Source organism: Amycolatopsis acididurans, assembly GCF_012328925.1.
In the GTDB taxonomy this organism is placed as follows: Bacteria; Actinomycetota; Actinomycetes; order Mycobacteriales; family Pseudonocardiaceae; genus Amycolatopsis_E; species Amycolatopsis_E acididurans.
The window spans coordinates 1-57237 of sequence record NZ_JAAXLS010000031.1; the positions used below are offsets into that span (position 1 = coordinate 1).

General features: G+C 69.0%; 52 protein-coding genes and 1 tRNA gene (1 of these 53 only partly in view). 25 read left to right on the forward strand and 28 right to left on the reverse strand.

Annotation, left to right across the window (positions count from 1 at the left end; genetic code table 11):
* Positions 1 to 153: 153 nt before the first annotated feature.
* Complete coding sequence (locus HFP15_RS29805) at positions 154 to 1467, reverse strand: M1 family metallopeptidase (RefSeq protein WP_168520163.1); 1314 nt, start codon at positions 1465 to 1467, stop codon at positions 154 to 156.
* Between the two features lie 78 nt (positions 1468 to 1545).
* Here HFP15_RS29805 and HFP15_RS29810 point away from each other — a divergent pair, with 78 nt between their 5' ends.
* Entirely contained in the window at positions 1546 to 4674 is a 3129-nt protein-coding gene (locus tag HFP15_RS29810) for an ATP-binding protein (protein ID WP_168520105.1), read from the forward strand.
* Here the strand turns inward: HFP15_RS29810 and HFP15_RS29815 are convergent.
* Together HFP15_RS29815 and HFP15_RS29820 are read right to left on the reverse strand one after the other, a co-directional pair.
* Positions 4671 to 5471, reverse strand: coding sequence for an ABC transporter permease (locus HFP15_RS29815; RefSeq protein WP_168520106.1), 801 nt, complete (start codon positions 5469 to 5471; stop codon positions 4671 to 4673). The two genes, HFP15_RS29810 and HFP15_RS29815, sit on opposite strands and share 4 nt — an antisense overlap.
* Positions 5468 to 6418: an ATP-binding cassette domain-containing protein gene (locus HFP15_RS29820; protein WP_168520107.1), complete on the reverse strand. Its 951-nt coding sequence runs from the start codon at positions 6416 to 6418 to the stop codon at positions 5468 to 5470. The genes HFP15_RS29815 and HFP15_RS29820 overlap by 4 nt, the downstream gene beginning before the upstream one ends.
* A 200-nt stretch (positions 6419 to 6618) precedes the next feature.
* On the opposite strand from HFP15_RS29820, the gene HFP15_RS29825 reads away from it, so the two are divergent.
* Positions 6619 to 7533 (forward strand): endonuclease/exonuclease/phosphatase family protein, encoded by a 915-nt coding sequence (locus tag HFP15_RS29825; RefSeq protein WP_168520108.1) that lies wholly within the window; start codon positions 6619 to 6621, stop codon positions 7531 to 7533.
* On the opposite strand, the gene HFP15_RS29830 is transcribed toward HFP15_RS29825, so the two are convergent.
* Positions 7520 to 8350 carry an SIR2 family NAD-dependent protein deacylase gene (locus HFP15_RS29830; protein WP_168520109.1) on the reverse strand — a complete coding sequence of 277 codons (831 nt, stop codon included), beginning with the start codon at positions 8348 to 8350 and terminating at the stop codon, positions 7520 to 7522. The two genes, HFP15_RS29825 and HFP15_RS29830, sit on opposite strands and share 14 nt — an antisense overlap.
* Entirely contained in the window at positions 8337 to 8642 is a 306-nt protein-coding gene (locus HFP15_RS29835; protein ID WP_168520110.1) for an antibiotic biosynthesis monooxygenase family protein, read from the reverse strand. The genes HFP15_RS29830 and HFP15_RS29835 overlap by 14 nt, the downstream gene beginning before the upstream one ends.
* A gap of 83 nt (positions 8643 to 8725) precedes the next feature.
* Here HFP15_RS29835 and HFP15_RS29840 point away from each other — a divergent pair, with 83 nt between their 5' ends.
* Both HFP15_RS29840 and HFP15_RS29845 read left to right on the forward strand, forming a co-directional pair.
* Positions 8726 to 10120, forward strand: a complete 1395-nt coding sequence (locus HFP15_RS29840; protein WP_168520111.1) for an AAA family ATPase — start codon at positions 8726 to 8728, stop codon at positions 10118 to 10120.
* On the forward strand, positions 10117 to 10866 hold the full coding sequence (locus tag HFP15_RS29845) for an alpha/beta fold hydrolase (protein WP_168520112.1): 750 nt from the start codon (positions 10117 to 10119) through the stop codon (positions 10864 to 10866). The genes HFP15_RS29840 and HFP15_RS29845 overlap by 4 nt, the downstream gene beginning before the upstream one ends.
* A gap of 71 nt (positions 10867 to 10937) precedes the next feature.
* Here HFP15_RS29845 and HFP15_RS29850 read toward each other — a convergent pair whose 3' ends face one another.
* From HFP15_RS29850 to HFP15_RS29860, 3 genes are all read right to left on the reverse strand, one after another.
* Positions 10938 to 11798, reverse strand: a complete 861-nt coding sequence (locus HFP15_RS29850) for an iron-sulfur binding domain-containing protein (protein ID WP_210718053.1) — start codon at positions 11796 to 11798, stop codon at positions 10938 to 10940.
* Between the two features lie 69 nt (positions 11799 to 11867).
* Entirely contained in the window at positions 11868 to 12359 is a 492-nt protein-coding gene (locus HFP15_RS29855; protein ID WP_168520114.1) for a beta-class carbonic anhydrase, read from the reverse strand.
* Positions 12360 to 12435: 76 nt separating this feature from the next.
* Positions 12436 to 13536, reverse strand: coding sequence for a LacI family DNA-binding transcriptional regulator (locus HFP15_RS29860; protein WP_168520115.1), 1101 nt, complete (start codon positions 13534 to 13536; stop codon positions 12436 to 12438).
* Between the two features lie 187 nt (positions 13537 to 13723).
* Between HFP15_RS29860 and HFP15_RS29865 the strand changes: the two genes are divergently transcribed.
* Genes HFP15_RS29865 through HFP15_RS29875 form a run of 3 tightly spaced genes read left to right on the forward strand, consistent with a single transcriptional unit; the run spans position 13724 to position 16302 of the window.
* Positions 13724 to 14626 carry a metal ABC transporter solute-binding protein, Zn/Mn family gene (locus HFP15_RS29865; RefSeq protein ID WP_168520116.1) on the forward strand — a complete coding sequence of 301 codons (903 nt, stop codon included), beginning with the start codon at positions 13724 to 13726 and terminating at the stop codon, positions 14624 to 14626.
* Positions 14623 to 15417 carry a metal ABC transporter ATP-binding protein gene (locus HFP15_RS29870; RefSeq protein ID WP_168520117.1) on the forward strand — a complete coding sequence of 265 codons (795 nt, stop codon included), beginning with the start codon at positions 14623 to 14625 and terminating at the stop codon, positions 15415 to 15417. The genes HFP15_RS29865 and HFP15_RS29870 overlap by 4 nt, the downstream gene beginning before the upstream one ends.
* Positions 15418 to 16302: a metal ABC transporter permease gene (locus HFP15_RS29875; protein WP_168520118.1), complete on the forward strand. Its 885-nt coding sequence runs from the start codon at positions 15418 to 15420 to the stop codon at positions 16300 to 16302.
* Here HFP15_RS29875 and HFP15_RS29880 read toward each other — a convergent pair.
* The 3 genes from HFP15_RS29880 to HFP15_RS29890 are packed head-to-tail and all read right to left on the reverse strand — an operon-like array spanning position 16256 to position 20018.
* Positions 16256 to 17566 carry an alginate O-acetyltransferase AlgX-related protein gene (locus HFP15_RS29880; RefSeq protein ID WP_168520119.1) on the reverse strand — a complete coding sequence of 437 codons (1311 nt, stop codon included), beginning with the start codon at positions 17564 to 17566 and terminating at the stop codon, positions 16256 to 16258. The genes HFP15_RS29875 and HFP15_RS29880 overlap by 47 nt on opposite strands.
* A 22-nt stretch (positions 17567 to 17588) precedes the next feature.
* Entirely contained in the window at positions 17589 to 18806 is a 1218-nt protein-coding gene (locus HFP15_RS29885) for a DUF445 domain-containing protein (RefSeq protein WP_168520120.1), read from the reverse strand.
* A 36-nt stretch (positions 18807 to 18842) separates the two neighbouring features.
* Positions 18843 to 20018 (reverse strand): DUF445 family protein, encoded by a 1176-nt coding sequence (locus tag HFP15_RS29890; protein ID WP_210718057.1) that lies wholly within the window; start codon positions 20016 to 20018, stop codon positions 18843 to 18845.
* Positions 20019 to 20240: 222 nt separating this feature from the next.
* On the opposite strand from HFP15_RS29890, the gene HFP15_RS29895 reads away from it, so the two are divergent.
* Entirely contained in the window at positions 20241 to 21380 is a 1140-nt protein-coding gene (locus HFP15_RS29895) for a coiled-coil domain-containing protein (RefSeq protein WP_246272154.1), read from the forward strand.
* Positions 21381 to 22586: 1206 nt separating this feature from the next.
* Here HFP15_RS29895 and HFP15_RS29900 read toward each other — a convergent pair.
* The 4 genes from HFP15_RS29900 to HFP15_RS29915 all read right to left on the reverse strand — a co-directional run bounded on the left by HFP15_RS29900 (position 22587) and on the right by HFP15_RS29915 (position 26786).
* Positions 22587 to 23975, reverse strand: a complete 1389-nt coding sequence (locus HFP15_RS29900; RefSeq protein WP_168520122.1) for an FGGY-family carbohydrate kinase — start codon at positions 23973 to 23975, stop codon at positions 22587 to 22589.
* Positions 23972 to 25303, reverse strand: a complete 1332-nt coding sequence (locus HFP15_RS29905) for an MFS transporter (RefSeq protein ID WP_210718049.1) — start codon at positions 25301 to 25303, stop codon at positions 23972 to 23974. Before HFP15_RS29905 ends, HFP15_RS29900 begins: the two co-directional genes overlap by 4 nt.
* 72 nt (positions 25304 to 25375) lie before the next feature.
* A complete protein-coding gene (locus HFP15_RS29910) occupies positions 25376 to 26167 on the reverse strand; it encodes a DeoR/GlpR family DNA-binding transcription regulator (protein WP_168520123.1) in 792 nt (263 codons plus the stop codon).
* Positions 26168 to 26180: 13 nt separating this feature from the next.
* Entirely contained in the window at positions 26181 to 26786 is a 606-nt protein-coding gene (locus HFP15_RS29915) for a histidine phosphatase family protein (RefSeq protein ID WP_168520124.1), read from the reverse strand.
* A gap of 68 nt (positions 26787 to 26854) precedes the next feature.
* On the opposite strand from HFP15_RS29915, the gene HFP15_RS29920 reads away from it, so the two are divergent.
* The 9 genes from HFP15_RS29920 (at position 26855) to HFP15_RS29960 (ending at position 35814) form a co-directional block, all read left to right on the forward strand.
* Positions 26855 to 27532, forward strand: a complete 678-nt coding sequence (locus tag HFP15_RS29920) for an HAD family hydrolase (RefSeq protein WP_168520125.1) — start codon at positions 26855 to 26857, stop codon at positions 27530 to 27532.
* Positions 27529 to 29205, forward strand: coding sequence for a dihydroxyacetone kinase family protein (locus tag HFP15_RS29925; RefSeq protein ID WP_168520126.1), 1677 nt, complete (start codon positions 27529 to 27531; stop codon positions 29203 to 29205). Before HFP15_RS29920 ends, HFP15_RS29925 begins: the two co-directional genes overlap by 4 nt.
* Positions 29205 to 29669 carry a ribose-5-phosphate isomerase gene (locus tag HFP15_RS29930; RefSeq protein WP_168520127.1) on the forward strand — a complete coding sequence of 155 codons (465 nt, stop codon included), beginning with the start codon at positions 29205 to 29207 and terminating at the stop codon, positions 29667 to 29669. The genes HFP15_RS29925 and HFP15_RS29930 overlap by 1 nt, the downstream gene beginning before the upstream one ends.
* 31 nt (positions 29670 to 29700) lie before the next feature.
* Entirely contained in the window at positions 29701 to 30729 is a 1029-nt protein-coding gene (locus HFP15_RS29935) for a 2-hydroxyacid dehydrogenase (RefSeq protein WP_168520166.1), read from the forward strand.
* Entirely contained in the window at positions 30726 to 32174 is a 1449-nt protein-coding gene (locus tag HFP15_RS29940) for an FGGY-family carbohydrate kinase (RefSeq protein ID WP_168520128.1), read from the forward strand. The genes HFP15_RS29935 and HFP15_RS29940 overlap by 4 nt, the downstream gene beginning before the upstream one ends.
* Entirely contained in the window at positions 32171 to 32821 is a 651-nt protein-coding gene (locus tag HFP15_RS29945) for a class II aldolase/adducin family protein (RefSeq protein WP_168520129.1), read from the forward strand. The genes HFP15_RS29940 and HFP15_RS29945 overlap by 4 nt, the downstream gene beginning before the upstream one ends.
* A 338-nt stretch (positions 32822 to 33159) precedes the next feature.
* Positions 33160 to 34797, forward strand: coding sequence for an APC family permease (locus tag HFP15_RS29950; RefSeq protein ID WP_246272155.1), 1638 nt, complete (start codon positions 33160 to 33162; stop codon positions 34795 to 34797).
* A gap of 53 nt (positions 34798 to 34850) precedes the next feature.
* Entirely contained in the window at positions 34851 to 35564 is a 714-nt protein-coding gene (locus HFP15_RS29955; protein WP_246272156.1) for a methyltransferase, read from the forward strand.
* A 94-nt stretch (positions 35565 to 35658) separates the two neighbouring features.
* Complete coding sequence (locus tag HFP15_RS29960) at positions 35659 to 35814, forward strand: hypothetical protein (RefSeq protein WP_168520130.1); 156 nt, start codon at positions 35659 to 35661, stop codon at positions 35812 to 35814.
* Between the two features lie 6 nt (positions 35815 to 35820).
* Here the strand turns inward: HFP15_RS29960 and HFP15_RS29965 are convergent, their stop codons facing one another.
* The 7 genes from HFP15_RS29965 to HFP15_RS29995 form a co-directional block, all read right to left on the reverse strand.
* Positions 35821 to 37254: an MBOAT family O-acyltransferase gene (locus HFP15_RS29965; RefSeq protein WP_168520131.1), complete on the reverse strand. Its 1434-nt coding sequence runs from the start codon at positions 37252 to 37254 to the stop codon at positions 35821 to 35823.
* A 77-nt stretch (positions 37255 to 37331) separates the two neighbouring features.
* Positions 37332 to 38288: a 23S rRNA (guanosine(2251)-2'-O)-methyltransferase RlmB gene (gene rlmB / locus HFP15_RS29970; RefSeq protein WP_168520132.1), complete on the reverse strand. Its 957-nt coding sequence runs from the start codon at positions 38286 to 38288 to the stop codon at positions 37332 to 37334.
* Positions 38289 to 38293: 5 nt separating this feature from the next.
* Positions 38294 to 39685: a cysteine--tRNA ligase gene (cysS, locus tag HFP15_RS29975; protein WP_168520133.1), complete on the reverse strand. Its 1392-nt coding sequence runs from the start codon at positions 39683 to 39685 to the stop codon at positions 38294 to 38296.
* A gap of 17 nt (positions 39686 to 39702) precedes the next feature.
* Positions 39703 to 40389, reverse strand: coding sequence for an HAD family hydrolase (locus HFP15_RS29980; RefSeq protein WP_168520134.1), 687 nt, complete (start codon positions 40387 to 40389; stop codon positions 39703 to 39705).
* A gap of 46 nt (positions 40390 to 40435) precedes the next feature.
* Positions 40436 to 40903: a 2-C-methyl-D-erythritol 2,4-cyclodiphosphate synthase gene (gene ispF, locus HFP15_RS29985; RefSeq protein ID WP_168520135.1), complete on the reverse strand. Its 468-nt coding sequence runs from the start codon at positions 40901 to 40903 to the stop codon at positions 40436 to 40438.
* Positions 40900 to 41568, reverse strand: a complete 669-nt coding sequence (locus tag HFP15_RS29990) for an IspD/TarI family cytidylyltransferase (protein WP_168520136.1) — start codon at positions 41566 to 41568, stop codon at positions 40900 to 40902. The genes ispF and HFP15_RS29990 overlap by 4 nt, the downstream gene beginning before the upstream one ends.
* Before the next feature lie 6 nt (positions 41569 to 41574).
* On the reverse strand, positions 41575 to 42066 hold the full coding sequence (locus HFP15_RS29995; protein ID WP_020417039.1) for a CarD family transcriptional regulator: 492 nt from the start codon (positions 42064 to 42066) through the stop codon (positions 41575 to 41577).
* Positions 42067 to 42341: 275 nt separating this feature from the next.
* Here HFP15_RS29995 and HFP15_RS30000 point away from each other — a divergent pair, with 275 nt between their 5' ends.
* Positions 42342 to 42953, forward strand: coding sequence for a copper chaperone PCu(A)C domain-containing protein (locus HFP15_RS30000; RefSeq protein ID WP_168520137.1), 612 nt, complete (start codon positions 42342 to 42344; stop codon positions 42951 to 42953).
* A gap of 33 nt (positions 42954 to 42986) precedes the next feature.
* A complete protein-coding gene (radA, locus tag HFP15_RS30005) occupies positions 42987 to 44345 on the forward strand; it encodes a DNA repair protein RadA (RefSeq protein ID WP_168520138.1) in 1359 nt (452 codons plus the stop codon).
* Positions 44346 to 44349: 4 nt separating this feature from the next.
* Here the strand turns inward: radA and HFP15_RS30010 are convergent, their stop codons facing one another.
* From HFP15_RS30010 to HFP15_RS30025, 4 genes are all read right to left on the reverse strand, one after another.
* Positions 44350 to 44937, reverse strand: a complete 588-nt coding sequence (locus HFP15_RS30010; RefSeq protein WP_168520139.1) for a Uma2 family endonuclease — start codon at positions 44935 to 44937, stop codon at positions 44350 to 44352.
* Between the two features lie 110 nt (positions 44938 to 45047).
* Entirely contained in the window at positions 45048 to 47579 is a 2532-nt protein-coding gene (gene otsB, locus HFP15_RS30015; protein ID WP_168520140.1) for a trehalose-phosphatase, read from the reverse strand.
* A 38-nt stretch (positions 47580 to 47617) separates the two neighbouring features.
* Positions 47618 to 49060 carry an alpha,alpha-trehalose-phosphate synthase (UDP-forming) gene (locus tag HFP15_RS30020; RefSeq protein WP_168520141.1) on the reverse strand — a complete coding sequence of 481 codons (1443 nt, stop codon included), beginning with the start codon at positions 49058 to 49060 and terminating at the stop codon, positions 47618 to 47620.
* A gap of 78 nt (positions 49061 to 49138) precedes the next feature.
* Entirely contained in the window at positions 49139 to 50656 is a 1518-nt protein-coding gene (locus tag HFP15_RS30025; RefSeq protein WP_168520142.1) for a threonine/serine exporter family protein, read from the reverse strand.
* A 160-nt stretch (positions 50657 to 50816) separates the two neighbouring features.
* On the opposite strand from HFP15_RS30025, the gene HFP15_RS30030 reads away from it, so the two are divergent.
* The 4 genes from HFP15_RS30030 (at position 50817) to HFP15_RS30045 (ending at position 54009) form a co-directional block, all read left to right on the forward strand.
* Positions 50817 to 50892: transfer RNA gene (locus tag HFP15_RS30030), tRNA-Thr, on the forward strand.
* A gap of 25 nt (positions 50893 to 50917) precedes the next feature.
* The gene (locus HFP15_RS30035; protein WP_312871814.1) at positions 50918 to 52405 is read left to right on the forward strand and encodes a tyrosine-type recombinase/integrase; all 1488 of its coding nucleotides are present in this window, start codon (positions 50918 to 50920) and stop codon (positions 52403 to 52405) included.
* Positions 52392 to 53213, forward strand: a complete 822-nt coding sequence (locus tag HFP15_RS30040; protein ID WP_168520143.1) for an aminoglycoside phosphotransferase family protein — start codon at positions 52392 to 52394, stop codon at positions 53211 to 53213. Before HFP15_RS30035 ends, HFP15_RS30040 begins: the two co-directional genes overlap by 14 nt.
* 427 nt (positions 53214 to 53640) lie before the next feature.
* Positions 53641 to 54009 (forward strand): DUF4429 domain-containing protein, encoded by a 369-nt coding sequence (locus tag HFP15_RS30045; RefSeq protein WP_168520144.1) that lies wholly within the window; start codon positions 53641 to 53643, stop codon positions 54007 to 54009.
* Between the two features lie 116 nt (positions 54010 to 54125).
* On the opposite strand, the gene HFP15_RS30050 is transcribed toward HFP15_RS30045, so the two are convergent.
* Both HFP15_RS30050 and HFP15_RS30055 read right to left on the reverse strand, forming a co-directional pair.
* The gene (locus HFP15_RS30050) at positions 54126 to 54794 is read right to left on the reverse strand and encodes an HAD family hydrolase (protein ID WP_168520145.1); all 669 of its coding nucleotides are present in this window, start codon (positions 54792 to 54794) and stop codon (positions 54126 to 54128) included.
* Entirely contained in the window at positions 54791 to 55633 is an 843-nt protein-coding gene (locus tag HFP15_RS30055) for a GntR family transcriptional regulator (RefSeq protein ID WP_168520146.1), read from the reverse strand. The genes HFP15_RS30050 and HFP15_RS30055 overlap by 4 nt, the downstream gene beginning before the upstream one ends.
* Before the next feature lie 197 nt (positions 55634 to 55830).
* Between HFP15_RS30055 and HFP15_RS30060 the strand changes: the two genes are divergently transcribed.
* Positions 55831 to 56187, forward strand: a complete 357-nt coding sequence (locus HFP15_RS30060) for a helix-turn-helix domain-containing protein (RefSeq protein ID WP_246272157.1) — start codon at positions 55831 to 55833, stop codon at positions 56185 to 56187.
* Positions 56187 to 57237, forward strand: partial view of a type IV secretory system conjugative DNA transfer family protein gene (locus HFP15_RS30065; RefSeq protein WP_168520147.1) — the 5' portion only. It continues 935 nt past the right edge of the window; the window shows 1051 of its 1986 coding nt (coding positions 1-1051); it begins with the start codon at positions 56187 to 56189; its stop codon lies beyond the right edge, outside the window. Before HFP15_RS30060 ends, HFP15_RS30065 begins: the two co-directional genes overlap by 1 nt.

Below are 57237 nucleotides of genomic sequence, written 5' to 3' on the forward strand. Positions count from 1 at the left end.
CAAGATCAAGATAGGCAGCCCGCTCCTTGTGGAGCTTGTTGCGCCCCTGCGGCCTGCGGTCCTTGCGGATCTCGAAATCCATCGCACCCCTTGCGCTGGGGTGTTGCGACGACTCCTAGAACCCAAGGCCGCCCCTGGGGGCGTTTTTCGTTGTCAGCCCAGTTCGAGGTACTGCGGCGCGGGTTTGGTGTCGCCGTTGAACCAGGCATCGAAGAAACCGCGCAGGTCCTGGCCGGACACCTGCTCGACGTAGCGCTCGAAGTCCGGCAGGCTCGCGTTGCCGTCACGGTGCTGGCTCGGCCAGGTGCGCAGCACCTGCTCGAAGGCCGGCTCGCCGATGCGGCGGCGCAGGGCGTGCAACGCGAGCGGGCCCTTGCGGTAGACGGCGGTGAACTCCTGGCCCGGCCCCATGTCGTAGAGCTTGCCCGCCCACAGCCGCGCGGGCGCGGCCGCGACCTCGCGCCGGTAGCGGTCGTCGAGGTTCTGCCCCTCCTTCGCCTCCGCCCACAGCCACTGCGCGTACGAGGCGAAGCACTCGTTGAGGCAGATGTCCTTCCAGCCGGCCACCGACACCGAATCGCCGTACCACTGGTGCGCGTTCTCGTGCACGATCGTTTCGATATCGCCCGCCTTCCCCGAGTAGATCGGGCGGCCCAGCGTTTCCAGCGAGAAGTCGATCGGCGCGGTCAGGAAGATGCCGCCCGCGGCGTCGACCGGATACGGCCCGAATTTCGAGGCGAGGAAATCGATGACCTCGGGTAGTCGTGCGGCCGCGGCTTTCGTGGATTCCGGCACCCCGGGCGCGAACGCGGTGAGCACGGGTGTGCCGTCGGCGAGCCGTCCGCGCTGGATGTCCCAGCGGTCGATGGCCACGGTGGTCAGGTACGTCGCGGCGGGTGTGTCCTCCGCCCAGACGCCGGGGCTCACCTCGCGGCCGTTCGACACCGCTGTCCAGCCGGGTGGCACGGTGACCGTCAGGTGGAAGGTCGCCTTGTCCCTGGGGGTGTCGTTCACCGGATACCAGGTCGAGGCCGATTGCGGTTCGCCTTCGACGAACGCCGCCCCGCTGTCGGTGTACTGCCAGCCGTTTCCGTCAATCGGCTGTGGCGTGCCGTGGTATCCGATTTCGGTTGTGAACCGCTGGCCGCTACCGAGCGATCCGGCGGGCGTGATCACCAGCTCGTGTGCGCCGGTTCGCGTGAATTGGGCAGGCGCACCGTTGACGAGAACGGAATCCACCGTCAAACCGGACAGGTCGAGATTGAAGGAACGCAGATTTTCGAGCGCCTGCGCGGTGATCGTCTGCTGCCCGTTCAGCACCCGGGTCGCCGGGTCGTAGCCGATCGCGAGCCGGTAGTCCGCGACGTCGTAACCGCCGTTGCCGTCCTGCGGGTAATACGCGTCCCCTGCACCATCCGAACCCGCCATGGGCCGTGACGCCTCGCCGGCGGTACAGCCGGCCAGCATCAAGGCCGCCAGCAGGGCCACCACGCCACGCACGCCACGAACGTAACGCCCCACGTGGCTTTCTGGAAAGCTGGACCAGTGCAGGTGTCATTACTCGGCCCGGTCGGCGTCCGGGCGGACGACGGCACGCCGATCGACATCGGCGGTGCCCGCCTGCGCATGCTCCTGGCCCGGCTCGCGCTGGACGCTCCTCGCGCCGTCGCCGCCGACACGTTGATCGACGGGCTGTGGGGAGCCTTGCCGCCCGCGGACGCGGCGAACGCGTTGCAGTCACCGGTTTCCCGGCTGCGCAAGGCACTCGGCGACAGCACGCGGCTCGCCTCCGGCACCGCCGGCTACGTGCTCGCCGTCGAGTCCGTCGACGCGAGCCGGTTCGAGGAACTGGCCGCCCGCGGCAGGCGTGAACTGGCGGCGGGCGGGTACGCCGAAGCCGCCGTGGTGCTGGGCGAAGCGCTCGGGTTGTGGCAGGGCGAGCCGCTTTCCGACGTGCTGGACGCGCCGTTTGCGCAGGCGCCAGCCACACGCCTCGCGGAACTGCGGCTCGCCGCGATCGAGGACAGGTTCGAGGCGGAACTGGAACTCGGCCGCCATGCGGAGGTGCTCGCCGATCTGGAGACCGCGGGTGCGGCGCATCCGCTGCGGGAACGGCTTGCCGGGCTGCGCATGCGCGCGTTGTACGCGGCCGGCCGCCAGTCCGACGCGCTCGCCGTTTTCGAGCGCACGCGGGCGATTCTCGCCGAGGAGCTGGGCGTCGATCCGTCCGCGGAACTGCGTGAGGTGCATCTGGCGGTGCTGCGCGGCGAGATCGCGACCACTCGACCGGAGACCGATCACCTGCCGGTGCGGCTGACCAGTTTCGTGGGCCGCGGCAAGGAACTCGACCTGCTCGCGCGTTCGCTGACCGACGCGCGGCTGGTCACGCTGGTCGGTCCCGGCGGCGCGGGCAAGACCCGGCTCGCCACCGAGGCGGCCGTCCGGCATCCCGTGCACCGGCGTGGCCGGGTGTGGTTCGTCGCGCTCGCCTCGGTGCGCGATCCCGGTGACCTCACCAGCGCCGTACTCGGCGCGCTCGGCTCGCTGGACATGCGCCTGCTCAACACGGCTCCGTCGATGCAGCCCGCCGATCCGCTCGAGCGCGTGCGCGAGCTGATCGGATCCGGCGAGGCACTGCTGGTACTGGACAACTGCGAGCACCTCGTCGGCGCCGCGGCCGAACTCACGCACGAATTGCTCGGCCGCGTTCCCGGTCTGCGCGTCCTGGCCACGAGCAGGGAACCGCTCGCGATCACCGGCGAAGTGCTGTGCCATCTCGGCCCGCTCGAGGAAGCCGAGGCGATGCGGCTGTTCGTGGAGCGGGCGGAGACGGTCCGGCCCGGTTTCGTGCTGGACGAGCTCACCCGGGAACCGGTGGCGGAAATCTGCCGCAGGCTCGACGGGCTCCCGCTCGCACTGGAACTCGCGGCCGCGCGGCTGCGCTCCATGACCCCCGAACAGATCGCCAAACGGCTCGACGATCGCTTCCGCCTGCTCACCTCCGGCAGCCGGGTCGCTTTGCCGCGTCAGCGGACCCTGCGCGCCGTGGTCGAGTGGAGCTGGGACCTGCTGGAGAAACCGGAGCGCGTACTGGCCAGGCGGCTGTCGGTTTTCCCCGGTGGGGTAACGGTTTCCGCCGCCGAGGCGGTCTGCGCGGACGATCTGTTGCCGGAGCAGGACGTGCTCTACGTGCTCGGCTCACTCGTCGAGAAATCCATTGTGGACTCCGTAGATGCGGTCGAGCCCAGGTACCGGATGCTGGAGACCATTCGCGCCTACGGCGAGGAACGGCTGGACGAGGCCGCCGAACGGGCCGTGGTCGCACGCCGGTTCGCCGAGTACTACGTCGGTTTCGCCGAATCGCACGAGGCCGCGTTGCGCACCGCCGCTCAACTCGGTGCCATCGCCGCGTTCGAGGCCGAGTACGACAACATGACCAGGGGCCTGCGCTGGGCGATCGACAACGACGAAGCCGGAATCGCACACCGCTACGTCACGGCGCTCATGTGGTACTGGGTGATCCGCGGATTCGACGACCAGCCGAAACAGCACATCACCGACGTGCTCGACTTCGGCGATCGCATCCCCGGCGACGTACGGGCCACGCTCGCCGCACTGAAGACGCTGATGGAGGCGCTCCCGCACGTCGGCAGCTCGCCGGACCTGGCGGTCATCATCGACGACTGTGTGCGCACCGGGGCGCTGCGGCGCTTTCCCGCGCTCGGTCTCGCGGTCCCGATGCTCGCGTTCCTGGCACGCGAACGCGCACTCGCCGATCGCGAACTGGCGCGGGCGGCCACACACCCCGATCCGTGGGTGCGTGCCTGCGCGCGCTGGGCGGAGGCGTTCTTCCTCGACGACGACGGCGATCTGGACGGCAGCGAGCGGGCGCGTGGCGCGGCGCTCGCGGGTTTCGAGCAGGTCGGCGACCGCTGGGGTATCGCGATGACGCTCGCGATGCAGGCGGGCAGCCATTCCCTGCGCGGGGACCACGAGCGCGCCATCGTCGGATATCAGCGCGGCCTCGCGATGGCCCGCGAGCTCAATTCCGTCGACGACACGGTGCAGCAGCTGTCCTCGCTCGCGAGCGAACGGCTGCGGTCCGGAGATCCCGAGGGTGCGTGGCGCGATCTCGAGGAGGCCGAACGCATCGCCGACGCCGCGGGACAGGACGAGTACAGCGCGATCGTGCGGTTCAGCATCGTCGACGTCGCACGGCGTGCCGGAGATCTGCCGAGGGCACGCGAGGCGCTCGAATGGATACGCATCCACAGCCCGGGGCTTCCGTTTCCGCCGGGAATGGCCGACGAGTGGCTCGCGATGTTCGAGGCCGCAATGGCGGTCGCGGAGGGCGACGCGACGCGGGCCCGGCAGCGGTTGCCGGAGGCGTTGCGGACGTCGAGTGAGCGACAGGACATGCCCGACGTGGCACGTGCCGCGCAGGTGGCGGCCGCGCTGTTCGCCCTGGAGGGCAACGAAGAACTCGCCGCGTGGACCCTGGGCGCGACGAAGGCGATCCGCGGTGCCTTCGACGAGGGCGATCCGGAACTGGCCGAACTGGCCACGAAACTGTCCGCCGTGCTCGGTGCGGACGGCTACCGGAACGCATACGAACGTGGCGCCGGGCTCGCCAAACCCGACGCCATCGCTCAGCTTCTCGCGCGGTTCTCCTAGCCGACGCGGCGGCGGTAGGCGCGCATCGCCAGCGGGAAGAACACCGCCACGACACCGGCCATCCAGGCCAGCGCACCCAGCAGCGGACCGGCGACCGGACCGCCGTCGAGCAACCCGCGCATCGTGTTGGCGAGCAGGCTCACCGGGCTGATGTCCGACCACGTCTTGAGCCAGCCGGGCATCGTGGAGCTGGGCACGAACACGTTGCTGCCGAACGTCAGCGGGAAGATGAACGCGATCATGACACCTTGCACCGCGCCCGGGGACTCCACGAGCATGCCGACGAACACCGCGATCCAGCAGAAGCACAGGCCCGCGAGCACCATGACGGCGACCGCGAGGATCGTCGAGGCCGGATCGGTCTGGATGCGGAAACCCATGATCGTGGCCATGACCAGCAGCACCGCGATCGCGACCAGATAACGCACGATGTCCGCGAACACCGCTCCCACCAGCGGGGCCGACCGCGCGATCGGCATGCTGCGGAACCGGTCGAACACGCCCTTGCTGACGTCGGTGTTCAGTGCGACACCGGCCGACATGCTGGCCATGATCGTGTTCTGCACGAGCAGGCCGGGCGCCAGGTTCTGCAGATAGGCGCCGGTGCTGCCGGCGACCGCGCCGCCGAAGAGGTACACGAACAGCACCAGGAACAAGATCGGCTGGATGGTCACGTCGACCAGCTGTTCCGGGTTCTTGCGGATCTTCAGGATTCCCCGCCAGGCAAGGGAAAACCCGTGTTGCAGCGCTTTCGCCGGGCTCACGAACCTCGGCGGGGCAACGGCGAGGCTGGTCATACCAGCACCTCCTCGGCGGGCTTTCCGGTCAGCGCCAAGAACACCTCGTCCAGGCTCGGCAGCCGCAGCGCCAGCTCGTCCGCGGTGATTCCGGCGTCGTCGAGCTTCCTGACCAAAGTGGACATCAGTACCGGATCGGACACCGGCGCGGTCACAAGGCCGCTGTCGTCGTCGCGGGCGGGCAGCACCCCGGTCAGGTCCGCGACGATCCGCGCCACGACGTCCATGTCGGCCGGCGAGGTCGGGCGCACCTGGAGCGTCTGTCCGCCGACCCGGCGCTTCAGCTCGTCGGCGCGGCCCTGCGCCACTACGCGGCCGTGGTCGAAGACCGTGATGCTGTCGGCCAGCTGGTCGGCCTCCTCCAGGTACTGCGTGGTCAGCAGCACCGTGGAGCCGTCGCCGACCAGTCGCCGCACCACGTTCCACACTTCGTTGCGGGCGTGCGGGTCCAGCCCGGTCGTCGGTTCGTCGAGGTAGAGCACCTGCGGACGGCCGACCAGGCTCGCGGCGAGGTCGAGACGCCGCCGCATACCGCCCGAGTACGTCTTCGCCGCGCGGCCGGCCGCGTCGGTCAGCTCGAACTGCTCCAGCAGCTCGGCCGCGCGGGCCTTCGCCGCGGCCCGAGACAGGCCGAGCAGGCGTCCGATCAGCACCATGTTCTCGGTGCCGGACAGGTCCTCGTCCACCGAGGCGTACTGCCCCGTCACGCCGATCACCGACCGGACCCGGACCGGATCACGCACCACGTCGTAACCCCCGACCGTGGCGTGGCCGGCGTCCGGCCGCAGCAGCGTGGCCAGGATCCGGACGGCGGTCGTCTTGCCCGCCCCGTTCGGGCCCAGCACGCCGACCACCTTGCCGGTCGGCACCTCCAAGTCGACCCCTGCCAGCGCCGTGGTCTCCCCGTAGCGTTTCACCAGGCCTTCCGCCTGGATCGCGAGCGACATCGCACCTCCTGTGTCTCCCGTCGTTGTCGCGTTGACCCGACGATGCCCAGCGGTGCTGACAGCTCACGCACATCGCGCTGGCAGCCGCTTGTCAGCGGAAATCAGGTATGACTGGTCTGGTGCACACCGCCGATCCGCCGGAGAGCGCGGACACAGCTTCGGGAAAGGCTGGGAAAAGCTCGCGCGGGAAGACTGGCCGCATGATCTTCTTCGCCGTGCTGACCGCGGGGTTCCTCGTGCTCGCCGCGCTGCGGCTGTGCGGCGTCGACGGCGACCGGATCACCGCGGCGCTGATCGCGCTGACCCCGTACTGGACCCTGGGCGGGCTGCTCATCGGCGGTGTCGCGCTCGGCTTCCGGCACTGGTGGATCGGCGGCGTCGCGGTCGCCGTCGCGATCGCGCTGGTCGCCATGGTGCTGCCGCGTGCGTTCGCCTCGTCGCGACCCGACGCCCACGGCGCGACCCTGCGCGTCATGTCCTCGAACCAGTACCTGGGCCGTGCCGACGTGAACGCGCTGGTGAAGCTGGTGCGCGACAACCAGGTCGACGTGCTGAACCTGCTGGAGCTGACCCCGCGCGAGGTGCGGGAACTTACCAGCGCCGGGCTGTTCGACCTGTTGCCTCATCGCGTGCTGAAGCCGATTCCCGGCGCGAACGGCTCGGGCATCGCGTCGCGCTACCCGTTGACGGAGCTGTCACTGGTCGGGCCCGGCGAGATGGAGCAGCCGAGCGCACGGGTCGAGATCGGGGGCACGCCGGTGGAGATCGTCGCGGTGCATCCCGTCGCGCCGACCGCGTCCTCGGCCACCTGGAAAAGCGACCTCGCGCGGCTGCCGAGGCCGGACTCCGGTGGTGCGGTGCGGATCCTGGCCGGGGACTTCAACGCGACGCTCGATCACGCCGCGTTCCGCGACCTGCTGCACGCCGGTTACGTCGACGCGGGCGACAACCGCGGCGCGGGTTTCGCACCGACCTGGCCGTCCGGGGCCTTTCCGCCGCCGGTGACGATCGATCACGTGCTGGTCGATCCGCGGATCGCGGTGGCGGGCTACCGCGTGCTCGACGTGCCGGGCTCCGACCACAACGCGGTGTTCGCGCAGGTCACCCTGCCTTGAGCCGGGCGTCGAGGGCGGCCAGGGTTTCCAGCGCGCCGTGCGGCAGCGAGACACCGCGGCCGTGCCGGATCTCCGGCTCGCGCGGGTTGACGCGGATGAGCGCACCAGTGGCGGCGCTCGCCAGCTCGGCGTAGCGGCGCACGGTCGGGACCGCTTTCCCGGCGCCGAGTTCGATGACGACGAGGTCGCGGTGCTCGCGGCGCCATTCGTTGAGCGCGTGCAGCTGCTCGTCGGTGCGGTGCGGGATCCAGTCCCCGTCGCCGAACATCAGGATGTTGGGGCGGGCGAGGTTGCCGCAGCGCGGGCACCGCGGCAGCGGCCCGGTGGCGCGCATGGTCTCGTGGTCGACGGCCACGTCCAGATCAGTGGCGGGCCAGATGTGCGGGCCACACGGCACGACGCACTGCAGGTGATGGATCGAGCCGTGCACCTCGGCGACCATGCCGAAACCGGCCTCGCCGAACTGGCCGTCCACATTGGACGTGAACACCGGTGCGCCGCCGGGTTTCGACTCGCCCCAGCCGCGCAGGATGCGGAAGCCCTCGTGCGGCACCGTCTTGCGGTACAGGTCGAGCCGGTGACCGTAGAAACCCCACGCCAGCTCGGGATCGTCCGCGAAGTGTCGAGGGTCGGCGAGTTCGGCGAAGCGGATGCCGAGCCGCTCGTACGGCGGGTAGGCGTTCCAGAACCCTTCGTCGCCACGGAAATCGGGCAACCCGGAGTCCACGCCCATACCGGCGCCGGCGCACACCAGGACGGCGCCCGCGCCGGCGATCAGCTCCGCCGCTTCGCCGAGGCTCGCGTCATTCGGTGCCATCGAGGTCGACGACCTCGAACTCCAGCAGGCTCGCGCCGCTCGCGACCGGGTTCTTGCGCTCACCGGCGTGCGCGTCCTGGGCCGGGCCCGACCGCCACGCGTTGAACGCCTCGTCGGACTCCCACCTGGTGACCACGAAGTACCGGTTGTCGCCGGAGACGGGGCGGAGCAGTTCGAAGCCGAGGAAGCCGGGCTGCGAGTCCACCGCGTGTTTGCGTGCCGCGAACCGCTTCTCCAGTTCGGGGCCGGCGCCTTCGGGGACCTCGATCGCGTTGATCTTCACTACTGCCATGCCTCAGAATCTACCGTGACGCGGAGCGTCTCCGTTGAGGGCGGCGGTGGGCGAGGGGCCGGCCGTTGTGCCAGGCTGCGGGAATGATCGACAACGGCTCGGCGCGCGCACTCGCCGCGGATCTGCAGAAAATCGTGCGGTCGGTGGCCGCTGTCGTGGACGAGACGCATCCCTCCGCCGAACTGATCGGCAAGGTGACCGGGCACATCGGCGTGGAGCTGGCCGATCTCGTGCTGGTCGCGCACGACTTTCCGGCCTGGGAGCACGTGAACGTGCACCGTGGGGTGGAGCGGTATCTCGCGGAGCGGGGCGGGGACCAGGAATGGTTCGGCGTCGCGGGCAGCAACCGCTCCAGTGAGGAGCTGATCGCGATGCTCGCCACCGCGCGGCGGCACGCGATGTACGAACTGGGCGCGGTGGACTACGCGAACGAGGCGGTCGGGCCGGAGGAGAGCGAAGAGGTCGTGCAGTTCGGCGCCGTGACGACCACGGCACCGGACGGCTCACCCGTCGTGATCGGCGTGCGCGGGCCGATCGCGCAGCACGGCCCGTCCGGCGTGGCGAGGTTCGAGGTGATCGCGGCCGGCCGGGCCGCCGCCAGCGCCACGCGGGACCGCATCGAGCAGCTGATGCGGGAGTACGACGTGCTGCGCGGCAAGGTACTCGCGTTCGGCACCAGCGAGCATCGCGGCAACGAGCTGCTGACGTTCCTGCCGCGGCCGTCGCTGGCCCCGTCGGACGTCGTGTTGCCGGACGGGGTGCTGCCCGCGATCGAACGGCACACCATCGGCATCGCCGGGCACGCGAAGCGGTTGCGGGAAGCTGGCCAGCATCTCAAGCGGGGCCTGCTGCTGCACGGACCGCCCGGGACCGGCAAGACGCACACGGTGCGATACCTGATGGGGCGTCTCGAAGACGCGACGGTGATCATCCTGACCGGCACGGCCATGCGTTTCATCAGCAAGGCGGCCGAGCTGGCGCGGCGGTTGCAGCCGTCGATCCTGGTGGTCGAGGACGTGGATCTGGTGGCGCAGGACCGGTCCAGCACGCCGGGCGGGAACCCGTTGCTGTTCAGCCTGCTGGACGCGATGGACGGGGTCGGCGCCGACGCGGACGTCACGTTCGTGCTGACCACGAACCGGGCCGCCGAGCTGGAGAAGGCCCTCGCGGACCGTCCGGGCCGGGTGGATCTGGCGGTGGAGATCCCGAAGCCGGACGCGGTCGGGCGGCGCCGGCTGCTGGAGCTGTACGGACGGAACGTGGACCTGCGTGCCGATCTGGAGCCGGTCGTGGCGCAGACTGATGGGGTGACGGCGTCGTTCATCAAGGAGCTCCTGCGGCGAGCTGTGTTGCACCAGGTGAGCCACGGTGTCGAGGAGACCCCGGTGCCGGTGGACGACGCGGCGATCAGCGCGGCGCTGAGGGAGATGAACGACTCGCGCAACTCGCTGACCAGGTCGCTGCTGGGCAGCCGATGAGCGTCGTCGACTTCGGCGGCGCGGGCACGCCGATCGTGTTGCTGCACGGTCTGATGGGGCGCGCGCGGACCTGGTGGCCGGTGGCGCAGTGGCTGAACCGGTACGGCCACGTCGTGGGCCTGGACGCGCGCGGGCACGGCTACGGCGCGCGCGTGGGTCCGTGGACGACGGAGCAGTTCGTCGCCGACGTCGCCGCGCTGCTGCGGGAATTCGACGAGCCGGCCGTCCTCGTCGGTCACTCCATGGGCGGTCTGCACGCGTGGGCGACGGCGGCGACCCATCCCGATCTGGTGCGCGCGGTGGTGGTCGAGGACATGGCGCCGGACCAGCGCGGCCGCACGGTCGAGACGTGGCGCGGCTACTTCGATTCGTGGCCGGTGCCCTTCCAGTCGCTGGCGCAGGTGCGGGAGTTCTTCGGCAGCACGGGGAACTACTTCATCGAGTGCATGACCCAACGCCAGGACGGCTACCACCTGATGGCGAACCTGGAGGATCTGTACGAAATCGCCGCGGAATGGGGCCGCAGGCAATACTGGTCCTATGTGGACGGTGTCGAGTGCCCGATGCTGGTGATCGAGGCAGGCAACACCGCGATGCCGCACGGACAGCAAGCAGAACTGGCAGTCCGCGCGAAGGACGGCGTCCACGTCGTGGTCGAAGGCGCGGGCCACGTCGTCCATGACGACGCACCGGAGGAGTATCGGGGCGCGGTCGAGGCGTTCTTGTCACGCGTACTCAGCCGCTGACGGCGCTCTTTGCCGGTGCAGGTCGGGGCAGGCGTGGGCTGGGAGCTCGCCGGTCCGGATGCGACGCGGCGCTACTTGTGTTCTCCCGGCAGTGCGAAGCGGCCGTCCGGGATCTGCTCGACCAGGCCGTCCGTCAGCAGCGAGGCCAGGCAGCGGTCCCGGCGCCCGGCGTCCTGCGGCCACACCAGGTCCAGTTTGTCCTTCCACACCGGTTCCGGGGTGTCGCGCAGCACGTCCAGCAGCTTTCCCCGGATCTGCCGGTCCGTGCCCGCGAACTTCTGCACCGGCTTCGCCGGGCCGTTGTACGCCGGGCGCCCCGCGCGTTGCCACGCGCACGCGTCGTAGATCGGGCAGTCGGCGCACTTCGGGTTGCGGGCTGTGCACACGAGCGCGCCCAACTCCATCAACGCCGCCGAGAACGTCGCCGCCGGGGCGTCCGCCGCGGGCAGCATGGCCTCGACGTCGGCCATGTCGCGCGTGTTCGACGGCGGGCCGGCATCGCCCGCCGCGTGCACGGCGCGGGCGACCACGCGCCGGACGTTGGTGTCCACCACCGGCGCCCGCTTCCCGTAGGCGAAAGCCGCGACCGCCCGCGCGGTGTAGACGCCGATGCCGGGCAACGCCAGCAGAATGTCCACATCGGACGGTACAACGTCACCGTGCTCCGCAGCGATGACCGCGGCGGCGGCGTGCAGGCGCAGCGCTCGCCTCGGGTACCCGAGTTTACCCCACGCCCGCAGCACCTCGCCCTGGCTCGCCGCCGCCATCGCGGACGGCACCGGCCAGCGCACCAGCCATTCTTCCCAGATCGGCTGCACCCTGGCCACGGGCGTCTGCTGCAGCATGATCTCGCTGACCAGCACACCCCATCCGGTGCACTCCGGCCGCCGCCACGGCAGATCCCGCGCGGTCCGGTCGAACCAGTCGATCATCGTCTCGGCGTCGATGGACACCGGGACAGGGTAAGAGCCGCCGCCCGCTCACCGGAAAGCAGCCTGTGGCTATTCGACCTCGGTCAGCTCACCGGTGTGCACGTCGTAGACGAAACCACGCACGTTGTCGGTGTGCGGCAGGAACGCGCTGCGCCGGGCACGCTGCACCGACGTGCGGACGCTGTCCTGCACGTCCCGGAACGCCTCGACCGCCCAGGTCGGCCGCAGCCCGGTGTCCTTCTCCAGCTCGTCCTTGAAATCGTCCTCGGTGACCATGGACAGGCCACAGCTCGTGTGCTGAACGATGATCACCTCGGTGGTGCCGAGCTTGCGCTGCGACAGCGCGAGCGACCGGAGCACGTCGTCGGTCACCACGCCGCCGGCGTTGCGCAGGATGTGCGCCTCACCCTGGATCAGGCCGAACAGCTCGAACACGCGGATCCGCGCGTCCATGCAGGTCAGGATCGCGACGTGCATCGACGGCTGCGCGGACGAACGATCACCTCGCAGCTTGTCCTCGAGTTCGTGGTTGCGCTTCAGCAGCACGTCGATCGCGGTCATCCAAACCTCCGGCGTCCGTGTCGGTCACCCCATTTGACCTGGCGGCGGCCGCTCCGGCAACGTGGCTAGACAAACATCACGGTCCGAACCAGTGTTCTTCCATGGTGCGCGGCGCGGCGGAGGTCGTGCCGATGCGCAGTTCGGTCGGCAGAGTGATCACCCGGGGGTTCACGTGCTCGGCGGAGGCGAGCAGCAGCTTGCCCGCGGCCCGGCCCTTCTCCAGCACCGGCTGGTGCACCGTGGTCAGCCCCGCCCGCTCGGCCTCCGAGATGCCGTCGAACCCGGTCACGGTGAGGTCGGCGGGCACCCGCAGACCACGCCGGTCGGCCTCGGCCAGCGCGCCCAGCGCGAGGATGTCCGACGTGCAGATCAGCGCGGTGACCTGCGGATACGACCCGAGTAACTGTCGTGCGGCCGATGCGCCCTCGTCCACGGTGTGGTCGAACCGCTCGACGACGGGCACGCTCGCCCAGTCGACCCCGGCCTTGGTGAACGCCGTCGCCAGTGCCTCCAGCCGCGTCCTCTGCACGTGGAAATGCGCCTCGTGCTGTCGTTCGGCCGAGACGAAGTCGTCATTGCGATCGCGGCCGAGCCGCATGCACAGCACGCCCACCTGCCGGTGCCCGAGCCCGATCAGGTGCTCGGCCAGTTCGGTCATGGCCTTGGCGTCGTCCGGGCCGACCCGGTCGACGCCCTCGACCTGGGGCTGGTCGATGATCACCGTCGGGACCGGGCGGGCCAGCACCGCCGCGAGGTGTGGATCGTCGTCGGGCACCGAGTACACGACGAACCCGTCGACCCCGGCGCGGTGCACGGCGGCCACGTCGTCGCGCCCGGGGCTCGCGGGCACGAGGTGCAGGCCGACGCCCGCGTCCTCACAGGCCAGCGCGAGCCCTTCGAGCACGCCGATCGCCGCGGGGTCGCGGAAGGCGTAGGAGAGGTTCTCGGTCAGCAGCAGCCCGACCGCGCCCGCCTTGCGGGTACGCAGCGACCTGGCGACCGGGTCCGGCCCGGGGTAGCCGAGCCTGCGGGCCGTCTCCAGCACCCGGCGCCGCAGCTCCGGAGACAGCTGGTCGGGCCGGTTGTAGGCGTTGGACACCGTGGTCCTGGACACGCCGAGTTCCGCGGCCAGCGACGCCAAAGTCGCCTGTCGCCTCATGCGCATAGGACGCCCCATAGGGGAACCGTAACGGTTCAGTACGGATTGCAGAAGTCGAGCGCCGTGTGGCGAACGGCAACGCCGCGTTCAGGAGCACGTAACCGCTACTCGCAAGATCATCACTCGGTGGAGTAAGGTGAACTCGAAAACCGTTTCCAATAACTACGGACCGTGCTTCGACCTGCCACTTTCGGGAGTACTCGCGATGAGTTCCAGCCGTCCTGCCCGTCTTTTCGCCCTGACTTCGGTCACCGCCGCGTTCGCGCTGGTGCTCACCGGGTGTGGTGGTGGTAACACCGCGGGCGAAACCGGCGGGAAGATCAATGTCGTCGCCTCGACCGACGTGTGGGGCAGCGTGCTCGCCGCGATCGGCGGGAACGATGTGAAGGTGACCTCGATCATCCACGCCCCACAGGCGGACCCGCACTCCTACGAGACCACCCCCGAGGACGCGGTCGCCGCCCAGGAGGCCCAGCTCACGCTCGCCAACGGCGGCGGCTACGACGACTTCTTCGGCAAGCTCGCCGACCAGGCCACGAACGCCAGGAAGCTCGTCGCCGTCGACATCGGCGCGACCGGCGACGAGAACGAGCACGTCTGGTACAGCTTCGCCGCCGTCGAGAAGGTGGCCGACCAGGTGGCCACCGACCTCGGCCAGATCCGCCCCGCGGAGGCGCAGACCTTCACCGGCAACGCCGCCGCGTTCAAGGCCAAGGTCGCCGATCTGCGGACCAAGGTCGAGCAGGCGGGCGCCGCGCACCCGGACACCAAGGTGCTTTCCACCGAACCCGTCGCGCATTACCTGCTGGCGAGCGCGAAGCTCACCGACGCCACCCCGAAGGACTTCTCCGCGGCCATCGAGCAGGAAAGCGACGTGCCCGCGGCCGCGCTCGCCGCGGTCGACCAGCTCGTCTCCGCCAAGCAGGTCAAATTCGTGGTCAACAACGCGCAGACCGAGACGGCGGTGACCAAGCAGGTGGTCGACAACGCGAAGAAGGCCGGCCTGCCCGTGGTGGATGTGACCGAAACGCTGCCCGCGGGTGCGACGGACTACATTTCTTGGATGACCAGCCAAGTCGACGCCTTGTCGGGAGCGCTGAACTCTTGAGTCCGATCGTCCAGATCTCTCGTGCGAGCCTCGCGTTCGGCCCGCGCACGTTGTGGTCGGGGCTCGACCTCGACGTCGAGCCCGGCGAGTTCGTCTCGATTCTCGGCCCCAACGGCTCGGGCAAGACCAGCCTGCTCAAGGTGCTGCTGGGCTTGCAGCCGCTGTCGGCGGGCACCTGGCGCGTGCGCAGCGACCGGCCCGTCGGGTACGTGCCGCAGCAGCGCGCGATGCAGGAGGCCCTGACCCTGCGCGGGGTCGACCTGGTCGGCCTCGGCCTCGACGGGCACCGGTGGGGCACCGGGCTGCGCGGCGTCCGGGAACGGCGCCGCCGCGTCGCCGAGGCGATCGAGGCAGTCGGGGCGCAGTCCTACGCGAAGTCGCCGGTCGGGCGGCTCTCCGGCGGTGAACAGCAACGGCTCCGGGTCGCGCAGGCGCTGGTCGGCGAGCCCGAGGTGCTGCTGTGCGACGAGCCGCTGCTGTCCCTGGACCTGGCCCACCAGCAGGCGGTCAGCGCGCTCATCGACGCCCGGCGCCGCGAGGCCGGCACGGCGGTGCTGTTCGTGACCCACGAACTGAACCCGATCCTGTCCTATGTGGACCGCGTGCTGTATCTGGTCGACGGCCGGTTCCGGATCGGCAAACCGGACGAGGTGATGACCTCGGCCACCCTGTCGGAGTTGTACCGGACCCGCATCGAGGTCCTTCGAGTCGGCGGGCAGATCCACGTCGCCGGTGCGCAGATCGCGCTGTGCGAGGACGAGCCCCATCATCTGGACGAGCGAGTGTCGTAAGTGGACAAGTTCTTCGATCTCGAGCTGACCGCGAAACTGCTCGGTTTCCCCTTCGTGCAGACGGCACTGCTCGCCGCGGCCGTGCTCGGACTGGTCGCCGGGGTGCTCGGCCCGCTGATCGTGATGCGGCGGATGTCCTTCGCCGTGCACGGCACCGCGGAACTGGCCTTCACCGGCGCGGCCGCCGCGTTGCTGCTCGGTGTCGGCCTCGAGTTCGGTGCGCTGTTCGGCGCGGTCGTCGCCGCGTTGCTGCTCGGGCTGCTCGGCGGGCGCGAGTCCGAACGCGACTCGGTGATCGGCGCGATCCTGTCCTTCGGGCTTGGCCTTGGTGTGCTGCTGCTGTGGTTCTATCCCGGTCGCGCGTCCAACAAGTTCGGCATTCTCGTCGGGCAGATCGTGTCCATCGAGCCGACGAACGTGCTCGTGCTGATCATCGCGGCCGTGGTGGTGCTGCTCGTGCTCGCGGTGATCTACCGGCCGCTGCTGTTCGCCAGCGTCGATCCGCACGTCGCGGCGGCCCGCGGGGTGCCGGCACGGCTGCTCTCGATGGTGTTCGCGGTGCTCGTCGGCGTCGCGACGGCGCTCGGCGTGCAGATCGTCGGCGCGCTGCTCGTGGTCGCGCTGATGGTCACCCCCGCCGCGGCGGCCGCCCGGATCACCGCGAGCCCGTGGCGGGCCACGGTGCTGTCGGTGGTGTTCGCGGAGATCGCGGCGCTCGGCGGGATCATCTTCTCGCTCGCGCCCGGCGCCCCGGTGAGCGCCTTCGTCACCGCGATCTCGTTCATCATCTACCTGATCTGCCGCTTCGTGGCGTACCGCCGCGACCGGGCGGGCAAGGTCAGCCCACGGGATGTTGCGCCAGTTTCGTCCGCAGCTGCTGGATGAAACCGTCGTCGAAGAACGGCAGCGAGCCCGCGGAAACACCGCGTTCCACCGTTTCCAGCACGACGGCCTTCGCGTTGACGAACTCGTCGACGGCCTGGTCCACAGTGGTCTTGGTGGTGGAGTAGTTCAGCATCGTCAGGTTCGAGAACGCCGCGGCGAGGTAGCGCGAGGACGCGATGGTGAACGAATCGCCGTAGACGAGCGTCGGCGTGTCCACGGTCCCGGTGAGCGGCGGCGACGAGTGCCGGTACGGGGTGTCGAGGTTGGTGATGATCGGCCCCGCCCGGTCGGTCACGCCGTCCGGGGCCAGCGAGTAGAGCGTGCTCGTCTTCTCCCCGGAACGGCCGAGCAGCTTCGGCAGGTCCGCGGTGCCGGTGTAGGTGCCGATCTGCGGGCTCTGCCAGGTCGCGGTGACGCCCGGCTGCACGGAGTCGGCGACGTTGCGGGTGAGCGCCAGCGCGCCCTCGTCGGTCCAGTGCGTGTCCAGCGGTGTGTAGACCGGGCGGCCGATCTGTGCGGTGACCTGCCGCAGCTCGGGCCGCAGGTCCATCGCTCCCGCGGCGTCCAGCTGCGCCCACGTCGGTGTCTCGGCCGCCTGGTGGCAGTCCTTGCCGGGATAGGTCGAGGGCAGGAACTGCGGCACCATCGTCGACTTGTCCGGCGGCACCACCCACACGAACTTGCGGCCGGAACTCAGCACGATGTCGCGCACTTCGTTGATGCGCTCGATGGTGTCGGCCAGTGGGCGGTTCGGCGCGCACTTCGCCTCGGCGTCGACCCCGTAATAGAGCCAGCCGTTCGTGCCCTCGATGACCTGCCGGTACCCGGCCTGGTCGACCGGGCCGAGGCTCGTGCCGTTGGTCGGGGTCTGGCCGTTGGCGGGCGGTGGGCTGCCGGGCAGCGGACCCGAGTTGGAGGTGCCGCCCTGGTCGTGCGGCGCGGACTCGCCGAAGATCCCGCGGCTGATCCCGTCGGCGGCGGTGATCGCGGCACTGCGGAAGGACAGCTGGTCGGTGGCCCAGGTGGGCAGGCCGGTGAAGAAGCCCCAGCCGTCGCCGATGCTCGGGAAGCCCGCCAGCGCGTGGTTCTCGATCTCCGTCGGCCGCATCCCGAACACCCACATCAGGGTGGGCGTCACGAAGAACACGAGTGCGCTGATCAGCGCGGTCAGCTGCCTGCCGCCGTGCCGCGGCCGGTGCAGCGCGTGCTCCCTGGGAAGCCACGCCTCGTGCACGGCGGGCAGCTGCTGGGGTTCTCGGGCCACAGTGGACACGTTAACCGCCGGGTCAGTGCAGCATCAGCACAACCTGCAACTCACCGACCACGAAACCGATCACACCGCCGACCGCGATCAGCTTCCACTCCTCCTGGCGGAACGCGGGCCGCAGCAGGCCCTCGTACTCGACCGGGGTGAGCGCGAGCATCCGCATCTCGACCATGTTCGCGACGTCCATCGCCTCGGTCAGGTAGCCCTCGGCGTAGCGGACGGTGTCGGGAAGCCGTTCCAGCGTGCGCGCGGCCGCGGCCTCCTTCATCTCGCGCAGCCGTGCCGGCCCGATCGTCGCCGTCACCAGCCGTCCCGCTTGCTCGTCCACGGCTTTGGCGACGATCCGGTGCACCATCGCGACCAGAAGGTCCGAACGCGGCCCGCGCAGGATCGCGCTGAGCAGGTTCGGCATGGTCAGCACCTCGTGCGCGATCAGCTCGCCGTACTGCCGCGCCACCTCGGTCCGCCGCCGCTGGAACTTGCCCTGCAGCACCCAGCGACCGACGCGTACCGGATCGCGCGGCACGAAGATCAGTTTGATGGCGAGCCAGTCGGTGAACAGCCCGATGCAGCCACCGAAGACCGGCAGCACCCACGGGTTCTTCGTCAGCGCCCACACGATGGCCTGCACGAGGCCCAGGCCGAATCCGAAGTAGATTCCGCAGCGCGCGATGAACGCCATCTCCGGGCGGGTGGTCTCGCGAATCAGGCGAACCAGCAGTGCCTTGTCACGCGTCAGGTTCTGCACGGTCATGTGCTTGACGTCGAGGACCTCGTCCAGGTTCTGCCTGATCTCGGTCATCAGTTCGCGCACGAGCCGCGGCGCCGCGGCCTGGACCTGCTTGACGACCAGGTCCTGCGCCATCGCGGGAAGCGCTTCCCACAGCCGGGGCTGGTACTCGGCGAGCACGTCGCGGGCGATGTCGTCGATGGTGCGCAGCAGCGGCTGCTCGATCTCCCTCGTCATCCGGTCCGCGTCGATCCTGGCGAAGATCTCCTTGAGATCCAGCAGGTTCGAGGTGAGCAGATCGGTGGCGATCGCGGCCATCCGGCCGCCGTGTTTGGGCACCACGCCCTGCCAGCCGAGGAACGTGCCGGGGAGGCCGGCGAACTCCAGCGGCCGGAACATCATCTCGATCGCGACGCGCTTGGTCACGTATCCGATGAGCGCGGCGATGAACGGGATGGCGGCGTACAGCGGCCAGTGCGCGGCGAGGTCGGTCAGGATGGTCTCCACCCGGCCACCTCCACGGTCCCGTCGGCTGAGGCAAGGCTAGTGCAGCAGGAACATGACCTGCAGCTCACCCACCAGTCCGCCGATGATCGCGCCGACCGCGATGAGTTTCCACTCGTCCTGCCGGAAGGCGGGGCGCAGCAGTTCCTCGAATTCGGGGGGCGAGAGCTTGCGCATCCGGTCGACGATCGTGTTGCGGACATCCAGCGCGTTGACCGCGTAATCCTCGGCGTAACGGATCGTGTCCGGCACCCGTTCGGCCGCCTTCTTCGCGGCGACCTGCTTCATCTCCTGGAACGTGCGCGAGCCGACCGCCGCGGCGACCAAAGGTTTGACGATGCCGGCCTGCGTGTCGATCGTCCGCTGCACCTCGCGCGTGATCAGCTGGAACAGCCGGTCGGATTTCGGTCCTCTTAGGACCGCTTCGAGCAGGTTCGGGATGGTGATGATCTCCTTGGCGATCATGTCGCCGTAGTCGGCCGAGACCTCGTCCTTGCGTTTCTGGAAGACGCCCTGCCAGGTGTAGAGGCCGAAGAACTCCCGAGGCTCGCGCGGCAGGAAGATCATCTTGAGCGCGAGCCAGTCGGTGAACCAGCCGATCACGAGCCCGAAGACCGGCAGCACGAGCGGCGATTTGGTGAGCGCCCACACCGACAGCTGCACCAGCCCGAGGGCGAACCCGAACACGAGTCCCGACCGCGCGATGAACCGCATCTCGGGCCGGGAGATGTCGCGGATCAGGCGGTTGAGCAGGGACTTGTCGCGGACGAGATTGGTCACGACCATGTGCTTGAGGTCGAGCACCGAGTCGATGTCGTGGGAGATCTCCCGCATGATCTTCGCGATGGCCTTGGGGGCTTCGGCGCGCACGCGGTTGAGCAGCAGTTGCTGCGCGCCGCCCGGCAGCGCTTCCCACAGCCGCGGCTGGTACTGCTCCATGACCTCGCGCGTGACGTCCTCGACGACGCGCAGAAGCGGTTCCTCTATCTCTTTGGCGATTTGTTCGGGGTCGAGGCGGGCGAAGATCTCCTTCGGATCGATCAGTGTGTTGGTCAGCATGTCGGTGGCCGTGGCGGCCATCCGCTCGGCGTTGGCGGGAAGCACCCCCTGCCAGCCGAGGAATGGCTTGATGCCGATGAACTCGATCGGCCGGAACATCATCTCGATCGCAACGCGTTTGGTCAGGTATCCGATCAGCGCCGCGATGAAGGGCATGCTGACGTAAACCGGCCAATGTGCACCCAGGTCGGCGATGACCTGCTGTAAGTCCACCGGGCTCCACCTCCGCGACTCCCCGGATGAACGTTAACCCAGGAATGCCTCGAGCGGATCACCCGTCGCTGGGTGCGGCGGAGGAAGATGATCAGCCGTTCACCGGGACAGAAGCAGTCGAATGGAGGTCTGGAATCCAGCGTCCGGACGCACTAAGGTCGCCCCATGCCTCCTGCCCAGTCCCCCATTCAATCCACCGAGCCCTCGCTCGGTGCTCCCCACTTTCCCCTTGTTTTCCGCGGCTACGACCGGGTGCCGGTCGATGAGCGGCTCAACCAGCTCGCCGCGGAGTTGAAGGAACTCGCACAGGCCCGTGACGAGGCGATGAACTCTGTCGCCGAACTGACCAAGGCGCTGAGCTACTCGCAGTCCGAACTCGCCGAGACGAAGAGCGCGCTGTCGCGGATGGCGAGCGACCCGGTCAGCGCGTCGAACATGACCGAGCGCGTGCGTTCGATGATGCAGCTGGCCGAGGAAGAGATGGCCGAGCTGCGCGCCAAGGCCGAGAACCAGGCCGAGCAGATCCGCGCCGAGGCCGAGAAGTACGACCTCGACAGCCGCAAGGCGACGGACAAGTGGATCGCCGAGCGCGAGGCCGAGATGGCCCAGCGGCGCGAGGACCTCGAGGCCGAGTACCAGGGGCTGACCGCGCGGCTGAAGGCCGAGCACGACGACCTGATGGACAGCGCGCGCGCCGAGATCCAGCGGCTGAACGCCGACGCGCAGGCCGAGCGCGAGCGGCTGGACGCGGATTCGAACGAGCGCCGCGCGGCGGCCGAGAAGCAGGCCGAGGAGGAGCTCGCCGGGCGGATCGGCGAGGCTGAGCAGGCGCTGGCGCGCAAGGTCAAGGACACCGAGGAGTCGCTGGCCACAAAGGTCACCGAGACGGAGGAGTCGCTGGCGCGCAAGGTCTCGGAGACGGAGAGCTCCCTGGCGCGGAAGGTGTCGGAGACCGAGGGGTCGCTGGCGCGGAAGGTGTCGGACACGGAGGAGTCGCTGGCGCGGAAGGTGTCGGAGACGGAGAACTCCCTGGCGAAGAAGGTGTCCGAGACCGAGGGTGCCCTCGCCCGGAAGGTCGCGGAGACCGAGGAGCGCCTGTCGAAGCAGACCGCCGAGGCCGAGAACCGGGCGTCCACTCTGGTCGCCAAGGCGGAGCGGCAGCAGGCCGAGGCCGAGCAGAACCGCACCCAGGCGTTCGAGTACAAGCGCGAGGTCACGGAGCGGCTGACCGCCACGCACTCCGCGCTGCAGGAAGCCCTGAAGCACATGATCCCCGCCGAAGACGACGAAAAGGTCCCGGCGTAACGACACACTTAGGACGAAAGGGTCGGCTCCCCACGGCGGGGCCGGCCCTTTTCGCATTCCGAGAAAGCGCTTCCTCCTGCCCGCGGCTCTGGCGGCGGCCGGGACGCTTCGCGGTGCACTTCGGTGCGCGCCGCGTTCCGCTGGTGTGTGCCATGCTCTGCCGGGCCGGCCATGCTCTGCCGGTGCGCGCCGCGCTCTGCGGGGTCGGCCATGCTCTGCCGGTGTGCGCCACGTTCTGCCGGTGCGCGCGACGTTCTGCGTGTGCCGGCCACGCTCTGCTCGCGATGCTCAGCCGCGAGGTCGGGCCCGCCAACCGCCACCCGGCCCGCCACCGGCCGGGATGCTGGGTCATGGCCGTTATGCGAGCGAATCGGGGTCGCCAGCCGCTACGCGAGCTCCACTCAGGCCGCGAGGCGCGGCCGCCGACCGCCACTCGAGCCGTCCGCGCCCGCGAAGTGCCGCCACGAAGGTCGCCGGAGCGGCCCGCTCCGGCGAGCCAGCCGACTGCGGCGAAGCTCTGCCGCGAGGGTCCACCCCCGACCGCCACCCGAGCCGCCTCGGCCGCGGAGCTCGGCCGCACCCGATACTTGGGCGAACGGTGGTCACCACTCGCCACCCGAGCCGCCCCCGCCGCGGAGCTAGGCAGTGCCTGCTGCGTGGGCGAACCACCGCCACCACTCGCTACGCCAGCCGCGCTCAGGCCGCGAAGCGCGGCCACGCCCGCTACGCGAGCGAACCGCGGCGACCTACCGCCACCCGAGCCACTCCCAGTCGCGAGGCCCCGCCATCAGCTGTCACCCGAGCCACCCCTGGACGCGATCCTCGGCCACGTCCAGCTGCCCGAGGGAACCGCAAACACCGGTCGCTACGCGAGCCGCCCCGGCCGCAGAGCGCGGCCACCAACCGCTACCCGTGCCATCACCGGCCGCGAACCGCGGTGACCAACCGCGGCCAGCAATCGTCATCCGAGCCACCCCGGCCAGAAACGGGATCACAGCCACCCGAGCCGTCCTCGGCCGCGGACCGCGGCCACCAGCCATGCGAGCCAACCGCGGCCGCGTGGCGCCGGTCGCCAGCCGCCACGCGAGCCACTCCGGCCGCGAACCGCAGCCACCGGCCGCCACCCGAGTCGCCCGTGCCACAAAGCGCGGCCACCAGCCGCCACCCGATGTCACCTCCGTGCCGCAAACCGCGGCCATCGATCCGCTACGCGAGCCATCCTCGGCCGCGAAGCTCGGCTACGAAACGCTGGTAGGACTCCTCCAGCGCCTCCGTTTCGGTCGGGTCCGGGTCGACTACCGTGCCGCCCTCCGGCAGGCGGGCACTCACCTCCGCGAGACCGCCCGGGGTGATCGCGGCCGCGGCCAGCAGCGCGGCGCCGTAAGCCGTCTCCGCTCGGGGGGACGCCCGCAGCCCCAGCCCGGTCACCGTCGCACGGATCTTGATCCACAGTGGACTCTTGCTGCCCCCGCCCGCTGCCAGCAGCGGGCCGCGCACCTCCACACCGAGCCCGCGCAGGTGCTCCAGCGCGAGCCGCTCCACGAAGGCGACTCCTTCGAGCCGGGCGCGGTGCAGTTCGCCCTCGTCAGCGGGCGTGCCCAGCACGAAACCCCGCGCATCCGGAGTGACGAACGGAAAGCGCTCTCCGGAACGTGCCAGCGGGTAGGCAACCACCTTCGCCGGACCGCGAGCGGCCAGTTCGTCCAGCCGCGCCAGGTCACCGGTGACCCCCTCGCCACCGGTGTTCGAAGCCCCGCCCGGCAGCCACCAGCCATCGGGGTGCCGGTGGCTGTACATCGCCCCGCTCGGGTCGGGCACGAGCTGTTCGGTCACTCCTTTGAGGACATACGTCGTGCCCAGGATGCCCGCGAACGTGCCCGGCAGCACGGCTCCCGTCGCCAGCTGGCCCGCGCACCCGTCCGTCATCCCGGCCACCACGCGGCACCCGGCAGGCAGCCCCGCGACCGGCCGCGAAACCTCGCCGAGCGCCGCGGTCGGTGCGACCACCTCGGGCAGCCACGAGCGCGGCACACCGAGCGCGTCGAACACCTCGAACGCCCACTCGCCCGCCCTCGGGTCGTACCCGCTCTTCAACGCATGGGACCAGTCCGTCGCGACCGCCGCGCCGGTCAGCCGCGCACAGATCAGATCGGGCGTGTGCACGATCCCGGCAGCATCGGGAAAAGCCGAATGCAGCCAGGCGATCCGGCCGAGTGCCGCGGTCGGCGACACCGACATGCCGAGCGCACGCCACCGCTCGCCGCCCAGCTCCGCGGCCTTCGTGTTGTACGGGGCGCCGCGCCGGTCGTCGTACATCAGCGCCGGCGACACCGGTTCGCCACGCTCGTCGACCGCGACGATCGTGCCGGACGTCGCCGATACCGCGACAGCCTGGACGGACAGCCCCTCGCTCACCTGCCGGACCACGGATTCGACCGCGGGCCACCACGTGCTGGCGTCCTGCTCGCTGCACCCGTCCTCGGAACGGACCGGCGCCGGCAGCGACTCCGACGCCCTGGCCAGCACCCGGCCATCGTCGGCCACCGCGAAGGCGCGAACCCCCGCGGTGGCGACGTCGATCCCGACGACGGTCAATTCGTGGCCGCCGAAACCTGCTGGAGGTTGGCATCCTTCGCGATGGCCTCCTCGGTGGCCTCGGGCAGTTTGAGGAACCGCACGATGACCGCCGCGACCAGGTACAGCGCCGCGAAGATGATGACCACGCCTGCCGCGCCGGCCGGGCCGAGGAACACGCTCACGATCGCGGGCCCGACGAACGCGGCCGCACCGGCACCGAGGTTGAGCAGTGCCATCGCGCCGCCCTTGTTCTCCGGGGCCAGCGACGGCAGCAGCGCGGAGATGGGCACGAACCCGGCCAGCGTCGCGCCGTAGAGCGCGCCCACGATCAACGCGAGCCAGTAGTAGTTGGCGCCCATAGCGGTCGGCACGAAGTACAGCAGCATGATCGAGATCGCGCAGCCGATCGCGCCGAACCAGAAGATGGTGGTCCGCCAGCCGATCTTGTCGGACAGCATGCCGAAGATCAGGTTGAAGAAGATGTTCGTGCCGTAGATGACCGACACGAGCAGCAGCCAGCGACCCTCGCCGAAGCCGATGTCATTGGAGAAGATCGTCGGGAAGAACACCAGCATGCCGAACTCGGGCGCCGTGTTGATCACGCGGGCGAGCATGCCGAGGCCGACGCGCGGCTTCTTCCATGCGATGGACACGCTGGACACCAGGCTCTGCACGGGCTTGACGTCAGGCGGCGCCAGCCGCTGGAAACCGGTGCGCTCCCGCACACCGAGCACGCAGATCAGCCCGCCGACCGCGAGGACGCCGACCGACAGCCACAACGTGCCGTAGTGCCCGAGCACCGGGTTGGTGAAGCTCGCGACCAGCGAACCGAGGGTGGGCAGGCCGCCGGTGAACGCGAAGTAGAACCAGCCGACCGCAGCGCCGAGCCGCGCGATGGGCGCCACCGCGGTGATCCACACCAGGAACCCGAACGCGAACATCGGATACCCGAAACCGCGGATGCCGTAGAAGATCAGCATCAGCGGGTAGTTGTGGCCCGCCACCGCGACGCTGAGGAACAGCACGTCGAAGACGACCCAGATGCCGAGGCCGACCAGCATCACCCGGCGCGGGCCCCACAATTCCGACAGCGCACCCGAAAGCCACGACGCCAGCATGACCGCGACGCCGTACACCGTGATCACATAAGACGCGTGGATTTCGCTACCAGCGCCGTTATCGGCCATGTACGGCGCGATGAACCCCGACTCGACACCGTCACCGACCATGAACAGCAACAGGCCGACATACCCGAGCAGCAGCGGTGCCGGGAGTCCCCACCTGTTGAGGAGCCCGGCGAATCCACCTCCGGGCTCGGACAACCTCGATGTTGTCATCGCACTCATCACGCCTCCATGGGTCTGAAACTGAAGGTATCATGACCCATGTGAATTTCACAGGCAAGATGTGATTTGGGATCAGAACCAGGCGATGTCGACCTTCGTCCGGCTGCGCAGGTCCTCGACCAGGGGCTTCGCGGTACCCGAGTCGATAATCAGCTCGTTGTAATCGCTGATCGGCGCGAGCCGGTGCAGGGCCGTGCGCGGCATCTTGCTGGAATCCATCAGCAGGACCCGGGTCTGCGCGCTGGCCAGCATCGCGCGCTTGACCATCACGATCTCCGGCTCCTGGTGGAAGGTCATGTCGGCGTTCATGGCCGACGTCGAAACGAAGGTCGTGTCCACGGTGATCCGCTCGATCGCCTCGAGGCAGGGCATCCCGAGGAACGAGTCGTGCGTCGCCGAGTAGTCGCCGCCGATGCAGATCAGCCTGATGTCTTCGACGTCTTTGAGTAGCTCGATCGCGCGGAGGTAGTTCGTGGCCACGGTCAGCGGCGTGACCTCGTGGAGCAGCTTCGCGAGCGCGAGAGCGCTGGTCGAGTCGTCGAGCAGGATCGACATACCCGGCTCGACCAGGCGCAATGCCTCACGGGCGATCGCGGCCTTCGCCTCGACGTGTGCGTTCAGGCGGTACTCGGAGTTGCTCTCGAACACCGTCGAAGGCTGTGCGGTGACGCCGCCACGGAACTTGCGCAACAGGCCGCGCCGGGCCAGCTCGTCCAGATCGCGGTGTACGGTCATCACGCTGACCCCGGTCAGTTCGGCCAGCTCGGCCGCCGAGGCGGACCCCTTGTTCACCACATAGTCGGTGATCCGCTGTTGCCGGCTGGTGCGAGTGCGCGCGCCGCCGCTGCCCGACGAATCGTTCATACGGACAAGCATCTCACTGCGTCGGCAGGTTGAAACGGCGCAGGCTTGTGTCGTTCCCGTCGATGCCGATCTCGGTGATCGCGGCGTTCTCGATCCGGGGGAACACGTCGCGATAGCGCGCGAGCGGGATGCCCAGCAACCGGCAGAGTGTGAGCCGGAGCAGGGTGTTGTGCGCGACGACCAGTACGCGCCGTCCCCGTTCGCGCTGGGCGATATTCCGCAGTGCGCGAACACCACGCTCCGCGGCTTCCACAGGCGGTTCCGCGTCCGGGAACGCGTTCGCGACCGGGTCCACGCGGAAGCGTTCCACCAGGTCCGCGGGCATTTCGCTGAGCACGCGGCCCTCGGCGAGTCCGAAGTGGACCTCGCTCAGTTCCTCGACGGTCTCGATGGTCAGCCCCAGCTTCTTCGCCGGCGACTCTGCCGTGCGCTGCGCCCTCCCGAGCGGTGAGGCGTAAACCGCTACGGGTGGATCGGGCCGCGCGGCGAGGAACTCGCCCAGCTGTTCGGCCTGGCGCAGGCCGAGGTCGGTCAACGCCACGTCGCTGGTGCCGGCGTACCGGTTCTCGGCGTGCCACTCGGTTTCGCCGTGCCGGACCAGCAGGAGCCGGGTGCTCATCAATCCTCCCGTGACAAATCTCGTTCTGAGTGTTAATTTAACATCTCAAGCGTGAAAGGGGATGTTTCATGGGGTTCGCCGCGGTGGTGTTCGACCTCGATGGGGTGCTGGTCGAAAGTGAACACCTCTGGGAGGAGAACTGGGTCGCCTACGCCGCCAAGCACGGTGTCGAGTGGACGGCCGAGGACACCGCGACCGTGCAGGGCATGAGTGCGCCGGAGTGGGCCGCCTACCTCGGCAGCCGCAGCGGCACCCCGGAGACGGTCGAGCAGGTCGAGCGCGCCGTCGTCGACGGCATGATCGCCTCGATCGAGGCGGGCGAGGCGCCGCTCCTGCCCGGCGCGGGCGCCATGGTGCGGGACGTGGCCGCGCTGGTTCCCGTCGCGCTCGCGTCGTCGGCCGCCCGTCGCGTGATCGACGCCGTGCTCGCCACGCACGGCCTGACCGGTGAGTTCGCCGCGACAGTGTCCAGCGCCGAGGTGCCGAGGGGTAAACCGAGCCCGGACGTCTACGCCGAGGCCGCGTCCAGGCTGGGATTCGGCGGGGAGCGGTGCCTCGGGGTGGAGGACTCGAGTAACGGGATCCGCGCGGCCGCGGCAGCCGGGCTCACCGTCATCGCGCTGCCGAATCCGACGTATCCGCCCAAGCCTGACGCGCTCGAACTGGCCGCCGAGGTGGCGGACAGCAACGACGACGTCCGCAAGAAGCTGCTCGCCTATCTCACCGGGGAGTTGGTGCGATCATGACCGTGCTGGGGACCGCCGAGACATTCAAACGAGACTGGCTCGACGGATTCGTCACCGCCTACGGGCGCGAGGTCCGCAAGGTGCCGGACGCCTACGGGGTGGTCGGCCGCCACGTGCCGCGCCGGGGCAAGGTCGCCGTCGTCATCGGCGGCGGCTGCGGGCACTACCCGGCTTTCGCCGGTCTCGTCGGCCCCGGCCTCGCGGACGGTGCGGTGGTCGGCGACGTGTTCACCAGCCCGAGCGCCGAGCAGGTCTACCGCACGGCACGGGCGGCCGACGGCGGCGCCGGCGTCCTTTTCGGCTACGGCAACTACCAGGGCGACGTGCTCCACTTCGGACTCGCGGCGCGCCGGCTGGCCGCCGAGGGCATCGACAGCCGCACGATCCTGGTCACCGACGACGTCGCCAGCGGCCCCGCGGACAAGCCGGAGAGCCGCCGCGGCGTCGCGGGCGACTTCTTCGTCTTCAAGATCGCCGGAGCGGCGGCCGAGCGGGGCGACGACCTCGACGGTGTGTATGCGGCAGCGGTCAAGGCGAACGCGGCCACCCGCACGTTCGGTGCGGCGTTCGGCGGCTGCACGCTGCCAGGAGCGGACGAGCCACTGTTCACCGTCTCCGACAGCGAGATGGAGCTGGGGCTTGGCATCCACGGCGAGCCGGGTGTGCGCACCGTCGGCCGCCTCGGTGCCGTCGAGCTTGCCGACGAGCTCGTCGACGGCCTACTGCCCGAACTTCCCACCGGAGACGGGCGGGTCGCGGTCATGCTCAACGGGCTGGGCCGCACCAAGTACGAGGAAATGTTCGTCGCCTACAAGCGCGTGCACGAGCGTCTTGCCGCGGCCGGGCTCGACCCGGTGCACATCGAGGTCGGCGAGTTCGTCACGTCGCTGAACATGGCGGGCGTGTCCCTGTCGGTGATGGTGCTGGATGACGAGCTGGCCGAACTGTACGCCGCGCCGTGCTCCTCGCCCGGCTACCGTGGCAGCGGAATCCAACTCGAGTCCGTGCCGCTTTCGTCCACTGTGGATCACGCGTTGGCAAGGCCGGAAGGCGATGGCAGGGGGATCGTCGATCGGGCGCTGACCGCGGCCATGCACAGCATCGAGGAGAACGAGGCCGAACTGGGCAGGCTCGACGCGGTGGCCGCCGACGGGGACCACGGGCTCGGCATGACGCGCGGTATCCGGGCGGCGGTGGCCGCGGCTCGCCGGTTGGAGGGGGAGTCCGTCGCGGACGCGCTGCTCGCGGCGGGCACGGCGTTCGCGGACGCCGCGGGTGGCGCCTCCGGTGCGCTCTACGGCGTGCTGCTCGCCGAGACCGGTGCGGGCCTGCGCGGCGAGATCACGGCGCACACGGTGGCCGACGCGGTGGACGGTGCAGTCAGGGCGTTCGTCGAGCTGGGCAAGGCCGAGCCGGGCGACAAGACGATGCTCGACGGGATCGAGCCGTTCCGTGCCGCGCTGCGGGAACACGCCGATTCCGGCGTCGCCGACGCGTGGCGCAAGGCCGCGCAGGGCGCGACGCTGGCCGCGCAGGACACCGCGAACCTGCTGCCCGCCAAAGGCCGCGCGGCACGGCTCGCGCAGCGCAGTCAGGGGCACGCCGACCCCGGCGCCACGTCGTTCGCGCTGATCGTCACGGCGGTCGGCGAAGTGTTGGGAAGGACAGACTGATGCGGGTGGTTGTGGCCGCGGACAACGCGGGTGTGCTGCTCAAGAACGAGGTCCGAGACCTGCTCAAGAACGACCGGCGGGTCACCGAGGTGATCGATGTCGGCGTCGACAGCCCTGATGACGACCGTGCGTACCCTGTACTCGGGCTCGCGGCAGCCGAGAAGATCGCGAACGGCGAGGCCGACCGCGGCGTGCTGGTGTGCGGCACCGGTATCGGCGTGGCGATCTCGGCGAACAAGGTCCCCGGTGTGCGGGCCACGGTGGCGCACGACTCCTACTCGGCCGAGCGCTCGATCAAATCGAACAACTGCCAGGTCATCACGTTCGGTGCGCGCGTGATCGGTCCGGAGCTGGCGAAGAAGATCGTCACCGAATGGCTCGGCTACACCTTCGACCCGTCCTCGGCCAGCGCCGCCAAGGTCGCGCACATCACCGAATACGAGCAGGTCCACGCCGCGAGCTGACGCCGCGGCACCAGTGAGAGGAACAATGACGTTGCGGGTACTCGCTGCAGGAGACGAGTTCGTCGGGACCGGGCTGCTCATCGAAGCGGTGCGCGCCGAGGTCGCCGACGCCGAGTTCACCCGGATGTCGCTGCCATGGCCGGTCGAGCCGTTCGGCCCGGTCGCCAACGTGCACGAGGCCAGCGGCACCGAGGACCAGGTCATCGAGGCTCTCGGCGGCGCCGAGGTCGCGGTGACCCAGATGGCGCCGTTCACCAAGAAGGTCTTCGCCGCCGCGCCCGAGCTGAAGATGGTGTCGGTCTCGCGCGGCGGCCCGGTGAACGTCGACCTCGCCGCGGCCACCGAGGCGGGTGTCGCGGTCACCTTCGCACCCGGACGCAACGCCGCCGCAGCCGCGGAGTTCGCGATCGGCCTGATCCTGGCCGGTATGCGACGCATCTCGACCGCGTCCGCCGAACTCCTCGGCGGCCAGTGGCGTGGCGACTACTACGCCTACGCCAACGCGGGTCTCGAGCTGGAAGGCTCGACCGTTGGCCTGGTCGGTTACGGCGCGATCGGGTCCAGGGTCGCGAAGGTGCTGCAGGCTTTCGGTGCGCGCGTGCTGGTCTCGGACCCCTTCGCGGATCCGGCCAAGATCGCCGCCGACGGCGCCGAACTGGTCGAGCTCGACGAACTGCTGCGCCGCAGTCCCGTGGTGAGCCTGCACGCGCGGCTCACCGAGCAGACCAAGCACCTGATCAACGCCGAAAAGCTGGCGCTGCTGCCCGAGGGCGCGGTGCTGGTCAACTCCGCGCGCGGTGGCCTGCTGGACTACGCACCGCTGCCGGACCTGCTGCGCAGCGGCCGGCTCGGCGCGCTGGCGCTGGACGTGTACGACGTGGAGCCTCCGCCCGCCGACTGGCCGCTGCGCGATGCGCCGAACGTGATCGCGACGCCGCACCTGGCCGGCTGCAGCAGGCAGACCGCCGAGCGGGCGGCCCGCATCGTCGCCGCCGAGGTGGGCCGCTATGCGCGCGGGGAGAAGCTGCTCAACGTCGCGAACCCGGAAGCCCTGCGATGATCATCGGCGTCGACATCGGTACCTCGCTGACGAAGGCCGTGGTCTTCGACCGCTCGGGCGTGTCGATCGCCCAGGCCTGCACGCCTTCGGAAGTCCACCACCTGCCAGGCGGACGGGTGGAGCAGGACCTCGACCAGGTCGTCGGCACCGTGGCCACCGTCGTCAGGGAGGTCGCCTCGGCCATCGACGGACCGGTCACCGCGCTCGCGCTGACCGGCCAAGGCGACGGCGTGTGGATGCGCGACGAGCACGGTAACGCGGTCCGCCCGGCCATCTCCTGGCTCGACGGACGGGCGAACGCGCTGCTGGCGAAATGGCAGGCCGGCGGCGTGATGCGGGAAGTGTTCCGCCGCACGGGTTCCGGCATGTTCCCCGGCTGCGCCGCCGCCGTACTGTCCTATTTGGACGAGCACGAGCCCGAGGTGCTCGACCGGGCCGCGGTCGCGGGCTACTGCGTCGACGGCGTCGTGCAGCGGCTGACCGGCGAGATCACGGTGGACGTGTCCGACGCCTCGCTGCCCTTCCTCGATCCGGCGACCCGGCATTACGACGAGAAGGCGATCGCGTCCTGCGGGCTCGGCCACCGGCGTGGCCTGCTGGCCGAGCCCGCGCCGCCGAGGGCGGTGTTCCACCTCAACGCGCACGGCGCGGAGCTGCTCGGCCTGCCCAGCGGTCTCCCGGTCACGGCCGGCCCGTTCGACCTGCCCGCCAGTGCGATCGGCGCGGGTGTTCGCGAGCCGGGCGACGGCATCCTGACCGCGGGCACCACGCTGGCCTGCCAGGTGCTGACCGACAGCGCCGAGTTCGATCCCGAGGGCGAGCCCGCCGGCATGTTCCTGTCCACCCCGAACGTCGCTCAGTACCTGCGCGCGATGCCCGCGATGGTCGGCACCGCGAGCATCGACTGGGCGTGCAAACTGCTGGGCACCGAGGTGCAGCAGGTCGGCTCGCTGTTGGCCGAGAGTGTGCCGGGTGCCAACGGGGTGCGCGCGCTGCCGTTCCTGTCGGCTTCCGGCGAGCGTGCACCGTTCGTGGACGCGGCGGCGCGTGCGCAGTTCTCCGGGCTGAGCCTCGAGCACGGGCGAGCCGACATCATGCGCGCGTTGTGCGAGTCGATCGCTTACGCGGCAAGGCATTGCTTCGAGGCTGCCGGCCTGTCGGGCACGCTTTACGCATGTGGCGGTGGGGTGCGTTCGGCCGAGTGGACGCAGATCTTCGCGGACGTGCTCGGGCGGTCGATCGTGATCCCCAGTGATCCGGGTGTCGGCGCGCGGGGCGCGGTGCTGGTCGCGGCGGAGTCGCTCGGCGAGCCGTTCGACGTCGAACTCTGGGCGAGCAACTCCCGTACCGTGGAGTTCGTGCCCGAGAACGTGGATTTCTACCAGCGCGGTTACGCCGACTACCAGGCGTCGCTCGCGGCGGCGAAGGGGTTGTGGCGCCTGTGATCCTCTCGGAGGAACGAGCCGCGGTATGCGAGTACGCACGGCGCATGACGGCGGACGGGCTGGTGGTCGGCACGTCCGGCAACGTCTCGATGCGTTCCGGCGACCTGGTCGCCGTCACGCCGACGGGTGTCGACTACGCGACGCTGCGTTCCCAGGACGTGCCCGTCGTGTCGCTCGATGGGTCCATTGTGGACGGCGGACTGCGGCCGACAAGCGAGCTGCCCATGCACCTGACGGTGTACGGCAAGGCCGCGGACCCGGACGGCAAGGCGGTCAACGCCGTCGTGCACACGCATTCCGTATACGCCACCGCAGTGTCCACTTTGGTCGAAGAGCTGCCGCCGATCCACTACATGGTGGCTGCGATCGGAGCAAGCGCACGGGTCGCGAAGTATGCCACCTACGGCACCCCGGAACTGGCGGACGCGATGCTCGCCGCGCTCGAGGAACGCCGTGGCTGCCTGCTGGCCAACCACGGCACCATCACCTATGGCGAGAGTCTCGAGGCGGCATACCACCGGGCACAACAGCTGGAGTGGGTGTCCCAGGTGTGGCTGGTCGCGCGCTCGGCGGGCACACCGAGCCTGCTGCCTCCGACGGAGATCAATCACGTGGTGGACAAACTGCGCGGCTACGGGCAGCGCTGAGCTGTCGCCGCGGGGCTGAAGGCGCTGCGGGTTGTTGAGGCGGGACAGGCGGTGAGCGCCCGGTGCCCGCTGCTCGTCGCGAGTCCGGTATCCATCCGCCGGCGGAGGTCGAGCCTCGAACCTCCCGCACGTGAACTTATTGCCAAATGTCCTTTTTGAATGAATGAAACTGACCTGTTACAGGTCGGCCGTTCCCTCTTCCCGTAGAGTTCGCCATCATTGCCCGTTGTGATTGCGCAAGAAACCGTTCGGGTACTTGCTCCACCAGGGCTTTTCGGTTAATGCGCAGCTCAAAACGGACAAAATCCGCCACGGCCGAACTGGAATGAGGGCACTAGATGGTCAAACCGGCCCAGTCGACGCAGTTGGAAACAAATCAACCGCATCTTCGCAGATCGGTCGGTTTCTACGGGCTGATGTTCGTCTCGCTCGGGTCGATCATCGGTTCGGGCTGGCTGCTCGGCGCGCTCAAAGCGGCGAAGGTCGCCGGACCGGCCTCGCTGCTGTCGTGGGTGCTGACCGCGCTCATCATGGCCACCCTGGCGTTGATCCACGCCGAACTGGGCGCCGCGTACCCGGCAGCCGGCGGCACCGCCCGCTTCCCGCTCCTCGCGTACGGCGTCGTCGGCGGGTTCGTCGGGGGCTGGGTCGCCTGGCTCCAGGCCGTCGCGCTCGCGCCGGTCGAGGTCGAGGCCAGCCTCGAATATCTCGACAACATCACCTGGATCAAGGAAAACCTGAACCTGCTGACCCCCAGCGGCACGCTGACCGCGAGCGGGTTCGGCTGGGCCACGCTGCTGATGGCGATCTTCACGTTCATCAACCTCGTCGGCGTGAAACTCCTGTCGGAGAGCAACAGCGCGACGGTCATCTGGAAGACCGCGGTACCACTGATCACCATCGTGGTCCTGCTCGCGATGCGCTTCCACCCCGGCAACTTCACCGCGGGCGGTGGGTTCGCCCCCGCCGGAGCGCACGGCGTGTTCGCCGCACTGCCGGTGGGTGTCGTGTTCGCGCTGCAAGGATTCGAGCAGGCCGTCCAGGTCGGCGGCGAGGCACGCAACCCGCAGAAGGACATCTCGCGCGCGATCATCACGGCGATGGTCATCGGCACGATCATCTACCTGCTGCTGGAAGTCGTCTTCATCGGTGCGCTCGACCCGGCCGCCCTCGTGCACGGCTGGGACAACCCGATCGAAAAGGGCTCGTTCGGTCCCTACGCCACATTGGCGACACTCGCCGGCGCGGGCTGGCTCGCGTACATCCTTTATGCCGACGCGTTCGTCTCACCAGCCGGCACCGGTCTGCTCTACCTCGGCACGTCCTCGCGGCTGTCGTACGCGATGGGCCGGGACAAGATGCTGCCGAAGACGCTGGGCAAACTGAGCATTCGCGGTGTCCCGGTGTGGTCGATCGTGCTGTCGTTCGTGGTCGGCGAGATCATGTTCCTGCCGTTCCCGAGCTGGCAGTCGCTGGTCAGCGTGATCACTTCGGCGACGGCGATCATGTACGCGTTCGCACCGGTGGCGATGGCCGCGCTGCGCAAGCGCGACCCCGACCGCCCGCGCCCCTACCGCGCACCGGCGCCGAAACTGATCGCCCCGGCCGGTTTCGTCGCGGCGAACCTCGTCATCTACTGGAGCGGGTTCGACATCACGTGGAAGATCGTGATCGCGATCGTGATCGGTTTCCTGCTGTTCCTCGGCGGACGCCTGACGATGACGGCGGCCGAACGGCCCGCCGTCGACTGGAAGGCGGGTGTGTGGATCGCGCCGTGGCTGGGTGGCCAGGTGCTGATCGGGTACGTCGGCCGCTACGGCGAGAGCGGGAACCTCAAGGTGCTGCCGGAGTGGGTCGACCTGGTGGTCGTGATCGCGTTCAGCCTGGCGATCTTCTACTGGGCGGTCAGCCTCGCGATGGACAGCGACAAGGTGAAGGCGACGGTCGACCGCGAGGCCGCCGAACTGGCGGCGTGAGCGATCCTGGCGGGCGGCCAGTGGGGCCGCCCGCCAGGAACTGGTTTCGACTTATGGACGAGTACCGCCCGATGATGTCCGCGGAGCGCGCCGCGTGCCTTCGCGAGTGGCAGGAACGGGCGTACCGGCGCGGCCGCCGCGCGCGCCAGGACGTGACCTACCTGGGTTGTGAACTCGTCATCCCACCCGGAGTCATGCCGATCACGCCCGTCTCGAACTTGCTCGGCCAGGCAGTTCTCAACGAGGTCGGTGCCGGTGAGCGGGTGCTCGATATGGGTACTGGCAGCGGCGTGAACGCGATACTGGCAGCCTCGCAAGGCGCTTCGGTGCTGGCGGTCGATATCAACCCCGATGCGGTGACGACCGCCCGGAACAACGTGCGGCGCAACGGTTTCGAGGATCTGGTCGAGGTCCGCGAAAACGACGTGTTCGGCGCCGTCGAGGGCGCCTTCGACCTCATTGTGTTCGATCCGCCGTTTCGTTGGTTCCGCCCCCGCGACTCGTTCGAGATGGCCTCCACCGACGAGAACTACGCAGCCATGACTCGCTTCTTCGGTGAAGCGCGCACCCATCTGACCCCCGGCGGCCGGATGCTCGTCTTCTTCGGCACTACGGGCGACCTGGCGTATCTGCTCCACCTGGCCGAGGGCGCGGGCTTCTCCCACACCGTCCTGGCCGAACGCGAATCCGGGGACGACGCCTACTTCACCTACCGGATGAGCTTGTCAGCACCACGACCTTCCCGCGGCCGCGGCCGCCTTCGCTGAGGTCGAGTGCGCTCCGCAAATCCTCCAAGGCGAAGGTCCGTGCGATCGGGATCGCCGCCGCTCGACGTGGTCCTGCAAGCCTTCCGCGCGGGTGGTGCCGTTCCTGGGAAACAACCGGCCGCAGGCCGCGCTGGCGGCGGAAGTCGGCATGGCGGCGTTCGGCCACGCGGCCCGTCTGCGGTGGGCCGATCCGAGCGACGGCCTGGGCGCGCTGATCACCCAGGCCTTCGCCGACCTGCGCGAGCTCTGACGCGGCTCAGAACTGGTAGTACAGAAACGGACTGAAGGTCCCGTTCGCCACCAGAATGGCCGCATACGCGATTCCCGCTGTCATCACGCCGATTCGCAGGCTCGTCGCCGGGCGGGTGCGGGACGATTCGATCAGCGGACCCGTCACCGGGTGCGCTGGCAGGAACACCACGGCGAGCGACGCCAGCAGGATCACCAGCCGCTGGTTCGTCAGCGCCGCGCTGACCACGTCGGTCAGGCCCGAGAAGTCCGGCAGGAACATGTGCCCGATCATCGTCAGCGCGTGACCGATATCCGGGGCCTTGAAGAAAACCCAGCCGAAGACGACCAGCACCAGCGTCAGCAAGCGCCGCCCCAGCATGCCCGCGCGGGAGGACGGCGTCTGGTCGAGATGGAACGCGCGCTCGATGATCAGCAGCGCGCCGTGGTAACAACCCCACACGAGGAAGGTCCAGTTCGCGCCGTGCCAGAAGCCGGTCAGCACGAACACGATGCACAGGTTCCGGTACGTCTTCGCCGGGCCGCGCCGGTTGCCGCCCAGCGAGATGTACACGTAGTCCCGGAACCAGCGCGACAGCGACATGTGCCAGCGCCGCCAGAACTCGGTCACCGTCACCGACGAGTATGGCCGCGCGAAGTTCTCCGGCAGCCGGAAACCCAGCATCCGGCCCAGCCCGATCGCCATGTCCGAGTAGCCCGAGAAGTCGAAGAACAGCTGCAGCGTGTACCCGACCGCCCCCAGCCAGGCCACGCCGAAGGTCATCTCGTGCGACGGGGTCGCGAAGCACGCCTCGACCATCGGGTTCAGCGAGTCCGCGATGATGACCTTCTTGCACAGCCCGAGCGCGAACCGCGGGAAACCCGCGGCGATGTCGTCCAGCCGGTGCGAACGGTGCTGCGGCAGCTGGTCGGCGATCTCCCGGTACCGCACGATCGGACCCGCCACGAGCTGCGGAAACATCGCGATGTATGTCATGAACGACACGGGGTTGCGCAGCGCGGGCCGCTCCCCACGGTAGATGTCGACCACGTACGAGATGTGGTGGAACGTGAAGAACGAGATCCCGATCGGCAGCGCGAGGTGCACGACCGGGAAGTCGCCGCCGAAGATCCGCGCGAAGTAGTCGAACTGCTGTGTGGCGAACCCGGCGTACTTCCAGATCACCAGCATTCCGACGTCGAAAGTGATCACACCGATCAGCAGCTTGCGCCGCCGCTTCGACTTCAGATCCCACTCGCTGGGCTCGAGCGCGATGCCGACGAAGAAGTTCACCACCATGCACGCGAGCAGCAGCAGCGTGAACGCGCCCGCACCACTGGCGTAGAACACCACGCTGGCCACCGCGATGATGCCGTTCCGCCAGCTCCGCGGCAGAACCAGCACGGCGAGCAGCAACGCCGGCAGGAAGTACCACAGGAACAACGGTGAAGCGAACGACATCGGGCCCCCATCGACAGCAGCCTGATGACCTTAACCGACCGCGCTGCTCCGTCGGGGTGAACTCCGGGTGAGCGTGATCAGACCCGGCCCGCGATGCGGCGGCGCCGCGCGACCTCGGCGAGCAGGACGGCCGCGGCCACCGACGCGTTCAACGACTCGACCCCGGCGGCCATCGGAATGGACACCGTGAAATCGCACGTTTCCCGCACCAGCCGGGACAGCCCGCGACCTTCCGAGCCGAGCACCACGACTAACGGGTCGGTGGCGATATCCATGGTGTCGATGTCGACCGAACCGTCGGCGTCCAGGCCCGCGATCATCAGCCCCTCGCCGGCCCAGGACTTCAGCTGGCGGGTGAGGTTCGTGGCCACCGCGATCGGCAGCTTCGCGGCCGTGCCCGCGCTCGTCCGCCACGCGACCGCCGTCATGCCCGCACTGCGGCGGCCCGGCAGCAGCACGCCGTGCGCGCCGAACGCGGCCGCCGAGCGCACCACCGCACCGAGATTGCGCGGATCGGTGACCCCGTCCAGCGCGACCAGCAGCGGCGGCTCGCCCGAATCACGGGCGGCCTGCAACAGGTCGTCGGGATGCGCGTACTCGAACGGCGGCACCTGCAGGCCGAGTCCCTGGTGCACCGCGCGGTTGGTCTTGCGGTCCAGCTCGTCACGGGGCACCTCCATGATCGAGATGCCCCGGTCCGCGGCGAGCCGCACGGCCTCGGTGACGCGGTCGTCGGCCTCGATGTTCAGCGCGACGTACAGCGTCGTGCCGGGCACGTCCGCGCGCAGCGCCTCGACGACCGGGTTGCGGCCCGCGATGATCTCGGGGCCCTCGCCCTTCTTGTCGCGCCGTTCCGCGGCCTTGGCGGCGGCCATCGCGCGGCGCTGCGCCGGATGACCCGGCCGCATCTCCGCGCGCGGCGTCGGGCCCTTGCCTTCCAGGGACTTGCGGCGCTGACCGCCGGAGCCCTTGACGGCACCCTTCTTGGTGCCGGGATTGCGGGTCGCGCCCCGGCGTTTGGAGTTTCCAGCCATGGTGACTAAGCGTCCTTCACGGTCCACAGTGGACCATCTGGGGTGTCTTCGACCGAGATTCCGGCCTTGAGCAAGCGATCCCGCACCGCGTCCGCACGCGCGAAATCGCGTGCGGCCCGTGCCTCCTGGCGTTCGGCCAGCATTCCGTCGACGAGATCGCCCAGCGCCTCGCGCGCCGGGGACTCGGTGCCCGCCGCCTCCGCCCACCGCGGGTCCAGCGGATCGAGGCCCAGCACGCCCATCATCGCCCGCACGGATGCGGCCGCGGCGCGTGCGGCGTCGTCGTTGCCGCCGTCCAGCGCGGCGTTGCCCTCGCGCACCGCGTTGTGCACCACCGCGACGGCGGCGGGCGTGGCCAGATCGTCGTCCATCGCCGCGGCGAACTCCGGGGCCGGCGAGCCGGTCGTGACCTCGCCGAGCCTGCTCGCCACGCGGTGCACGAACTGCTCGATCCGCCGGTAACCCTGTGCGGCCTCGGACAACGCGCCGTCGGAGTACTCGATCGTGGACCGGTAGTGCGGCTGGATCAGGTAGTAGCGCAGTTCGACGGCCCGGTAGTTCCGCAGCATCACGTCGATCGACACGACGTTGCCCAGCGACTTCGACATCTTCTCGCCGGACAGCGTCACCCACGCGTTGTGCAGCCAGAACCGCGCGAACGGGTCGCCGGCGGCGTGCGACTGGGCGCGTTCGTTCTCGTGGTGCGGGAACACCAGATCCACGCCGCCGCCGTGGATGTCGAACTCGGCGCCGAGATAGGTGGTCGCCATCGCCGAGCACTCCAGGTGCCAGCCGGGACGGCCTGCGCCCCACGGCGTCGGCCACGACGGCTCACCGGGTTTGGCGCTCTTCCACAGCGTGAAGTCGCGCGGATCGCGTTTGCCCTCGGCCAGCGACTCGCCCTGCTGCACCTCGTCGAGCTTCTGGCGGGACAGCGCGCCGTAGCTGTCGAAGGTGTTCACCGCGAAGTACACGTCACCGCCCGCGGCGTACGCGTGCCCGGAGTCGATGAGCCGCTGCATCAGCTCGATCATCTGCGTGACGTGCCCGGTGGCGCGCGGCGCGATCGACGGCGGCAGGCAGCCGAGCGTGGTGTAGGCGTTCTCGAACGCGCGCTCGTGCGTGAACGCCCATTCCCACCACGGGCGCCCGGCGTCGGCGGCCTTGGCGAGGATCTTGTCGTCGATGTCGGTGACGTTGCGTACGAACAGCACGTCGAGTCCATTATGGACGAGCCAGCGGCGCAGCACGTCGTAGTTCAGCGCGCCGCGGACGTGCCCGATGTGCGGGATGCCCTGCACGGTCGCCCCACACACGTACATCGACGCCGTTCCACTACGGGCGGGATGGAATTCCCGCACGCTCCTGGTCGCGGTGTCGTAGAGGTGTAGGGCCACCCCGAAATGGTACGGGTCTAGAGAACCCCGTGCGTGCGCAGGGCAGTGAGCAGGCCGTCCGGACGCTCGGTGGTGGGCAGCGGATCGACCAGCGCGAACGCACAGCCCAGCGCCTTCGCCCCGCCATCGGCCTCTTCGCTGTCGCCGATCATGAGCGTCTCCTCGGGTGCGACGCCGAGCCGGTCGAGCAGGATGCGGAAGATCGCCGGATCCGGCTTGATCACGCCTTCCTCGAAGGAGAGCACGAACTCGTCGACGTAGGCGTCGAACCCGCGTGCGGAGAACGCGGGGCGGATGTCGAAGGCGATGTTGCTCAGCACGCCGACCTTCACGCCGCGGCCCGCGGCACCCTTGAGCACGGCCTCGGTGTCGGGATAGGGCACCCATTCGCCAGGGTCGACCATCCGGTCGTAGAGCGCCTTGGCCTGTTCGGCCTGTGGCAACCCGGATTTCCGCAGAACTTCAAGATAGATCTTGCGGTGCAGTGCCGGATCCAGATCGCGGTTCTCCCACGCGTACTGGTACTCCTCGGTCAGCTGAACGACCTGGCCGCTGGGCGCCGTCATGCGCCGCATCAACTCGGTCTGTGCCTCGACGTCCAGCGGATCACCGTTGGCGTCCTTGAGGTGGGTCAGCCAGCTCTCGTCCTGTTCGAGCCGGAACACCGTGCCGGAAAAGTCGAACATCACCGCCCGAATCGTCACGACTCCAGGCTAACGGGCGGTAGGCACCGCATGTGCGAGTTGTGACCTACTCCGCGGATACAAGCAGGGCGTTCGCGATCGCCGCGAGGCCCTCGCCCCGGCCCGTCAGGCCGAGGCCGTCGGTGGTGGTGCCCGCGACGCTGACCGGGCCGCCCGCCGCCTTGCCCAGCACGTCCTGCGCCTCCTCGCGACGTTTGCCGACACGCGGCGCGTTGCCGATGATCTGCACGGACGCGTTGCCCAGCCGCCAGCCCGCCGCCTCGATCCGGCGCCGCACCTCACCGAGCAGTTCCGCCCCGTGCGCGCCCGCCCAGCGCGGATGGCCGGTGCCGAACACCGCGCCGAGATCGCCGAGCCCGGCTGCCGCGAGCATCGCGTCGCACAGCGCGTGCGCGGCCACGTCACCGTCGGAATGCCCCGCGCAACCGTCCACGCCGTCCCAGAGCAGACCGGCGATCCAGCATTCGCGGCCCTTCTCCACGGGATGCACGTCGACGCCGGTGCCGACCCTCAAGCTCGCTCCTCGAGTAACAACGCCTCCGCGACCGCCAGGTCGAACGGCGTCGCGAGCCGGATCGCGTTGGGATGACCGGCGACGGTGCGTACCGTACCGGGCGGTTCGGACAGTAGATCCACGCCGCGTGCGCACGCGTCGCGCAGCACGCCCTCGGTGCAGCCCAAGGGAGACTGGATGGTGCGCAGCTGCGCGCGGTCCTTCGTGGTGACGATCACGCCCGCCGGATCCACCAGTTTGACTGTGTCGGTCACGGGTAATACCGGGGCGACTGCCCCAGCTCCTTGAAAAACAGCTTCGGCCACCGCGGCGACGGTGGCAGGGGGAACGAATGGACGCGCTGCGTCATGCACCAAATACGCGTCGTAATGCTCATCGCGGACCGCCTCGTAGGCGAGCCGGAGCGATTCGGCACGATCGGCGCCGCCGGGAATTACCCGGCACCTTTTGCCGGTGCCGGGCAGTTCCCGCACGATCGCTTCGCAAGAGCCGAGTATTCGCGACGGCACGGCCACGACCAGCCGATTCATGCAACCCACGTCGAGCAGGCCGCGAACGGCGTGCGTGAGCAGTGGTTCACCGTGGACCCGGACCAAGACGTCCGGCTCCCCGGAACCGGCGAGAACGAGCGCAGCCGCGCGTGCCGCCCCGCCAGGGTTTCGCAATTCGAGCTAGACCGCCGCGGTTTCCAGCACCTCGTCGAGGAGCGTTTCCGCCTTGCCCTCGTCGGTGCCCTCCGCCAGGGCCAGTTCACTTACCAGAATCTGCCGGGCCTTCGCCAGCATCCGCTTCTCACCAGCGGAAAGGCCTCGGTCCTTCTCTCGCCGCCAGAGGTCGCGCACCACTTCGGCCACCTTGTTCACATCGCCGGAGGCGAGCTTCTCGAGGTTGGCCTTGTACCGACGAGACCAGTTCGTGGGCTCTTCGGTGTGGGGAGCACGCAGCACGTCGAAAACGCGGTTCAGACCATCCTGGCCGACGACGTCCCGAACACCGACGATCTCGGCGTTGTCAGCGGGAACGCGAACCGTGAGATCTCCCTGCGCGACTTTGAGGACGAGGTACTGCTTCTCCTCGCCCTTGATCACGCGGGTCTCGATGGCTTCGATGAGTGCGGCACCGTGGTGCGGGTAGACGACGGTCTCTCCGACCTTGAAAACCATGTGTCCTCTGCCCCTTTCGCTGGCTCCATGTTAGCACGTGGCGAGCGGGCCCACCTAGCGGGCCGAGATCGTCCTCGCAGGTCAGGGCCCTGGGGCGGGTCGCACGGGGGGTTGACAAATCTACACGGGCCGTGCTCATGCAGGTGGTTCGCCCGATGATCACGAATCCACAGTGGACGGTTGAACGGGCGCAGGTGATACCGGGTTCCGGGCCGCCGAGAGGCCCCGGCTAGTCTGCGCAGTAGTAACGCGGGCTCTAGGAGGGACTGAAGACCGTGAGGCTGCAGAAACGTCGTGTGCTCGGAACGAGCGTGCTCGGCCTTGGTGCCGCGCTTGTTCTCGCCGGGTGCGGTGCCGGCCAGATCACCCAGACCGACACCATGCTGCCCGCGGTCAACGGCGCACTCGCGTCCGCCGGCAAGGTTTCCGTGCGCAACGCGGGCATCGTCAACCGCGACACCTGCGACCAGGCATACGCCGCGGGAAGCAACGCGCCGCTCGCGCTGACCATCGCCAACGACGGCTCCGCCGACGACGAGCTGGTCTCGGTCACCTCGCCGAACGCCGCGAGCGCGACCATCGGCGGGCAGAAGACGATCGTCGCGGCGAGCAAGCTGGTCGTCGGCCCGGCGAACGGAACCGAGTCGGCGTCGGAGCCCACGTCCACCTCCGCATCGACCCAGCCGTCCGCCGGTGCCTCGTCAAGGATCGGGCACGGCACGATCGAGCTGCAGGGGCTGAAGTCCGTCGTGTGGCCCGGCATGCTGGTCCCGGTCACGTTCACCTTCCGCACCGCGGGCCCGCTGACCGTGCAGCTCCCGGTCAACGCGCCGACCAAGGCGCTCAGCTGCGGCGCGGCGCAGAGCAGCACCGGCGCGGGTCACTGAGATTGTCGGTGCCGGGCGCTAACGTCCCGGACCGTGGTCAAGAAGGGCAGTAGCTACCGCTGCGGTGAGTGCGGGTACGAGGCGGCCAAGTGGGTCGGGCGGTGCCCGGAGTGTCACGCGTGGGGCACCATCGAGGAGCGCGGTGACGCGCGCCCGGCGATAGCGCGGGTCGCGGCCGGAGCGCCGAGCGCGCCGGCCAAACCCATCGCGCAGGTCGATCTCGAGGCGGCGCGGGCCCGCGCGACCGGGGTCGCCGAACTCGACCGGGTGCTCGGTGGCGGGCTCGTACCTGGCGCCGTCGTGTTGCTGGCCGGTGAGCCCGGCGTCGGCAAGTCCACCCTGCTGCTCGAGGTCGCCTACCAGTGGGCGGCGGGTTCGTCGGCGCCCGCGCTGTACGTGACCGGTGAGGAGTCCGCGGGGCAGGTGCGGTTGCGCGCGGAGCGAACCGGGAACTTGCACGAGCGGATGTTCCTGGCGGCGGAGAGCGATCTGTCGGCGATCCTCGGCCACGTGGACGCGGTCGCGCCGGGGGTGCTGATCGTGGACTCGGTGCAGACCATGGCGTCCCCGCAGGCGGAGGGCGCGCCCGGCGGGGTCACCCAGGTCCGTGCCGTCACGGCCGGGCTGGTCGCGCTGGCGAAGGAGCGCGGCCTGCCGATCGTGCTGGTGGGACATGTCACCAAGGACGGTTCGGTGGCCGGACCGCGCGTGCTGGAGCACCTGGTCGACGTGGTGCTGCACTTCGAGGGTGACCGGCATTCCACGCTGCGCCTGGTGCGCGGGGTGAAGAACCGGTTCGGTCCGGCCGACGAGATCGGGTGCTTCGAACTGCGCGACGACGGCATCGTGGGCGTGCCGGATCCGTCGGGGTTGTTCCTGAACCGGCACGAGGACGCGGTGCCCGGTACGGCGATCACCGTCACGGTGGAGGGCAAGCGGCCCCTGCTGTGCGAGGTGCAGGCGCTGGTGTCGAAGAGCAGCCTGCCGCAGCCCCGCCGGGCCGTGAGCGGGCTGGACTCGGCGCGGGTCGGCATGGTGCTGGCGGTGCTGGAGAAACGGGGCGGCGTGCGTTTCGGGGAGCAGGACGTCTATGCGGCGACGGTCGGCGGGATGAAGGTGACCGAGCCTGCCATCGACCTGGCGGTGGTGCTGGCGATCTCGTCCTCGGTGCGGGACGTGCCGCTGTCGCCGCGGCTGGTGGCGCTCGGCGAGGTCGGGCTGGCCGGTGAGATCCGCCGGGTCACCGGCGTGGGGCGCAGGCTCGCCGAGGCCGCGCGGCTGGGCTTCACGCACGCCATCGTGCCGCCGGATCCCGGCAAGCTGCCGGACGGCATCCGGGTCTTGGAGGTGTCCAACGTCGCGGAGGCCCTGAACGCCGCCCACCACGCGTGAGGCGTCAGCGCAGGCGTGAGGTGTCGATCTCGACTGGGAGCGGGCCCGGGGCGGTGACGGTCTCGCCGTCGGTGGCCTCGACCACCTGGACGTAGTCGGCGTCGTCGAGTTCGTAGCCGCGGAACACGACGGGTTTGCCTGGCGGGGTTTCGAGGAGCCACACGTACGGGATTCGCGCCTCGGCGTAGGCGGCCATCTTGGTCTCGCGCTCTTTCTGGCTGTTGCCCGGCGACCACACCTCGACGGCCAGGAGCACGTTCTTGGGCTCGAACACGAGGCGGCAGACGTCGACGTCGACCACCACGAGGTCAGGGATGAGCGCGGTGCGCAGCGGCGTGCTGATCGGTACGCCGACGCCTGGTAGACCGTGCAGATCGGTGCGGCCGGCTGCCTTGACGGCGGCCCGCACCAAGCCGGTCAGCTCAGCGGTCACGTCTTGGTGGGAGCCCGACGGCGGCGGTGTCATCGCGTAGTACCCCAGAATCAGCTCGAGGCGTGAACCATCGGCAGGCTCCTCCGCCGCCAGCCAGTCCTCGACCGTGGTGGGGCCGAGCGCGCGCTTGTACGCCTGCTCCGCGAGTTGTGCGGTCATCCGCCCTCCCTTGCCTCCGGCCTTTCGCCCCAGGGTTGATGTTATCGGGCTCCACAACACCACCCGAGCCAAAAGCCCTGGTCACGCGGACGCGGCGCGCCGCGGCGGGGTCAGCTACCCGCGAGCAGCTTCGCGCAGCGGATCAGGCCCAGGTGGGAGTACGCCTGCGGGTGATTGCCGAGTGAGCGTTCCGCGATCGGGTCGTACTGTTCGGGCAGCAGGCCGGTGGGGCCCGCGGCGTCGACGAGTTGCTCGAACAGTTCCTCCGCCTCGGTGCGCCGCCCGGTCAGCAGATAGGCCTCGATGAGCCAGGCGGCGCACAGGTGGAATCCGCCTTCGCCGCCCGGCAGGCCGTCGTCGCGCCGGTACCGGTACACCGTGGACCCGCTGCGCAGCTCCGCCTCGATCGCGGTGACGGTGGACTGGAACCGCTCGTCGGAGGGGTCCAGCAGGCCGGAGAGTCCGACGAACAGGGAGGCGGCGTCGAGGTCGGTGCCGTCGTAGGCGGTGGTGAAGGCCTGCACGTCGGCGTTCCAGCCGTGGTCGAGCACGTCCGCGGCGATCGTGGCGCGCAGTTCGTGCCATCCTGCGGGGATCTCGCGTTCGTAGACTTCGCCGAGCTTGATGGCGCGGTCGACGGTCACCCAGCACATGACACGCGAATACACCCGGTGACGGGGTACGTGGCGTTCTTCCCAGATGCCGTGGTCGGCCTCCGACCAGCGCCGGGTGACGGCTTCGGCCATCGCGCGCACCATCTGCCAGTCCTTGTCCCGCAGCTCGCCACGTGCCTCGGCCAGTGCGCACACCAGTTCGACAACGGGGCCGAAGACGTCCAGCTGGACCTGGTGGTTGGCGAGGTTGCCGACGCGCACGGGGCGTGAGCCGGCGTAGCCGGGCAGTGTGTCGATCACGGCTTCGGCGCCGAGCTGGGTGCCCGAGATGGTGTACAGCGGGTGCAGGCGTTCCGGGCCGGCGAGCGTGGCCAGCACGTTGTGCAGCCAGTTGAGGTATCCGTCGGCCTCGGTGAGTGATCCGAGCCCGACCAGTTCGCGCACGGTCATCGCGGCGTCGCGGACCCAGCAGTAGCGGTAGTCCCAGTTGCGCACGCCGCCGATTTCCTCGGGCAGGGAGGAGGTGGCCGCGGCGAGCACGGCACCGGTGTCGCTGTTGCACAGTCCGCGCAGCGTCAGCGCCGAGCGGGCCACCAGGTCGGTCTCCACGCCGGGCAGCTTGAGGCTGGACGCCCAGCCGCTCCAGTACGCACCGGCCCGTGTCCGCCGGTCCACTTCGGACAGATCAGCGACGTTGAGATCGGTTGTGCCGCAACGTAGTTCGAGTGTGACGGGGTTTCCCTCACTGGGCTGGACCAATGCCGTCGCGGTGTCGTGGAGGCCGTCGTTGGTGATGTCCCACTCGACGCCGGGTGCGCGCAGCACGATCGGTTCGGAGGTGCCCACGACGCGCAGCCCATCGCCTTCGGGCACGAGATTCACCGGCACGGCGCCGAATTCGGGGCGCGGCGCGAACACGACCTGCGCCTGCGCCGAACCGGAGATCACCCGGACCAGGTCCGTGCGGTGTGACGGGCATTCCGGTTCGAGGTAGTCCGTGACCAGCAGCCGCGACCAGCGTGTCTCCACCGTCATCGTGTTCGGCAGGTAGCGCTGCCCCAGTGGAAGACCGTTGCGGTGCGGTTTGATCGAGAAATGCCCGGCACCGGGGCCGCCGAGCAGGTCGGCGAACACGGCGGGCGCGTCCGGGCCGGGGTGGCACAGCCAGGTCAGCTTCGCGTCCGGGGTGAGCAGCGCGACGGAGCGCTCGTTGGCCAGCATCGACAGCCGCTCGATGGGCGGCGCCTGCTCGCCGTAGAGCCAGGTGCGCCGCTCTTCGAGCATGAACGCGAGCACGGTGGCGACGTCCTCGGTGCCGCTGACCCGGTAGGTGGCCAGGCTTTCCCCGTCGCCGACCTTCACGCCGACGTCCGGGCCGGACAGCCGCGCGAACGCCTTCTCGTCGGTCACGTCGTCGCCGAGGAAGATCGCCGCGGTGGCGCCGACCTGGTGCCGCAGCGTATCGAGTGCGCGGCCCTTGTCGGTCTGGACCACTGCCAGCTCGACGACTTCCTTGCCGTCGGTGGTGGAAACCCCGTCCCAGCAACACGGTCCATTGTGGACCTCGTCGAGGATGCGGGTAGCCTCGTCACGTTCCGCGCGGCGCACGTGCACCGCGATGCTCGCCGGCTTGACCTCCAGCTGCACCCCCGGCACACCCTCGGCGATGCGTTCCAGCTCACGCTCCACCTTGCGGTGCAGCTCACGCGCGCGGCCGTCGAGTTCGTGCACGAAGCCGATGTCGAACTCCGAACCGTGGCTGCCCACCAGGTGCACTTCGGACGGCAGCCGGGACAGGATCGCCAGATCCCGCAGGGCGCGCCCGGAGATCACCGCGGCGGTCGACTCGTGCAGCCCGGCCAGTGACCGCAGCGCACCCACCGACTCGGGCAGCGGCCGCGCGTCGTCCGGGTTGGTCACGATCGGCGCGAGTGTCCCGTCGTAGTCGCACGCGACCAGAAGTCGCGGCGTGCGGGCGATCTGCACGATCGCGCGCCGCAGCTCGGCGGGCAGGGACTCGGCGGTCACCACTCCTCCTTAAGGAGTTCAGAGCGTCTGGGGCGAGTTCAGGCGGCGGGTTCGGACCCGAGAGCTTCGAGGAACGAACGCGCCCACCGATCTACGTCGTGCGTGAGGACCTGACGACGTAGCGCGCGCATCCGTCGTCTGCCCTCGGCAGGGTCGAGCGTAATGGCCGCCTCCAACGCGTTCTTCACCCCGTCAAGGTCGTGTGGGTTGACAAGAAAAGCGCTGGTCAGCTCGGCGGCGGCACCGGCGAACTCGGAGAGCACGAGCGCGCCACCAAGATCGTGACGGCATGCGACGTACTCCTTACAGACGAGATTCATCCCATCGCGTAGCGGTGTGACGACCATGATGTCGGCGGCCGAGTAGAACGCGGCCAGCTCCGTGCGGCTCACCGATTGGTGCAGGTAGTGCACGACGGGGTGCCCCACCCGGGCGAATTCGCCGTTGATCCGGCCGACCATCTGCTCGATGTCGCTGCGCATCCGCTGGTAGTGCTCGACGCGCTCGCGGCTCGGTGTGGCCAGCTGCACGAACGTGACGTCCTCCGGCCGCACCCTGCCCTCGTGCAGCAGCTCGTGCAGTGCCTGCAAGCGCAGGTCGATGCCCTTGGTGTAGTCGAGCCGGTCCACCCCGAGCAGCACGGTCTTCGGGTCGCCGAGGTCGTGCCGGACCTGCGCGGCGCGCTCGGCGACCTCCTTGCTGCGGGCGAGCGTGTCCAGCCCGGCGGCGTCGATCGAGATCGGGAACGCGCCGACGCGCACCGTGCGGTTGCCGACCTGCATCAGACCGGGCCGCGACCGCACGCCGACCGCGCCGCGGCTGGGCTCCAGCCCGACGAGGGTGCGGGCCAGCCACAGGAAGTTCTGCGCGCCACCCGGCCGGTGGAAGCCGACCAGGTCGGCGCCGATCAGCCCGCGCACGATCTCGGCCCGCCACGGCAGCTGCATGAACAGCTCGACCGGCGGGAACGGGATATGCAGGAAGAAGCCGATCCGCAGGTCGGGGCGCAGCTCGCGGAGCATGCTCGGGACGAGCTGCAGCTGGTAATCCTGCACCCACACGGTGGCGCCCTCGGCGGCCACGTTCGCGCTGGCCTCGGCGAAGCGGCGGTTGACCTTGACGTAGCTCTCCCACCAGCTGCGGTCGAACACCGGACGTTCGACCACGTCGTGGTAGAGCGGCCACAGCGTCGCGTTGGAGAAGCCCTCGTAGTAGTCGCGCACGTCCTCGGCGGTCAGCGTGACCGGGTACAGGACCATGCCCTCGTCGCTGAACGGGTCGACCTCGACGCCCGGCACGCCGGGCCAGCCGACCCAGGCGCCCTTGCGGGAACGCAGGAACGGTTCGAGCGCGGACACCAGGCCGCCTGGACTGGCCGTCCAGCGCTGGGTGCCGTCGGCCGACCTTTCCAGGTCCACGGGCAGCCGGTTGGCCACCACGACGAAGTCCGCCGAGGCGTTCCCGATTCCCGGTTCACTCACGCTTGCTGCTCCCTCGCTCGTCGGGCGCGCACCACGAACAGTATCCCGTGACCGCGGAGCAAGATCACGTCGTGGTCGCTACTCCAATCGGCTCTCCGACGGCCGCAGCGGGCCCGCCATGCGCGGTCCGGCGAGCTTGCGTTCCAGCCTGCCAAGGCCGGTGCGCACCGGCTGGGCCAGGTATTCGCCCAGCACCACACCCGCGGCGAGTGCGAGCCCGATCGCGACCGCCTTCATCAGCGTCGAGACATTGCCGTTGCCCTGGGTGGCCAGTTCGTACAGACCACGGTACGTCGACAGACCCGGCAACAGCGGCGTGATGCCGGACACCGCGACGACCAGCGGGGTCACTTTCAGCCGCCGGGACAGCACACCGCCACCGAAGCCGACCAGCGTCGCCGCGACCGCGGACGCGGTGATCGCGTCGAAGTCGGTGACCAGCAGCGCGCCGTAGGCCCCGCCCCCGATGGCGCCCGCGGCGGCGGCGACCAGCAGGGACCGCAGCGTCGAGTAACTGCCCAGCGCGAAGCAGGCGGCCGTACCGGCACCGCCGACGATCATGATCGGCAGTTGCAGCGCGGTCTGCGTCGGCACCTCGGGTTCGACCTGGACGTAGCCGAGCGCCTTGGCCGCGCTCAGAGCCAGTGCGACACCGGTGATGAGCCCGGCACTCATCAGCGCAGTTTCCATCGTGCGGCCCGCCGCGGTCACGTTGTACCCGGTGATCGCGTCCTGCACCGCGGAGACCGTCGAGAGCCCGGACAACAGCACCGTGATCGCCGCGGACGCGACCAGTGTGGAGAAGCGGCTGGGCACGAGCCCGGTTTCCACGATGAGGGTCGCCAGCCCGGTGGCGATGAGCCCGCCGACGACCTGCTGGAAGAAGAAGGGCAGCGCGTACTTGTTGAGCTGGCGGCCCAGCCGGTCGATCAGCGACGAGATGACCAGCGCGCCGAGCGCGATGTCCGGCCCGCCGCCGATGATCAGGGTGATGAAGAACGCCATGCCGCCCCAGGCCAGCGTCGCGACCCAGCGCGGGTAGGCGTGCGGGGCGGTGGTGATCTTGTGGAGTTCGGAATAGGCCTGTTCGGCGCCGAGGTTGCCGCGGATGATCTGCTGCACCAGCATCTCGGTCTGGGACAGGCGGGTGTAGTCGAGGCTGCGGGAACGCACCACGCGCAGCGCGCTAACCGGCGTCATGCCGTTACCGCGGTGGCAGGTGACGGTGATGGACGTGAAGATCACGTCGACTTCACAGTGCGGCAGGCCCAGTGCCGCGGTCAGCGAGATGATCGTCGCGGTCACGTCGGACGCGCCGGCCCCGCTGGCCATCTGGACTTCACCGATCCGCAGCACCAGATCGAGGACGAAGTTGACCGTCGTGTCGTCGGGAAGGGCCGGACCGTACTCGGCGGTGGATTCCGCGGCGGGCAGTTCCCCGGTCGGTGCTTCGAGAATGTGCCACGCCCGCCGCCGGGGCTCGGTGGAACGCTTGCGCCGGTTGGCCTTGTCGACGTTGGGGTCCTGGGGCGCCTCCAGGATGTGCCAGCCGCGCCGCCGGGTCGCCGGGCCCCGGGCGCGCTGGTTGTTCTTCATAGTGGACCTCCACCTCCTTCACGGTTCCCCGGTGAGCATCGCCACGCCCCCGGTCGCCGTTGCAAGAATCAAACGGTGGCGTGCACCACTTCGCCGATCATCCCCGAATTCGCCCTGTCCGGCACAGGACGCCGGGCGCCCCACTATGATGTCCGCGCAGGCCGACTTAGCTCAGCTGGTAGAGCAGCTGTCTTGTAAACAGCAGGTCAGGGGTTCGAGTCCCCTAGTCGGCTCCAGTCTCACCAGGGGAAACAGTCCTTGGTGACGAGTTTGATCAGTGACTGTGTCAATCACGGTGACTGCGAGTACGATGTGATCGTGGCTGGTCGCGTTGCCAAGAAGCGTCCGAAGGGCTCGGTGCGCAAGCGGGGAAAGTCGTTTCAGGTCAACGTTTATGCGGGCATCGACCCGTTGACCGGTAGGCGCTTGTACCTGAGCGAGTCGACCACGGATGAGCGCCAGGTCGACAAGATCCTGCGTCGGCTCCTGACCGAGGTCGACGAGCGCGAACATGCCCGCACGAAAGGAACCCTCCGCGCGGCGATCGATGCGTTCATGGAAACGCACGAGATGGAAGCTTCCACGCGGCGCAACTACAAGCTGTTCGACAAGCACTTCATCGGACCGGCCCTGGGTGGCGAGCCCGTGTCCAAGATCGACGCACGTGCGCTCGAAACGTTCTATGCGCAGCTGCGTCGGTGTCGGCGGCGATGCGACGGCCGACCGTTTATCGAGCACAGGACGACCGACGAGCACGAGTGCCGCGTCGTTCGTCACAAGCGCCCGCCGGGCCGTCGGCCAGCTGACGGCTACCCGGAGCATGACTGCGCCCAGGCCGGTTGCAAGGTGATCGAGTGCAAGCCGCACGTGTGTGATCCGTTGCCGCCCGGCACCGTCCTGAAGATCCACTACGCACTGAGCGCGATCTTTGCCGCGACCGTGCGGTGGGGCTGGCTGCAGTCGAACCCATGCGACGTCGCCAAGAAGCCGTCGCAGGCGCCACCGCAGCCGAAGCCGCCCTCAACGGACCACGCTGCGAAGCTCGTTGAGGCCGCCTGGAACGAAGACCCGATGTGGGGCACGCTCGTTTGGCTGGTGTTCGTGACCGGCGTCCGGCGCAGCGAAGTCCTCGCCTTGCGCTGGACCGACTTGGCCATCGAACGTCTGCACGGGTGCCCCGATGTTGCCCTTTGCGTCGCCGTCAAGCCTGCCAACTGTCCTAACGCGACGATTGCTGGGAAACTGGCCGTCCAGCGCGCGGTGGCGCGCGTCGACGGTGTCTTGATCGAGAAGGACACCAAGACTCACCAGATGCGGCTGATCTCGTTGGACTCGACTACGACCGAGCTGCTTGAGGAGCACCGTCAGCGCTACGAAGCCACCATGCGCGACCTCGACGCCGATCCCGCACCAAACGCGCTGATGTTCTCGTACGCGCCGACCGCCGACCGCCTCGCCGACCCGGATGCCGTCACCCGCCGCTACACCAACATGGGCAAGTCGCTCGGCATCGACAGCAACCTGCACGCGTTGCGGCACTACGCCGCTACTGAGCTACTCACCGCGGGGGTCGACCTTCGCACCGTCGCTGGCCGGCTGGGTCACGGTGGCGGCGGCGCAACGACCCTGCGCGTGTACGCCGCTTGGCAGAACGAATCGGACCGGCGGGCGGCGGAGATCCTCGGGGGTCGGCTCACCCGTCCGACGCCACGACCGAATACCGAGAGCGGAGACCGTGACGACTCGTGAGAACGGTCCGCGCGATCGGGAGCAGGTGACGGTTCCCGCCGAAATCGTGCGCGCCGCCTGCACGCGCTGGCCGGACCGCGGCCCTGCGTGGGCAACCTCCGTCAACGATGGACTCGACGAGCTGTGCCGCCGATACCAGGTCCAGACCGTGAAGGTCATGGATGCTCGGTACGGGTTCGTCGTCTCGGTACGTGCGGCCGGGGATCGCCTGTTGGTCTTGAAGTCCACGCCTGATCCGGCCGGCGCATTGCAGGCGTCCGCAGCCGAGCAGCTCGCCGAGTTGGGCATCGGTCCGACAGTCCACGAGGTCGTAGAGTCCGACGTTGGAACCTGGACCGTCATGGACCAGGTCCAGCCCGGTACCCGCGCTGCGGGCTCGTCGTCGCTCGAAGAGCTCGCCAGCCTGCTTCGTCCGCTTGTCGCCGCGTCGCCGCCAGCCCGTGCGTTGCCGCCGATCTCGGAATGGTTGAGGCAACGCCTGCGCAACGGCGGCCTTACCGACCTACCTCCAGGCGTGGCACCCGCTAGTTCGGATGAGCGCGCCAGGGCGTTGTCGACTCTGGACGATCTGGTCGCCGACGAGGCTCGCTCGCTGTGCCACGGCGACCCATCGGGCGGCAACGTGCTTCGTGGTTCGCGCGGTCTGCAGCTGGTGGACCCGCGTGGTGTGTCGGGTGATGTCGAATACGACGCTGCTGTTCTGGCTCTGAAGACTGGGCAGCAAGTCGCTGCCCTGGCCCGGCAAACAGGCATAGACGTCGCGCGAGTGAAGGCGTGGGGTTCCGTCGCGATTGCAGCGCGAGTCTGACCTCTCATCGTGGATCACTTCGCTCGTTGTTGGCGATAGTGATTCGCTTCGACAAATGCGTCCACGATCTGCTGAGGCTCAGCCACAATGAGCCTGATCTTGGTGGTGCCGGTTTCGTCTTTCAGTGCGACGCGCGAGCGTATCTCGCGACCCCTGCTCGACGTCCACGGCGGCGCACCAGGGCGCGGTGTGCCCGTGACTATGACACCTGCCACATCTCGGCCAAGGCTCAGTGGCCAACTGCGACCGCTGCACCCGATAGCCCAGTTGCGGGATCGCTGTTGACTATGGAAGGACATTCTGCATTATCCCGACAGGACCAAAGCCTCTATGGGCGAAGAACTGCTGCATTCAGGATGGGCACGGTATGGCGCGGCGACTGCGAAGTCAGTACGGCGATATTGTTCCAGCGCAGACAGGAAAAGTTATGGCTGACTACGTTCTGGGTGAAGCAGTGAAGGGGTACGGCGGCGGCTATGTAGTTTTCGATGGTCGATTTGTCACCATTGGTCACAAGGGATTGAGTAGAGCAACGGCCGGCAAAGGCGAGAAGCGGATTCACGTCTCGCATATCGCTTCGGTTGAGTACAAACCTGCCGGCTGGGCGGTGAACGGCTACATCAGGTTCAGCACGGCTGGTAGCAACGAGTCCCCCCGCAGGGGAACTGGGCGGCGTACCACGAATGCAAGCAAGGACGAGAACGCCGTGATTTTCAAGAAGGGCCAGGGCGATGCCTTCCTTGCACTACGCACCGCTGTTGAGAATGTTGTTGCAGATCATTACGAAAAGAGTTGACGTTTACTCAAGGGGTAGCTTGGGTCGCGGTTACCATGTTCCACGACCGGAGAGGACGCAGGTGCAACCCCTGGTTCCGTGACACCAGGCTCGCAGGCGGCATACTCATGTGTGCCTTATGACGGAGCGCGGACGCATATCAATTCGGCCATATCGTCAATGATTGCGTCCGGTCGAAGGCGTTCGAAGCGGTCGCGCTTGGCAGGCTTGTTCGCGTAGGCGATCACGCGAGCGCCGGCGGCTCGCGCCGCCTCGATATCGGTGCTGGAGTCGCCGACCATCGCGCAATCCCGCACGCTCAGGTTTAGTAGTTCCGCGGCATGGAACAGCAGGTGCGGGTGTGGTTTGAGCAAGTTTGGGTCTGCTTCAAGCCTAGACGACACTGCGGCCACGTAGCCGGCAAGGTGATGTTGGTAGAGGTACGCCCGGACGGATACGGCAGAGTTGTTGCTTACCACGACGACCCGCCGGCCCGATTCGTCGAAGTGCTGCAGCACGGCCGCAGCTCCGGGGGTCGGGGTCGCCTCAGCCACAGCGCGAGTTTCGAGCCGAGCAAGCTCGGTCTCCGCACGCGCAGCCGCTGACGGTTCGGTGCGCGCGACGTAGGACAGGATCTCGAACGGCTCGCTCGTTTTGGGTGCGTCAACAAGTCTCAGCCGAGCGCGAAGTTCCTCCGCTACAGCGGCCGGGCTGAAGGCGCTGAAGACCGAGCAGATAGGGCCGTCGAAGTCGAGCAGGACCGCAGATGTGCTGGCGAGTACCGCGGCTAACGCTTCGTTGCTCACTGCTGGAAGTCCCGCGCGACAGTCGACCAGACTGAGTCGAACCACATGCGGGACTGTCGGAGGTACTGCGACGCGACGCTGTCCTCGTCGCTGTCAGCAGCGTGGTGGAACAGCGTGGCGTCCTTGCCCATTAAGTCCCAGATCGCCGTTTCCTCGCCGTCGAGCCTCAGCTTGTGCTCCTGCACGGGGTAGTAGCCGAAAAATACGTCGGCATCGTTAAGCAGATACAGCTTGAAGAGGGGCACTGCAGGGTTGATCCGCACCTGCGCGCGGGCGTTCGGCACGAGCCCTAGGTCGGCAAGCTCGTTAACCGTGTCGACGACGGCGAGGGTGTGCCGCTGCATGATGCGCGCCGCGCGGGCGCGGAAAGGTGGACTGTCAGCCAGGTCATCGACGCGGGCCGGGAGCGTCCACGGCTGGCGGGGGTCCGGGACAAGTAAGCGGACCGATAAGGATTCTGGGCGAAGTCGACCGTCGCGGATCTTGTCGAGCGGCTCGGTGATGGCACCGTGCAACGTCTCGCCCGAGAAGCCGGCGAAGTCAACCGACACTTCGGGTTCCTCGAAGGCGCGCTCCAGGTGCGACCGGAGGTCGACTGGCCGCTGCGTCCGCTCTCGGACGTAGACCCCGCTGCCCTGGCGAGATACGACGAGGCCCTCGTCGCGCAATAGGCGGATGGCCTGCTGAACGGTCATGCGCGCGACCCCGAACCTCTGCGAGAGCTCAGGGCCTGACGGCAGCTTTTCGCCCGGCTGGAACGTCTTCGTGAGAATCGCCGCGCGCAGCGCGTTTGCCACCTGCTGATACGGCGGCCGCGGGTCGTCCGGGTCGAGTTCCATACGTCAAGTCTATGGCCTATCGCTCCGACTGAGCTAGGCAGCCTAGACAACCGCTTGACATGGCTAGCCATGCTGGGTAACTTCGAACATGCCTAGCCAACCTATACAGGTTGGCGACGGTGGACCGGCACAGACAAAGCGACCCGGGCGGGGATGCCGCCCCGCCCGGGCCTCGCACCGGACATTTGGAGACCCAGATGCAGGAACAAGCTACGACAGACGAGGCGAGAGCAGGACGCGCGCAGTGCCGCGAGTTGCTTCGCGACGTCGCGTTGCAGAACGCGATGCGCAAGCGCGCGGCCGGGGTGCCGACGTACACGGTTCCCGAAGCCGCCGCGCTGCTCAGCCTGTCGCAGGAGTACGTCTACCGCCTCATCCACGCCGACGCGTTCCCGGCGCTGCGCTTGCGGCGCGGCGGAGGGCAGGGCCGTTACGTCGTCCCGGCCAAGGCCGTCGAGAAGCTGCTCGACGTCGCGTCCGGCGCTGGGAACTGCGTCGACGTCGCGGACTGGTCCGAGGCATGGCGCACGAGCGCGGCTGGGGGTGCGGCCTGATGAGGACTTTCAAGGCCGTCCTGGTGGCGGTGGTGTTGATTTTCGTGGGTGTGGCTCTGTCGGGCTGGCATGTGAAGGTGGCGGTGGTCTGGCCGTGGTTCGTGGTGGCGGGTGTCGCGGCGGCGGTGTTTGGCCTGGCCGAGTTGGTGAGGGGCAACCTGGCCCGGTTCGCCACGGTGTCGGCCGGGGTGGTGGGCCTGTCGGTCTGGTTCGTGGGTTGGGTGCCGGAGGAGACCCCGGGCTATGGGGTGTGGCTGTGGGGCCTGTTCGTTGGTGGCCCGGTGCTGCTGTTCACGGTCGTGTTGGGCCTGCGGGGTCGGGGTGGTTCGCGTGGCTTGATCGGTCGGTGGTCGCGGCGGGCGCGTCGGAATGACGGGGTGGCCTCGCGGTGGCAGATCTTTCGGGTGGCGTCGAAGTCGGCGATGCGCCGCAAGGCCAAGACGGTGAAGCCGAGCCTGCGGCACGTGTCGTGGTGGCAGCGTCGCCGGACGCCGGTGACGGAGTACGCGACCCGATTGGCGCGGGTCGGTGGGCAGGGGATCTGGTCGCCCGTGGAGGACGTCACCCTGCGGATGGGTGGCCCGCGTACCGGGAAGACGGGTGAGCTGGCCGGCCGGATCTTGGATGCGCCGGGCGCGGTGATCGCCACCAGCACTCGCACAGATCTGATCGACCTCACGGCGGGTGTGCGGCGTGGGCGTGGCCCGCTGTATGTGTTCAACCCCTCCGGGCTGGCCGGGTTGGAGTCCACGATCAGCTTCGACCCGTTGACCGGGTGCGCGTCGCCGGTGATGGCGACCTACCGCGCCGGTGATCTGTTGCCGACCGGGGGTGGGGACGCCGAGCGCGACCACTGGGTGAGCCTGGCGCGTCAGGCGCTGGCGGCGCTGATGCACGCGGCGGCGTTGGGGGAGTTGTCGATGCGGGAGGTGCAGTCCTGGGTCGCGGACCCCGAGGGCGCGACCGATGAGGTGCTGCGGCTGCTGCGGCGGTCGAGCGAGCCGGCGTTCGCGCAGGCCGCGCAGCAATTTTTGACGACGAACGAGCGGA

Bases quoted from the DNA above. Each gene is read 5' to 3' on its own strand.
- HFP15_RS29805 (WP_168520163.1), bottom strand. From the start codon at position 1,467: ATGCTGGCCGGCTGTACCGCCGGCGAGGCGTCACGGCCCATGGCGGGT.
- HFP15_RS29815 (WP_168520106.1), bottom strand. From the start codon at position 5,471: ATGACCAGCCTCGCCGTTGCCCCGCCGAGGTTCGTGAGCCCGGCGAAA.
- HFP15_RS29820 (WP_168520107.1), bottom strand. From the start codon at position 6,418: ATGTCGCTCGCGATCCAGGCGGAAGGCCTGGTGAAACGCTACGGGGAG.
- HFP15_RS29825 (WP_168520108.1), top strand. From the start codon at position 6,619: ATGATCTTCTTCGCCGTGCTGACCGCGGGGTTCCTCGTGCTCGCCGCG.
- HFP15_RS29830 (WP_168520109.1), bottom strand. From the start codon at position 8,350: ATGGCACCGAATGACGCGAGCCTCGGCGAAGCGGCGGAGCTGATCGCC.
- HFP15_RS29835 (WP_168520110.1), bottom strand. From the start codon at position 8,642: ATGGCAGTAGTGAAGATCAACGCGATCGAGGTCCCCGAAGGCGCCGGC.
- HFP15_RS29840 (WP_168520111.1), top strand. From the start codon at position 8,726: ATGATCGACAACGGCTCGGCGCGCGCACTCGCCGCGGATCTGCAGAAA.
- HFP15_RS29845 (WP_168520112.1), top strand. From the start codon at position 10,117: ATGAGCGTCGTCGACTTCGGCGGCGCGGGCACGCCGATCGTGTTGCTG.
- HFP15_RS29850 (WP_210718053.1), bottom strand. From the start codon at position 11,798: ATGATCGACTGGTTCGACCGGACCGCGCGGGATCTGCCGTGGCGGCGG.
- HFP15_RS29855 (WP_168520114.1), bottom strand. From the start codon at position 12,359: ATGACCGCGATCGACGTGCTGCTGAAGCGCAACCACGAACTCGAGGAC.
- HFP15_RS29860 (WP_168520115.1), bottom strand. From the start codon at position 13,536: ATGGGGCGTCCTATGCGCATGAGGCGACAGGCGACTTTGGCGTCGCTG.
- HFP15_RS29865 (WP_168520116.1), top strand. From the start codon at position 13,724: ATGAGTTCCAGCCGTCCTGCCCGTCTTTTCGCCCTGACTTCGGTCACC.
- HFP15_RS29890 (WP_210718057.1), bottom strand. From the start codon at position 20,018: ATGCCCTTCATCGCGGCGCTGATCGGATACCTGACCAAACGCGTTGCG.
- HFP15_RS29895 (WP_246272154.1), top strand. From the start codon at position 20,241: ATGCCTCCTGCCCAGTCCCCCATTCAATCCACCGAGCCCTCGCTCGGT.
- HFP15_RS29905 (WP_210718049.1), bottom strand. From the start codon at position 25,303: ATGAGTGCGATGACAACATCGAGGTTGTCCGAGCCCGGAGGTGGATTC.
- HFP15_RS29910 (WP_168520123.1), bottom strand. From the start codon at position 26,167: ATGAACGATTCGTCGGGCAGCGGCGGCGCGCGCACTCGCACCAGCCGG.
- HFP15_RS29915 (WP_168520124.1), bottom strand. From the start codon at position 26,786: ATGAGCACCCGGCTCCTGCTGGTCCGGCACGGCGAAACCGAGTGGCAC.
- HFP15_RS29920 (WP_168520125.1), top strand. From the start codon at position 26,855: ATGGGGTTCGCCGCGGTGGTGTTCGACCTCGATGGGGTGCTGGTCGAA.
- HFP15_RS29925 (WP_168520126.1), top strand. From the start codon at position 27,529: ATGACCGTGCTGGGGACCGCCGAGACATTCAAACGAGACTGGCTCGAC.
- HFP15_RS29930 (WP_168520127.1), top strand. From the start codon at position 29,205: ATGCGGGTGGTTGTGGCCGCGGACAACGCGGGTGTGCTGCTCAAGAAC.
- HFP15_RS29940 (WP_168520128.1), top strand. From the start codon at position 30,726: ATGATCATCGGCGTCGACATCGGTACCTCGCTGACGAAGGCCGTGGTC.
- HFP15_RS29950 (WP_246272155.1), top strand. From the start codon at position 33,160: ATGGTCAAACCGGCCCAGTCGACGCAGTTGGAAACAAATCAACCGCAT.
- HFP15_RS29955 (WP_246272156.1), top strand. From the start codon at position 34,851: ATGGACGAGTACCGCCCGATGATGTCCGCGGAGCGCGCCGCGTGCCTT.
- HFP15_RS29965 (WP_168520131.1), bottom strand. From the start codon at position 37,254: ATGTCGTTCGCTTCACCGTTGTTCCTGTGGTACTTCCTGCCGGCGTTG.
- rlmB (WP_168520132.1), bottom strand. From the start codon at position 38,288: ATGGCTGGAAACTCCAAACGCCGGGGCGCGACCCGCAATCCCGGCACC.
- HFP15_RS29995 (WP_020417039.1), bottom strand. From the start codon at position 42,066: ATGGTTTTCAAGGTCGGAGAGACCGTCGTCTACCCGCACCACGGTGCC.
- HFP15_RS30010 (WP_168520139.1), bottom strand. From the start codon at position 44,937: ATGACCGCACAACTCGCGGAGCAGGCGTACAAGCGCGCGCTCGGCCCC.
- HFP15_RS30025 (WP_168520142.1), bottom strand. From the start codon at position 50,656: ATGAAGAACAACCAGCGCGCCCGGGGCCCGGCGACCCGGCGGCGCGGC.
- HFP15_RS30045 (WP_168520144.1), top strand. From the start codon at position 53,641: ATGGCTGACTACGTTCTGGGTGAAGCAGTGAAGGGGTACGGCGGCGGC.
- HFP15_RS30055 (WP_168520146.1), bottom strand. From the start codon at position 55,633: ATGGAACTCGACCCGGACGACCCGCGGCCGCCGTATCAGCAGGTGGCA.
- HFP15_RS30060 (WP_246272157.1), top strand. From the start codon at position 55,831: ATGCAGGAACAAGCTACGACAGACGAGGCGAGAGCAGGACGCGCGCAG.